This window comes from Chenggangzhangella methanolivorans, from assembly GCF_042648545.1.
Classification (GTDB): Bacteria; Pseudomonadota; Alphaproteobacteria; order Rhizobiales; family Methylopilaceae; genus Methylopila; species Methylopila methanolivorans.
Window position 1 is genome coordinate 1 of the sequence record NZ_JBHRXS010000013.1, and the last position, 55,023, is coordinate 55,023.

Genomic DNA, 55,023 nt, shown 5'->3' on the forward strand with positions numbered 1-55,023 from the left:
AGCTTCAGGGGGTCAACATTGGACGCCGATAGAGGGTCAAAGTTCAGTGCCGATTGACACACTTCACCGGCTCGAGCACGCGCTGCATGGCTTCGTGCCGTTCGTGGTGATCCCGATATTCGGCTTCGCCAACGCTGGCGTGTCGTTCGCGGGCATGACCGCGGACGCGCTGACCGACCGCCTGACGCTCGGCGTCGCGCTCGGGCTGCTGCTCGGCAAGCTGGTCGGCGTGTTCGGGAGCGCCGCGCTCGTCATACGCCTCGGATTCGCCGACCTGCCCACGCGGGCGAGTTGGCCGCAGCTCCTTGGCGTGTCGATGCTCTGCGGCATCGGCTTCACGATGAGCCTCTTCATCGGCCTGTTGGCCTTCGCGGACAACGTCGAACTCCAGAATGAGGTGAAGGTCGGCATCCTGCTGGGGTCGTTGACCGCTGGCCTGATCGGCTGGCTGATCCTGCGGTTCGCGCAGCCGGAACGGGTTCCGGCCGCACGCGTCGCCTGAGGGCGCCTCCGCCCGCCGTCAGTGGACCGCGAGCGGATCCACAGCGCCCGGCTTGTCGTGAACCCCGAGCCTGTCGACGATGGTGGCGCTCGCCTGGTTGAGGCCGGCGACCTCGACCTCGGCACCGAGGCGGCGGAACTTCATCACCACCGCGTCGAGCGCGGCCACCCCGGTCAGGTCCCAGACATGGGCGCGCGTCACGTCAATGCGCACGCGCTTAACGTCAGGCACGAAATCGAAGGCGTCGACGAAGGCGCCGGCCGAGCCGAAGAACACCTGTCCCTCAACCTCGTAGGCCTGCTCGGTCCCGTCCTCCGATGAAATCGGGCGGACGGTGAAGGAGTGCGACACCTTCCAGGCGAAGAACGCCGCCGACAGCGCGACGCCCGTGAGCACGCCGATGGCGAGGTTGTGGGTCCCAATGGTCGCGACGGTCGTCGCCAGCATCACGACGCTCGACTGCCAGGGATGGGTGCGCAGATTTCCGATCGACGACCAACTGAAGGTGCCGACCGAGACCATGATCATGACGGCGACCAAAGCGGGCATCGGGATGATCCGAACCCAGTCGCTCAGGACCACGATGAGGAACAGCAGGAAGGCGCCCGCCACGAAGGTTGAGAGCCGCCCGCGCCCGCCGGACTTCACGTTGATCACCGATTGGCCGATCATCGCGCAGCCGGCCATCCCGCCGAAGAAGCCCGTGACGAAGTTGGCGATCCCCTGGCCGACACACTCGCGGTTCTTGTCGCTGCGCGTGTCGGTCATCTGGTCGACGATCGAGGCCGTCATCAGGCTTTCGAGCAGTCCGACGGCCGCTACCGCCACCGAATAGGGCAGGATGATCCGTAGGGTCTCAAGCGTGAGCGGCACGTCCGGCAGCAGGAACATGGGCAGCGTCGAGGGCAGCTCGCCCATGTCGCCAACCGTGCGCAGGTCGAGGCCGAACACCAGCGAGACCGCGGTCAGAGCGAGGATGCAGACGAGCGGCGACGGCACGGCGGTCGTAAGGCGTGGCAGCAGGTAGATGATCGCGAGTCCCGCCGCGACCATCACGTAGGTCAGCCACGGCACGTTCGTCAGCTCAGGGAGCTGGGCCATGAAGATCAGGATCGCGAGCGCGTTCACGAACCCCGTCATCACCGATCGCGAGACGAAGCGCATCAGCACGCCGAGCCGCAGGAGCCCGGCGAGGACCTGAAGGATCCCGGCGAGCACAGTCGCAGCGAGCAGATATTGCAGGCCGTGCTCGCGCACGAGCGTGATCATGAGCACGGCGGTCGCGGCGGTTGCGGCCGAGATCATGCCGGGCCGGCCGCCGACGAAGGCGATCAGGCAGGCGATGGAGAAGGACGCGTAGAGGCCGACCTTCGGGTCGACGCCGGCGATGATGGAAAAGGCGATGGCTTCGGGGATTAGGGCGAGCGCGACCACGATTCCGGCCAGCACGTCCGCACGGACGTTGCCAAGCCAGTCGCGTCGCACTCTTTCAAGTGCGGTCATTATGAGGTTCCGGATCGAAGGGAGCGCGCCCGCGCCGCGATGCGGCGTGAGGCTTTGGCTCTCGGGCGCGTGATGTAGCCCGGGGATAGGCGCCGGGATGAGCCACCCGGGCAAGGCCGGGTCCGTCGAAGAGCGCCACCATGCCTGCGCGCGAGCGGATCGACAAGATCATACGCCGCGATGCAACATCTTCGCATCGGTTCGTCAGAACGGATCAGGGGGCCTTCCAGTCTCCGCCGCGTTCCGATCGGCCTTTGAACGCGGCCGCGAAGTCGTCGGACGCGACCTCTTCGGCGATCGCGCGCAGCGTCGCCGCGGCGGGCGCGCCGAGCAGGCGCTCGACCCGGGCGTTCGCATCGACCCACAGGGCGATGCCGTGACCGAGCTTGTCGCGGCCCGCGGTGGTGAGCGCGGCGTGCTTCGATCGCTTGTCGCGCGCGTCCGCGCAGCTCGACGAGGCCGTCCCAAACAAGCGGCCGCAAGGCGTGGGTCAACGCCGAGACGCCGAGGTCGAGGCGGCGCGCCAACGCCTGCAGCGTCGGCCCGCGCTCGCTTCCAAGGCTCTGGATGCGCCACAACTTTGCGACGATCGAAGGTCAACGGGCGCTGTACCAGGACAACTTGTCTGGCTCGGCGAACTAGACCGGCCTTCGGAGGGCGATCTTAAATCGGCCCTCCGCCGTCAGGCTATGGCCTCGGTCGTCGGTCTTAATCAAGACCAGCCTAGAAAGCCTTTTACGCAAGTCCTTCGGTTCCGCAGGAAACTAGAGCGCGTTTCTGCTAATAGGCTGTCAGCCTCGCGCCTTTGGCGGTGTCTAGCCGTGTTTCTCGGCTGGCGCGGGCTGACCCTCCAGGCTCTGTGCTGATGCGGGAAGTTTGTCGGCGATTTTTCGGCCAAACCGTAGATCTAGATAGACCTCGATTTCGTCGCTGCACATGGTGTGACGGCACGGAAGTGCGATGGTTGTCGACAGATTGCGCCTACCATCCGCTCTTCAACGCTTGCACTTGCGGTGCTTAAATTATATTATTTACATAATTATAGGGAGGCTACCATGCAGGCGTTCAGAGTGCAGGACATGCAAAAGCAGGCTTCGGTTCTCCAGGAAGCGGCAATGTCAGAGCCGGTGATCATCACTTATCACGACCGTCCGAGGTTGGTCTTGATGTCGATGCAGGAGTACGACCGCCTTCGGGGCAGGCGCCGTGTGGTCGGAGCCGCAGGCGAGCTGACTGGTTCTGTCATCGACCAGATCGAAGCCCTCGCGGAGGCCGATGTTGACGCCGAAACTCCAGAAATGGAGAGCTCGTCGACTTATGGCCCGCGTTCCTGATCCAGTTGCAGGCCTGGTTTTCCGCTATGGCCACGTTTAGCTGAAGGATTACCTTCAGGAGAAAATAGATCCAGTAAAGGATCGCCCTGCGTGCATCATCGCCCGTGTCGCTGAAGGCGGCGAAACAGGCCTAATTGTTGCCAACGGTGAGAAGCTGGAGCCGGGCGATGTTATCGTTCTGCCGATAACCACGACCCGACCAGATGCGGATGCAATTACTGTCGAGCTTACCGCCGACGACAAAAGAGGATGCGGCCTCGACCCCGAATATTCGTCATGGGTCGTCGTATCGGAGTTCAATGCCGATATCTGGCCAAACGCTGATCTCAGCCTTGTGCCGGGAACGGAGAGGTTCGATTTCGGTATAGCGGCTCCTGGCTTGAAGAAGCGAATTGCCCAAGGATTTCGCGAGGCCCTCCGTCTGCAGCGACAGATTGGCGTAAAGCGATAGCATCTTCTTCATGTCGGCGGGAAGCGGCGCACCAGCTTCAGAGACGCGGATCCGTAGCGCCTCGCGCCGCGCCGCTCTCCCGGCGTTCGAGCTCGTCAGCGCGGCGCCGCTGCGATCGGCGCTGGCGCACACGCCGTCGGATCGGCTAGGACAGCCAGAAGCGCGGCGCGTCGCGCCGTAACGGACGTCGCCAGGGCGTCGATCTGCACGGCGAGGTCCGCATCGCGTGACGCGATCTGCTCACGTCGCGTCGGCCAGTCCGTCGCGGTGAAGCGATCGATCGCGGGGGCCTCCGCGGCCGCCGTGGCGACGTCGACCTCCGAATATTCGCGCGCGGCCGCCCAAAGCCGCCGCCAGGTGTCCTCGCCGACGCCCTCGAGCGGCTGATCGGAAAACAGATCAGCGGCCCGAAGGCTTGCGGCGCGCCTTGCCTCGACCGCCCGAGCGCCGAGCGCGCGGGCGGAGTCAAGTGCGGGGTCGCAGAGTGCCTCCGACAGTCGCATGCAGTCGCCGGCCAGGCCCTTCGTCCAATCGATCAGCGCCGTGACGTCGGCCTGAGCGCTCGCCCGCGAGGACTTCGTTCTCAAACTGGGAACGGTCATCTCCCAGTTCGGCCTGCATGCTCGCGTAACTCACACTTTTCGCTCACGTGTGCCGACCGGCTAAGCGCGGATGCGGCACCATACCAGACCAAGGCTTGCCACCTGGAGTTAGCCTGACGCATGTGTGAGAGCATGCTGAATCAGGCTGTCGTCTTCCCACGGACCACTTCATTCTGAATGGCGGCGAGCAAGACTTAGTGACGCGCCAATTCTTGCCGGAAAAGACCGCGCTTCCGCGCCGTCAAACCATATGCGCCAATCCTGTCGTGGCTGAGTCAAATCAACCACTTGAGGGAGACGTTGCCGACAAACTTCCCGCATCAGCACACCTCCAGTTCAGCACCGTCCACAGCCACAAGGAACGGCGCCCGGATACCGTCGCCCAAATGCAACGGCGCAGGAATCTCGACGCAGCCAGACCCTTTTTGATCCTTCGGCGAACTATGTGGGTCTAGATAATGCCTCAAAATCGGGTCGGGCCCGTTCAACAGACAGGAACATGTGATGCGCCGCAGCTTGCCCCTCGTTGTTTCCGCCGCCGTCGTCGCGTTCGCTGCGCAGGCGCACGCCGCCGACATGGCGCTCGAGGAGCCCGCCGTCGCAGTCGCCCCGATCGACGTCTGGGTCGCGACGATCAAGGGCACTGGGTTTTACCAGCCGCGTTTCGAGGGCTCGAAGGAGTACTCGTTCTCCGGCGCGCCGGGGCTTAGCATCCGCCGCGCCGACGAGCCCTATAAGATCGGCTCGCCGGACGACGGCATCGACATTGCGCTCATCAACACGCCGAGCATCCAGTTCGGCCCGACCGCCCGCATCCGGTCCGAGCGCGATTCGAGCAAGGTGAGCCGCTTCCGCGGCATGGATGACATCGATTACGGCATCGAGCCGGGCGCATTCCTGGAATACTACCCTAGCGAGTTCATCCGTCTGCGCGGCGAAGCGCGATACGGCCTGTGGGGCAGCGAAGGCTTTTCCGGCACGCTCGCCGCCGACGGAATTTTCATCCATGACCGTCTGACGTTCTTGATCGGACCGCGCCTCGAACTCGGCGACAACAAGTTCACCAATACCTATTTTGGCGTCAGCGGGCGCGAAGCGGCCCGCGTGGGCGTCTCGAGCTACAAGGCCGACGGCGGCGTGAAGTCGGTCGGCGCCGCGGCCTCTGCCACGTACCAGCTCACCGACGCCTGGAGCGTCACCACCTTCGGCCGCTACGACCGCCTCACCGGCGACGCCGGCAAGAGCCCAGTCGCCAAGACGCTAGGCACCAGGAACGCCTTCACTGTCGGACTGGGCGTCGGGTACTCCTTCGCCTGGGACGGCTTCAAGTTCTGATCGGCGGCTTCCGCCCTCCCGCCGTCGACTGGAGGGCGGACATCGAAAGAGCCCGGCTTGAGCCGGGCTCTTTGCGTTTCGCCCTGTCAGGGACTGCCAGCCTCGGCGGTCGTGGACAATCCCTTACAGGGCTGCGCCTTAGGGCTCCGGTTAAGGCGCCGGCCGCGTCCGGGGCAACAGATGGAGGAAGGCTGAAGTTCATGGCCTACTCACACCGCGAGCTGGCACGGCGACCCGGCGGCCGCCATCACGACTTAGCCTCAGCCTCCCCGCGCTTCGGCTCCTTGAGCCGGAACCAGGCGACGTAGAGCGCCGGCAGGAACAGCAGCGTCAGCACCGTGCCTGCGATGATACCGCCCATCATAGCGAACGCCATCGGACCCCAGAAGATCTGGCGAGCGATTGGGATCAGAGCGAGGCTCGCGGCGGCCGCCGTTAAGAGAATCGGCCGCATCCGGTGTTCGGAGGCCTCGATCACGGCCGTCCAGCCGTCGACGCCCTCGCGTCGCAGCTCCTCGATCTGCATGACCAGGATCACCGAGTTGCGGATCAAAATGCCGATGAGCGCCAGAACGCCGAGGATCGCCACGAACCCGAGCGGCGCGCCGCTCGGCACGAGCGCCGCCACCACGCCGATGAGGCCGAGCGGCGCTACGACCATCACGAGGAACAGTCTGGCGAAACTCTGCAGCTGGAACATCAGGATCGTGGTCATGGTCAGCAGCATCACCGGGACCACTGCGATGATCGGCCCCTGACCCTTGCCGCTTTCCTCCACCGCGCCGCCGATTTCGAAGCGATAGTCCGACGAGAGCTGCGAGGTGACGGGATCGAGCTTCGGCGCGAGTTGCTGCACGACGGTGGCGGGCTGGACGTCTCCGATCACATTCGCCTTCAGTGTGATGGTCGGTACCCGCTGCCGGCGCCAGACGATCGGCTGCTCTGATTGATACGAGAGGTTGGAGATCGCCGCGAGCGGAACTGTCTGGCCGTTCCCCGTGCGGATCTGTAGGTTCTGCATCGCCTCGATCGACGAGCGATCGACGTCGCGTGCGCGCGCCATGACGTCGATCAGATAGATCGAGTCGCGCACTTGCGTGATGGTCGAGCCGCCGACGATCCCGTTGAGCGCCGTCGAGATCGATTCCGAGGTGACGCCGAGTTGGGCGGCCTTGTCCTGAAGCACGTCGACTTTCACGACACGGCCAGGCTCGTTCCAGTCATAGATGACCGGCCCGAGGCCCGGGTGCTCGCCCATCACGCCCGCGATCTTCTGCGCGGCCTCGCGCGTGCTCTGTATGTCCGGCCCTCCGATGCGAAACTGCACGGCGCGGCCGACCGGTGGCCCAATGTCAAGCAGATGAACGAAAGCGTCGGTCCCGACGAAGTCGCGCCGCGCAATCTCGGTGAGCTTTGTCCTTACCCGCTCGCGCGCCTCGAGCCCCTTCGTCACGATGACGATCTGCCCGTAGTTCGGGCTCGCCGGCTGGACGTCGAAGGACAGCAGAAATCGAAGCGCGCCTTGGCCAACATAGGACGACCAGTGATCAATGTCGGGGTCGCCTGCGAGAACCTTCTCGAACCTGTCCATCTCGGCGCGGGTTTGCGTGATCGAGGAGTTCTGCGGCGCGGTCCAGTCGACAATGATTTCGACGCGTTCCGACGACGGAAAGAACTGCTGCTGGACGAAGCGCATGCCAAACACCGCGCCCGCGAAGATCACGACCGTCGCCGCGATCGTGATCCACTTCCAGCGCACGGACAGCCGCAGAATTCGTTCGAACAAGCGGGTGAAACGGCCCTTCGTCTCCGCGTGTTTCTTGAGAGTCTTGGGCAGCATGGCGACGCCCAGCAGCGGCACGAACAGCACCGCCACCACCCACGACACGATCAGCGCCGCCGCGATCACCACGAACAGGGTGAAGGTGAACTCGCCGGCGCCGCCATTGTTAAAGGCGACGGGAAAGAAGCTGACGATGGTGACGAGCGTGCCTGTCAGCATCGGAAAGGCCGTGTGGGAGTAGACGTAGGTCGCGGCCTTCTCGAGCTTGTCGCCGAGTTCGAGCCTCGCGATCATCATCTCGACAGCGATCATGGCGTCGTCGACGAGCAGGCCAAGCGCAATGATCAGCGCGCCGAGCGAGATGCGCTGCAGCGACACGCCGAAGAGTTTCATCGCAAGAAACGTGATCGCGAGAACGAGCGGGATGGTGACCGCGACCACGAGCCCCGCGCGAACCCCGAGGCTGATGAAAGTGACGATCAGGACGATGACCACGGCTTCGATCAGCGCTTCGACGAAGCCCCAGACGGCGTCGGCGACGAGCTCGGGCTGGTCCGAAACTTTGTGCACCCCGACCCCGATCGGCAGATCGCCCTCGATCTGGCGCATCTTTTCGGTCAGCTGCTCGCCGAACGTCGTGAGGTTCGCGCCGGGCTTCATGCCGATAGCAAGGCCGATGGCGGGCTCGCCCTTGTAACGAAACAGCGCCTGCGGCGGATCCTGGTAGCCGCGGGTGATGGTGGCGACGTCGCCAAGGCGGAAAAAGCGGTCGTTGATTCTGAGGTTGATCGCCCTCAGGCTGTCCTCGGAGGCGAAAGAACCCGAGACCCGAACGCTGACCCGTTCGCCCTTGGCCTCAATGACGCCCGACGGCGTGATGGCGTTCTGCCCCTGAAGGGCGTCCGTCACCATCTTCTGCGTGATGCCGAGCGCCGCGACCTGTCGGGTCGAGAATTCGAGGTAGATCACCTCGTTCTGCGCGCCGACCAGCACGACCTTGCCGGCGTCGCGCAGCGTCAGGATTTTTGATCGAACATCCTCGACATGGTCGCGCAACTGGCGCTGGGAGAGCCCGTCGGACGTGAACGCGTAGATGTTCCCAAAGACGTCGCCGAAGTCATCGTTGAAAAAAGGCCCCTGCACACCGGACGGAAGCTCGGACTTGATGTCCTGAATGATATTCCGGATCCGGACCCAGTAACCTTGCACAGATTTCCCGGGCGTCGTGTCCTTCAGAAACACATAGAGAGTCGTGCGGCCCGGCGCGTTGATGCTCTTGACGTAATCGAGCGCGTCGATCTCCTCGAGCTTCTTCTCGATCCGCTCGGAGACCTGGGTCATTGTGTCTTCGACAGTGGCGCCCGGCCAGGTCGCCTGGATCACCATGGTCTTGATTGTGAAATCCGGGTCTTCGGCCCGGCCCAGGCTGTAGTAGGACACCAGCCCGGCGATCACGAAGACAAGCATGAAGTACCAGATCAGCGAACGGTGACCGAGCGCCCACACCGAAAGATTGAAAGATCGGCGATCGTCGTCTTGTGCGGCGCCGCCTCGCGGCGGCTCGTTTTCCACCCTCATGGCTCCTTGCCCGTTCTGACCGCCTGACCTTCGGAAAGGCTGTTGGCGCCGGCTGTCACCACGCGCTCTCCAGGAGACACGCCGGCCGACAACCGCACCGTCCGGCCGTCGCGATCCGCGATCTCGACCACGACGCTGCGCACGGTCGCGCCGTTTCCGTCGACCAGCCAAACCCGGTTCGCGCCGTCGCGTTGGAAGACGGCGGTCTGCGGCAGCTCGATCGACGAGCCGCTCCTTTGGGTCTCGGGCGATGCAGATACCGTGGCTCCGAGCCTGAACGCCTCCTGCGGGCGATCGAGCGTGATCCTGATCCGCCGAAGACGCGTGGCGACATCGGCGTCCGGCGCGATCTCGCGCACCTTACCGGACGAGCGGACGGACGGATCGGCTTGCAGACTGACGTCGAACGGCGCGCCGGGCTCCAGCGTCCGGGCGATGTCGTCCGGCACGTCGACGACGGCCTCCCGAACGTCGGTCCGCGCCAGCGTCATGATGCGCATCCCCGGCGAGGCGATCTGGCCGACCTCGGCGTAGACGCCCGTCACCACGCCGTCGAGGTCGGCGGTCAGCGTCGTATAGCCAAGCTGTTCTTTGGCCTTAGCGAGTCGCGCCTCGGCCTGTTGCACAGAGGCGCTGGCGGCGTCGACCGCCTGCTGGGCGCCGTCTAGGACGGCTTGGGACGACACGCCCTGCTTGACGAGCGTCAGGGTGCGGAGCCTCTGGGCGCTGGTCTTTTCGAGCTGCGAGTTCGCGGTCACGAGCTCGCTCTGGGCCGAGCGGACGGCGAGCTGGTAAGCTAGCGGATCGTTGGTCGCGATCGTCTGTCCGGTCTTTACGAAGTCGCCGACATCGACGTTACGGGTGATGATGCGTCCAAGAACCTGAAAGGCGCGATCGGTCTGGTAGCGGGGCTGCACGACCCCGGCGAAACCACGCTTGCGTTGGTCGGCAAGCTCGGCCACGACCGACAGCACCGGTCGCACGATGGGGGCGGCAGGAGGCTCGCCGCCGTCGCAGCCCGACAGCAGAGCCAACGAGCCCAGCGCGAGCAGCAAGCGTCCGCACTTCATGATGCGTCCTGGCCGGCCGGCGGGTCGCCGTCCATTTTTATATCCACGATCTGGCCTGGCGCTAGAAGCTGGCCGCCATGCGTGACGACCAGTTCACCAGGTTTCAGCCCGTCATCGAGAAGGAGCTCGCTCGTCCGGTAGCCGAGCACGTCGACCTGCCGTAGCGAGGCCGTCTTGCTCACTGCGTCGACGATCCAGACAGCGGGCTTGCCCTTGACGGTGAAGAAGGCGGTCCATGGCAGCACGATCGTGTCGGTCGGCTTAAAGCGCCCGGCGCCCTGTACCGGCGCGCCCAGGGTCATTTCCGGCGGCGTGTCGTCGATGCCGATCTTGACCCGAACGGTGCCGCGCGCAGCGTCCACGGTCGGAGAGATTTCGCGAACCGTGCCCACCGTCTTGATTGAGGGATCGGAAAGCAGCGTGATCTCGACGCGCTTGTCGCCGGGCGGCTTGGCGGTAAGAGCCTCGAAGACTTCGAAAACGGCGTCGCGTGGTCCATCCTGTGCGACGGTGTAGACCGCCTGCGCGACCGCCACGACTTGTCCAACCTCGGTGTTCCGTGCCGTCACCACGCCATCGGTGTCAGCCCGCAGCTCTGTGTTGGCCAGCGCGTCCTCGACGGCCCCGAGAGCGGCTCTAGCTCCGTCGTGCCCGGCCTTCGCGCCGTCAAGCGCCTGCTTGGCGTTGTCGAAGTTAGGACGCGTGGTAAAGCCTTGGGCGATGAGGTCCTTCTGGCGCGAGAAGGTCGCCTCGGCCTCCTTGAGGCTCGCCTCGGCGGACGCCACGCCGGCCTTGGCGGCGCTGACGTCGGCGTCCTGCTGTCTAGTCTCCAGCTTGGCGAGGACCTGTCCCTTGGCGACACGGTCTCCGACCTCGACATAGCGACTGGCCAGCCGCCCCTCGATGCGGAATGCAAGCTCGCTCTGGATCCGCGCCGCAATTTGTCCCGTGAGAGCGACCTCCTGCACGAACCGGGACAGCGTCACCGGCATGACGCGAACCGCCGTCGGGGGTTTTTCGGGCGGACGAGGGGTCTCTCCGCAGCCGACCAAAGAAATGCAGGCGGACAGCAGGAACGCGGCTGCCGCGGCGCCTTCCGCTCGGCCTTCGCGATAGCCGAACAGGACCATGCTCACCCACCGGCAGGTCTTGGACCTTACACTCAAAATCATCGCCCTGGAGAAGCGCGGCTGGCCGACGAACGCGGCTCAGCGCAACGGTTTGGTAAGCGCACCTGGGGACGTTTGTGGCGGCCCAGCTCTAAAAGTAAACCTGCAGCTTTGCGGTCGTGCCGTCCGTCCTCGTTCAGAGACGCTGTGGGCGGCGGCTACGTCCCAGATATGATACTGCGCGGCGGGAGGTTCGGATCGGTCGCCTCGTCGTATCTCTTGCAGGTTTTGATGTGTTTTGACCTGCGCCGCCGCCAGCCGCTCTGACGGACCGGGCGGCGAAGGTCGGATGTGCAGCGACCGGGGTGCGCAAGGCATCTACGCGCAGTTCCGCTCTCGTGACCATCCCCACCGGATCGACGGCGACAAATCCGACGGCGGAGGCTTGGCCTTTCGGCCGTTCAGATGCGGACGACGTTGGCTGAACCACCAACGGCGCCGGACCCGTGGTCATGGTGCAGGCGCGATGATATCGAACGGCGCGAATGACGCGTACGACGCAGACGGCAGATATGCGTGGGCTGGTCGATGGTGAAGGATGCCGGGGAATATGCTCGTTGTGGTTCGCGCCTGGATCGCCTGTGGCGCGATCATCCTCAGCGGCTGCGCAGCGCGCGTCGAGCCGACCCTGACGGTCGTCGCTGCGGCGCCGGACGCACGGCTCATCCCAGTTTTCGTCGCCACGACCCGCGTTCCCGATGCGCGCTCTCCCGCGACGTTCACCACTGGACGGGCGCGCGAGGTGAGCTACGCGCGCTACGTCGTGTCCGTGCCGCCGGGGCATAAAGCGGGAGAAATCGAGGCGTCCCAGACGGCTCGCCCGGATCCCGCGAAGTCGTTTGCGATCGTCGACGCCACACGTCTCGACGAGACTTCATTCTACCGGCAGGTGCTGAAAGCGAAGGAAGCCGGCAAGCCGATCAGCAGGTTGGGCGTCTTCGTTCACGGCTACAACTACACGTTCGAGGAGTCGCTCTTCCGCCGGGCGCAGCTTGCGGTCGATTCGCATTTCGGCGGGCCCGCCTTTGTGTTCGCCTGGCCGTCGGCCGCGTCTCCGACCGCCTATGCCGCCGATCGCGACGCCTCGACGTTATCGCGCGACGGTCTAGCAAAAACCTTGGAACGGCTGACCGATGACCCGGCCCTCCGCGTCAGCGTGTTCAGCCACAGCCTTGGTTCGGGGCTTACGATGGAGGCGTTGCGGGATCTTCGGCTAACAGGACGCGGGCGCACCGTCGACAGGCTCGAACAGGTGGTTTTTGCGGCTCCCGACATCGACGTCGACCTGTTCGTCGAGCAGCTCGAAACCGTCGGCCAGCTGAAATCGCCCCTCGTCGTCCTGACGTCGAAGGACGACGGCGCACTGTCATTTTCAAGCGCGCTTGCAGGCGGGAGATTGCGCGTTGGCAACACGGACGTCGAAGATCCGAAGGTCCAGAGCGGAGCGCGCCGTTTCAACGTGAGCGTGATCGATATATCGCAGCTCAATAAAGCCGACGGAGTCGGGCATGGCCGATACGCCGCCATGGCGGCGCTCTATCCGAAACTACGCAGCCAGCTCAACGCGAGGTCCAGCATCGCGTCAAAGGCCGGGGCGTTCGTCTTTAATCTGGCGCGAGACGAAATCCGTCCGATCGCTTCGGCCCGTTAGCATCGGCGGCGGCTGGAACGACGTCGTTTGCAGGTCGGTCAACATGAGATCGCCATCCGAGTTTAAGCCGGCACAGTGGTATGCCTGGCAGGGGTTCTCGGACGATGACGCGCCATTAGGATATTGACCACCCGGGCCAGCTGAGCAGGCCCCAATTTACGGTTCCAGTGCGTCCACGGAGGTCAAACTCTCAATGATCGCTTCCAAACTCTCGGCGCGCGATTACCGACGGCTTGTGACCATATTGCGGGTTCTCGGCGAGGCTGGGCTTAAGCCCGCCTTGGCGCGCTTCGGGTTGGTCCGGACCCGAAACGCGCTGCCATACAACGCTGAGGCCGACGCGGAGGCTCTCGTCCGGGCTCTCGAGTGGCTCGGGCCCACCTTCGTCAAACTCGGACAGCTCATGGCGACGCGCGAGGATTTGCTTCCACCCGAGCTGACGCAGCGCCTGAGCCGGTTGCACGACAATGTCACGCCCGTATCATTCGAGGAGGTGCGATCCCAGCTGACGGATGACCTGGGCGCAGACCCGATCGAGGTGTTCGCCGAATTTTCGCGAACGCCCATCGCCGCCGCGTCCATTGCTCAGGTCTATGAAGCCCGTCTGAAGACCGGGGAGCTGGTCGTCGTGAAAGTGCGGCGGCCAAACATAGAGGAAGTTATCCGCGCCGACCTCCGGCTGCTCGCGGGAGCTGCGCGGTTGGTTGAGCGACGTGCGCCCTCGCTCAGGCGACATCAACCCACCCTCGTGGTCGAACAGCTGGCGCAGGCGCTTCTCGAGGAGATCGATTTCAGGATCGAGGCGCGCAACCAGGAAGACATTCGCCGGCGAACCACCGTCTTTGTCGTCCCAAGGGTCTATCAACACTTCAGCACGATGAGGACGTTGGTCAGCGATCGCATCGTGGGCATGAGCCCCAACCGGGAATTCAGGCTTTCAGCGCCGGCGCTGGCCCGAACGCTCGCCCCGGACGCGGCCCAAGGTTTGCTCGCCTTAATGCTCCGAGAAGGCGTGTTCCACGCTGATCCTCATCCAGGAAACATCCTGGTCACGCCCGAGGGTCGGCTCGCTTTGCTCGACTTCGGCTCGGTCGGCCGCCTTTCGGCAAAGCGTCGTGAACAGGTGCTCGTCGTCCTCGGGTCCTTTATCGACGCCGACGTCGGAGCTGTGTCCGATATCCTGATGGACTGGGCTGGACGAGCTGGACCGCCTCCGCCAGGGCTCGAACCAGCTGTCGATCGGTTTTTCGCTCGCTACAGCACTCAGTCCGGCCGCAGCATCCGTCTGACAGAGGCAGTCACGCAATTCATCTCGATCGCCCGAGAACACGAACTTGCGCTCCCGCCTGATCTTATACTCTTGCTGCGAGCTTTCGGTATCTCAGAGGGCTTGGCCCGAACGCTGGATCCCGATCTGGACGTGATCGACGCCATGACGCCCGTCTTGCTGCAAGCGTTCGCTGAGCGCTTCAGCTTCAAGGGTCTGTCGGCGCGAGCTTTTCGGACACTCAAGGAAATTGATCAGCTCGTCGCCATTGCGCCCGAGGCCCTTCGTCGGGGCATGGACAGGCTAAGACGTGAGGGATTGGTGGTCCAGGTTTCGAGCGCAAACCTTGACGTTCTAAGCGACGCGGTCCGACGCGCCGGCGCCGGCATGGCGAACGCCGTGGTCGCGGCTGGGCTTATTCTAGCGGGCGCTGTCTTCTCGTTGTCGTCGGGTGGAGACCCGACGCGATCTGTGTTTTCGATGGTTGCGCTCGGCCTAGGCGTGCTGATCTGGCTGTTCTTCGTTCGCCGACGAGACTGACGGACCTGCCTCGATGGTAACGCGGCGAGCTTTTCCCCGAACCCACGCCGATTTCGGCAAGTCCACAGTCAAAAGGCCATCTTGAAGAGTTGCTGCGACGCGCTCGGTCTCGACCGCTTCGGACATTTGCACGAAACGTTCGAGAGCGACCCGCCGACGGCCGGCCAGAGTTTCGAGGCTTTTCACCCGAACGAATTGCGAGGTGGCCTCCAGCAATAGCTCGTCCCGGGCGTAGCCGGGCACTTCAAACACGACGGTCACTTTCTCCAATGTTTCCGACACGGAAAAACCAGTTTCTGAAATGTGACTGTTATTGACCCTCCGGACTGGACGACCCCAAAGTCTACCAAGGGCGCGTCCTAAAACGGAATCGTACTCAAGACGAGCTGATACAGCTATGCTACCCAAGTTCATCTGACGTCACCCTTCGTTCTCATTCATTGAGCATGTTAGAGGAACGCCGCTACGTGGCGAAATCAAGGCAATAAAGAGTATACGCCCGCCGGAGCGCTTCAAAACAAACACTAGCCTAGAGCCTCTCTTCCGCAGCAGCGCGGAGCGCAAGACATCCCCAAAAGGGACGGCGAGGTCCAAGCGAAGTGCGGTCGGGTGAACCGCCTGACACGCTCGATCCGGCGACCGCAGGTGGCAAAGCGCCCACCCGAGCCGCGAGGCTGCACTTTGATGCTAAGGCTCGCCAAGTGACACCGGTCACTGTCCGAGGAGTCGGCGAGACAAGGGTGTCCGTGATCACGGCCATAAGAGCCATGGCCCCGCGCTGCTGAAGCCGCACACTCAGTTTCCGAACAGACCACCCGTTTTCGGCGGCCGCGCCTCGCCCGTTTTCGCGTCGAAGTTTATTCTGACCTCCGCACCGTCATCCATAAAATAGACGACCTCGTACTGCCCCGCCGAGAACGAGACCGTTTTGATTGCAAAGAACCCCGGCCGGACTTCAGCCTTCGCGATTACTTGAGAAAGCTTAACGCTGTCTCGAGGCGGAAGGCTTGATAGTGGGTCGGATTTGTTACTCGACTGCGCGAATGCGCCTGTTGACGCAAATAGACAGAGACCGACCAAAACCGTAGCTGTTCTCATGCGAAAGATATCCTGACTGAATGTGAGTACCGTTTTTTTCGTATGGGTGAGATAGCGCGTGAGCTCCTTTGGACCAGTTGCCCGCCCATTCTGGCCCAATTCAGACCGGATACGGGTGAGGCATACTAGCCACGCAGCCTGGTAGCCGGACCAGCGCTGATCTGCGCAAAATGCCCTGAAAAGCCGACCACAGGTTGTCTCGGATTGCTCGGAAGGCTAGATGCAATTTCAATTCATTTGGCCTGCCCGTCGGCTAATAGCGAGCAACCTCAACCGCTCAAATGTCGAGTATCGGGATCCTACTGACATGACCCCCCGTATCTCATCAAGGAAGAATGCCATTTTGATCTGAGCCATCGTCGATGGGGGTGCAAGAAGCCGAAGCGCGGAGCTGTCAAGTTGCGCAGCGCTTCGGCCGGCGGTCTCGATGATGGCGCGGGCGTAATCCCCCCGGCGTCGTCCCGCCGACTTCGAGCGCGGTCGCTCCTCGTTGTAGTCGCGCCGCCCAGCTTAGAGCACGGTGCGGGCGTTAGGGAGTGACCGGAACACGCCCGTCGCTCAGGCGGAGGTTGAAGCTGTCGATGAAGTCGTTCTGCCGCGGCTTGCCCGACGCGATATAGCTAGCCGACGCCGGTCTTGTCCGCCCAGCGGAGGGTCGCGTTCGAGGTGAACTCCGTTCCGTTGTCGCTGACGATCGTCGTCGGCCGGCCGCGCCGGCGCACGATGTCGTCGAGCTCGCGGGCGACACGCTGACCGGCCAGCGAGGTGTCGGCAGAGAGCGCCAGGCATTCCACGCGTGCAGTCATCGACCACAGCGAAGGTCCAGACGCGACGTCCGTCCGTCAGTTGGTCCGACAGGCAGTCCAAACTCCACCTTGGGTTCGCTGCGACAGCCGTCTCGATCGGAAGCTGGGTTTCGATCGCCCACTTGCGGCCGCCGCGACGGCGGACCGTCAGTTTCTCCTCGCGATAGAGCCGCTGCGCGCGTTTGCGGTTGACGGCATGGCCCTCTCGCTTTAGCAGCACAAGGAGCCGCCTATAGCCGAAGAGCCGGCGCTCTGCCGGCAGGCTTCCCTTGACGACCGCGCAGAAACGCATCATCGCGTCGCGAGCCCTGATAACGCACGCTCGACGCCGTGCTTCCGGCATAGCTCCGCGATCGCCACGCCCGCCTCCTGCCCTCGCAGGATCGGAAATGATCTGCTCGTCCTTGAACCGTAACCTCGTCATCCGTCCGTCCCTCGTTCTGAGGCGGACTCTAGCTATCCTAGGAGGGTTTCAGGAGGGTCACGTCATTGCGCTAGGACATTAAAACGTTAAAATCGCAGCTAAGAAGTCGCAGTCTACAACACGATAAGGAGCACATTAAGCCTATAATTGGAGCGGCACAGGACCATAAATTCGGGCGAAAATATGCGGCCTAGTTGCGGCGCGCCACCTACTCCCATGTTCCCCGGAGGTTTGGCAATGACATTCAACCGAATCCTAAGGCTTTCAGAAAGAGGGAGAACACCTCTTACTTCGAATGCCCACTTTACGACCGCCGCGTTGCCGTGGGCAGGGTTTGATATGGAAGTTGCGGTCACTGATCCGGGAACAGTCAGAAATTTTACCATAGAAAAACCAGCGGTCTTCGTCTGCACCGCCGGTGAGGGCGACAATGAATGGCTCCACGACGGAGTGGTCGAAAGGCGTCATATAACACCAGGGACGGTCTGCCTATCTTCCCCGCACTATAAAATACAGCAATCAATTATTTCTGATGAATGGGAATATTGCGGTGTGCAATTCGATGCCGGCCTCTTTCAACACACGGCGCCTGAACAATCCGAGGCTATTCAAAACATGGACCTTAATCAACGTTATAATAACGATTATAATTTGGCAACGATAATTTTGCAAATGCGTAACGAGGCAAGATCTGGTTGTCGATCAGGCAGACTTTACGCTGAGTCTTTGTCGCTCGCGCTTCTATCTTATATCTGCGCGGCATACGTTCGACAAGTATCCAAACCGGGGCGTGTTTGCTTGCGGCCGAACCAGGCGCGTCTTATCAAAGACTTTATTGAAGAACATCTTGATGCTCATATCTCTCTCCACAGTATGGCGCGTTTGGTCGGGTTGAGCGCTTCCCATTTCAGTCGCGCATTCCGCGCCTCGTTTGGAGTGTCGCCCTACCGATACGTTCTCGATACGAGACTTCGGCGCGCTAAGGAGGTGTTGTCGCTCACGGACACCCCTATAGCATCGATCGCGATTGATCTCGGATTCTACAGCCACAGTCATTTTTCCGAACGTTTCCGTGCACAAACGGGTCAGACTCCCGCGGAGTTTAGAAGACTACGACAAACTCGCGGTTCTTTGGTCCCGGCGCTCGTGCAGGAGATAATAAAATAGCAGGATTGTGACAGCTCTTCCAAACCGTGGCAGCGGGTGCTGAGATAGCGGATTAAAATCGTCTGGCGCGCAAATAAAAACGGGAGGAGACCCAATGAAAGCGCTTACCAGATGCAGGACGCTGCACAGCCTCGCTGTCGGAGCAACTCTAGCCGCTCTTGCCGTCACAGCCGGGGCGAAGAGCAGCGAGGCGGAGAGCGTCGACGCGAAAGCGCCGTTGGTAGAGACGTCGGATGGTCCTGTTCAGGGCATTCGAAGGCACGGGGTCTATCAATATCTAGGGATCCCCTATGCCGCTCCTCCCGTGGGAGACTTGCGTTGGCGGCCTCCGCAGCCTCCAAAAAAGTGGGCGAAGCCGCTTAACGTCGGGCGGCCAGGGAAAAGTTGTGTGCAGTCCAACACGCTCGGCGTGTTCGCGGAACCGAGTCTAGAGGAAGACTGCCTCTATCTGAACGTCGTCACCGACGATAACCGAAATAGCAATGGAAAGAAAAACAAGCCCGTAATGGTCTGGATCCACGGCGGCGGCTGGTTTGATGGTTCGGCAAACGAGTACAATTCAGAGTGGCTTGTAAAGCGAGGAGACGTTGTATTCGTTTCAATGAATTACAGACTCAACATTTTTGGATTCTTCGATCATCCGGCGTTGGGGGGAAAAAATGCGCCGTCAGGAAACTACGGTTTCATGGATCAACAGTTGGCGCTGCGATGGATCAAGGAAAATATCGTCAACTTCGGCGGCGACCCACACAATGTAACAATATTCGGTGAGTCGGCGGGGGGTGGCAGCGTCATGGCGCAGATCGTGTCCCCGGCAGCTAAAGGATTGTTTCACCGGGCGATCGTAGAAAGCGGCTCGTACGTGATGGTCTCACCGATGCAAACGGTAGATCAAGCGCACGCTTACGCAGAACAGTTTTCTGAGACCGTCGGATGCGGGGGTAAGTCAGCGGAAGAAACGGCGGCCTGTCTGAAAGGCCTTACGCCCAAACAGATCGTAAAGCGCGGCAAGGCTTTCACTGACACGGCGCAGGCGATAATCGACGGAACTACCATTCCAGCATCGATCCCGGAAGTCCTCGGCTCCGGAAAGTTCAACAAGGTGCCTGTGATGAACGGTGCGAACCGCGACGAGTTAAGGTGGTTTGTCTCATTGGAGGAGGCCGCAACGGGTCATGTCCTAACGAAGAAGGAGTACCCGGAGCGGGTCTCAGCGCTATTCGGAAACCGGAACGGACAGCGAATCCTGTCGCGATACGACGTCGACGATTTTGATTCGCCTAGCGAAGCGTTCGGGGCTGTTCAGGGCGATCAACTGATGCTTTGCCCATTACGAACGTTGAATACTGCTCTGGCGGAACACGTCCCTGTCTACAGCTTCGAATTTGCGGATCGCACTGCGCCTGATTCTGGACCCGAGGTGTCCTTTCCACTGGGAGCGGCGCATACGTTCGAGATTCAATACCTTTTTAAGAATTATAATGGAGCGACAGGTCAAGTCACTCCTTTGAACAAGCAACAGTCGCGCCTTTCAGATGCAATGGTCAGTTACTGGACACGCTTCGCCGCCAATGGCGACCCGAACGGACCAGACACCCCGGAATGGGATCGTTACGACAGCAAGGAAGACAATCATCTATCTCTGAATTTACCAATGCCGACAGTGACGAAGACATTTTCGTCAAGGCATCGTTGTAAACTCTGGGATAACCTTTCGGCCGGGCAGATTGCGGGAACGCGTTGACGTTGGGTAAGCCGAATCCGGAGAACGCGCTGCTTTAACAAGCAGTTGTTTTCTCAGACTCGAAGAATTTCCCCGCCCGGCAAAGACCGGGCGGGCCCTATGTTAATATATAGATGCCTTCTCAGTGGTTATAAGATGGAATAGAAAGGTAATTAACTGAAATACGTATAGCCAAAAGGTATGCTTCTGAAGGTTATATAGGTTCGCTTACTCGGATCGGCGCATAGCTTTACAATGGAATTGAGTTCTCCAAGCGCGATCGATGTCCATCTTTTTGGCCGCCTATCGGCGTCACCGCCGCAGGTCAGCTACTTGTCAATGGCACGCGAGCCGGCCACGCCCCGCGGCCACCTCGCTGATCGTCACTTCTTCCGGATCTTGGTCACGGTGATCTGGCCGTTCACGCGTTCGGCCTCGAACGTCACCTTATCGCCGGGCTTGACGCCCTTCAGCATGGCGGGGTCGGCGGCCTTGAAGACCATGGACATCGGCTCGTCCATGTCGAGGCTCTTGATCGGGCCGTGGTCAAGCGTGATCTTGTTCGCGCTTTCGTCGATCTTCTTGACCGTGCCGTCGGCGGCGGAGGCCGATGCGGCGAGGTGGGCGGCGACGAGGGCGCCGAGGACTGATGCTGACTTCTTCATGCGGGTCTCCTGCTTTGGGGGTCACTTGACGGCGACCGTGCCGTCCATGCCGGCCTCGCGATGGCCAGGGATCAGGCAGGCGAAGTTGAACTCGCCCGATTTCGAGAACTTCCAGGTGATCTCGTCGGACTGGCCCGGCGCCACGCGGCGGCCGTTCGGCTCGTCGTGCTCCATGTCCGGGTTTTTCCGCATCGCGACCGCGTGCCTGTCGTTGTCGGCGCGGGTTGCGAGCATGAATTCGTGGTCGAGCTGGCCCTCGTTTCTGAGCACGAAATGGACCTGCTCGCCCTTCTTCGCCGAGACCGAGATCGGATCGAAGAGCATCTCGCCGTCATCGGTCTCCTTCATGACCACCTCCACCGTCCGGGACGGCTTCTTGGGGTCGCCGGGCTCGCCGAAGGCCTTGGCTTCGCCATGGGAATGGCCGGCGTCGGCCCATGCGGCGGAGGACGCGAGCGCCGCGGCGAGGACGGCAAGCATCAGGGACGTCTTCATTGGTTCTTCCTGGTTGAGTTTTGAGGTCAGTGGTTCGCGTGCCCGCTGGAGCCCGCCTTGGGCTTCACGACGTTCATCTCGACGTCTCCGGGCTTGGGGTTGGCGGGAGGGGCGGCGGCCGCGTCGCGCTCCGGCCCCTTCCACTCGAAAGCGACCTGGCCTTCGGGGTGCTTGAACCAGCCAGGGTCCTTGTAGTCGCCTGGGCTGAGGCCCTCGCGGACCTTCACGACCGAGAACATTCCCCCCATCTCGATCGGGCCGAACTGGCCGAAGCCCGTCATCATCGGCAGCGTGTTGTCGGGGAGCGGCATCTCCATCTCGCCCATGTCGGCCATGCCCGCCTGTCCCATCGGCATGTAGCCGGGGACCACCGCCTTGATCTTCTTGGCGACGTCCTTCTTGTTCACGCCGATGAAGTTCGAGACCTCGTGGCCCATGGCGTTCATGGTGTGGTGCGACTTGTGGCAGTGGATCGCCCAGTCGCCGGGGGCGTCGGCGACGAAGTCGAAGGCGCGCATCTGCCCAACCGCGCAGTCGATCGTGACCTCGGGCCAGGCCGCGGCCTCCGGCACCCAGCCACCGTCGGTGCACGAGACCTTGAAGTCGTAGCCGTGCATGTGGATCGGGTGGTTGGTCATGGTGAGGTTGCCGAACCGCACCCGCACCTTGTCGCCCTTGGCCGCGACCAGATGGTTGATCCCGGGGAACACCCGCGTGTTCCAGGTCCAGAGATTGAAGTCGGTCATCTCGGCGACGCGGGGGACGTAGGTTCCCGGATCGATATCGTAGGCCGACATCAGGAAGACGAAGTCGCGGTCGACGCGCCGGAACGCCGGATCCTTCGGGTGCACCACGAAGAAGCCCATCATGCCCATGGCCATCTGGACCATCTCGTCGGCGTGCGGGTGATACATGAAGGTCCCGCTCTTCCTTAAGATGAACTCGTAGACGAACGTCTTCCCCGGCTTGATGTGCGGCTGCGTGAGGCCCCCGACGCCGTCCATGCCGCTTGGGAGCAACTGTCCGTGCCAGTGCACCGTGGTGTGCTCGGGAAGGCGGTTGGTGACGAAGATGCGGACCTTGTCGCCCTCGACCGCCTCGATGGTCGGGCCGGGCGACTGGCCGTTGTAGCCCCAGAGATGCGCGACCATGCCCGGCGCGAGCTCGCGGATCACCGGCTCGGCGACGAGATGGAACTCCTTCCAGTCGCCGTTCATGCGCCAGGGCGCGGTCCAGCCGTTGAGCGTGACAACAGGGTTGTAGTCGGGCCCCGTGGTCGGAACGAACGGCGGCTGCATGGTCGCGTCCTTCGTTGTCGCGGCCTCAGGAATCGCCGCGGCCTGGACGCGGCCCGACACCGCGGTCGCGGCGACGAGCGACGTCGCTCCGGCGGCGGAAGCCGACAGGAAGGATCTGCGCGAGACGGTCATGGGTGCCTCCGGTTTCATTGGGGGGATGCCGCCGACGCTGACGTCGCGGAAGCGAGCTTCGGCTCGGGCGCGGGTTCGGACGCCGTGCCGCCGCCGATCAGGGCGGCCTGGAAGTCGACGTCGGCGAGGAAGAAGTCGCGCTTGGCCCGGATCGCCGCGACGTTCGAGGCAACGTTCTCACGGGCGTTGGTGAGCAGCTCGAAGGCGTCGACCAACATGCCGTTGTACTGGAGCTGCGCTTCTTCGGTGATGACCTTGCGGAGCGGCAGCACGCGGCTCTGGTAGGAACGCGCAATGTCGTGGCGGCCGCGGTAGGTGGCGTAGGCCTCGCGCGCCTCGGAGCGGGCGTTGACGGCCTTCTCGAGCAGGCGGTTGACCGCGCCCATGTAGGTCTCGCGCGCCTTCGCGGAGCGCGCCTTGCCGAAGTCGAAGATCGGGATCTGGACCGCGACCTCGAAACCCTTGGGGTTGGCCTTGTCGCCCTCCGCCGACTTCGCGTGGTTGGCGAGGCCGGTGAGCTCGAGCATCGAGATCGCGCGGGTCTGTTCCGTCAGTCCATAGGACTGAGCGAGCGCGTCGAGCTCGAGCCGGTCGCCGATGATGTCCACCCGGCGCCGGATGGCGGTCGCCTCGACGTCGCCCTGGGTCTTGAGCCGCGGGAACGACGGCAGCCGCGCGGGCAGCCTGTAGTCGAGGTCGCGTCCCCAGAGACCGAGCTGGCGGGTGAGCGCCTCGCGCTCCTTGGCGGCCTCGAGGCGCGCCTCCGCGAGCTCGGTCGCGACCTCGGCGTAGAGCGCGCCGGATCGGGCCTGGTTGAGCTTGGTGGCCGCCCCCGTCTCACCGAGTTTTTTGGTGAGCTCGGCCGCGGCGCCCGCCGAACCCCGCGCCGCCTCGAGGAAGGCGGTGGTCTCTCGCGCCGCGACCGCCTTGTAGAACGCACGGCGCGCCTCGGCTGCGGTCCGGAAGGTCGCAGCGATCGCCTTGTACTGGGCGGCGCGGAACTCGGTCTCCGCAATCTTCGCGCGCCGTGGCAGCGTCAGGAGCTGGAACAGGTCCGCGATCAGGCGGCGCTCGATGTCGAGGTCGCCGGAGCCGGCCACGCGTTCGATCGAGACCGTGGGCGACGGCGGCAGGCTGGCTTCGACGAACTCCGCCTCGGACACGCCGAGCGCATTGTACTCGGCCTGGAGACCGAGGTTGTTGAGCAGCGCGATCTGGACCGCGGCGTCCGCCGTCAGAGGCCTCGCCAGCAGGCGGTCGACGCGCCCCTTCACCGCTCCGGCGTCCGACGCCGTTACGATCTTCGCCGTATCCTTGCCGAGGTCGAGCGATACCCGCGACACGACCGGGGTCATGCCGCCGTCCGCCGAGACCGACGCGCATGCGCCGAGCGAGGCCGACAGCGCGCCGACCGCAACCGCCCTCAGGAGGCGTGAATGGCGCGCCGCCATCACATGCCCTCCGCAGGTTTCGGCGCGACGCCCTTGTTCTGTTCAAGCCAAGGCTTCGGCTGGACCGGGCGGTAGTCCGCCGTGCCCGCCGTGACAGAGCTGTATCGGAGGGTCGGAACCGACGCGGACGGATTGCTTGGGTCGTCGCGCCCCGCGATGGGCGATGGCAATTGCGTTGAGCAACCGCCCAGGAATAGAGCGGCGGCAGCCGAGACGAGCGGCTTCATGGAAAACCCCGGAATCTGAACGAGCAAGCGCGAGGGCGCCGTGGCGCCGGCGAGGCGCGTGGTCGGTCAGATGTCTCGGAGTGCGGCGACGGAGCCCCAGAACTAGGGCGTGCGTCAGGCTCGCGAGGACGTCAGCCGACCAGCGTGGCGGACGGTCTCGGGGGGCGCTTGATGTGGGCGGTCGGCCCGGACAGGGCGGCCTTCGCCGGAACCACGGGCAGGACAGTCACCTTGATTGTCACGGCCTGGAGCGGCTCCATTTCGGTCGAGATGACGGCATGGCAGGTGTTGCTGCAGCAGGTGGACTTGCCCGTGCCGGACTGGCCCATGTGGCCAGTGCAGTCGGCGGAGACGGCTTCCATGCCCTGCTGAGGCGTCGAGGCGACGAAGTCCGGAGACGCGGCGGGAGCGTTCGCCTGCTCTATGGCAGCGGCTGGCGCGCCATGACCTGCGTGGGCCTCGCTCGGCGTGGCCCAGCTTGCGGCCACGAACAGTGCCAGAGCTAGACCCACCACCAACCGAAGCAGCGAAAGGTTGGTCATCCGCGCACCCTCCCTAGGACGTCGACGAGCTCGGCGACCTTCTGGCGCTGCTCGTCCTTGTCGCCTGACTGGATAGCGTTCTCGACGCAGTGGCCGACATGGTCCTTCAGAATCTCCTCCTCGACCCGCTTCAGGGCGGCACGGACGGCGGAAATCTGGGTGACCACGTCAATGCAGTAGCGGTCCTCCTCGAGCATGCGAGCAATTCCGCGAACCTGTCCCTCGATCCGGTTCAGGCGTTTGCCGCAGGAAGTCTTGGTGCAGCACTGCATGCCAAACTTTGTACCCCAAGGGGGTATGCGGCGCAAGATAGCTTCATTCAGGCGGCGGTTCGATTGCGCCGAGAATGACGCGACCGGACCTGGGGTCACGCGACGCCAGAGGTGATCGCTGCTAACGCTACGTATCGGCCGACCTTGGCGATGGTAACGAGAGCAAGGAATGACCAGAACGGCTCGCGGAGCACGCCCGCCACCAGTGTCAGCGGATCGCCGACGATCGGCGTCCAGCTAAAAAGCAGCGACCAGCGGCCCCATCGGCCATACCAACCCTTGGCCCGCTCGAGCGCCGGGTCTGAGACCGGGAACCAGCGCCGCCCCCGGAAGCGCTCCACTTGGCCGCCGAGGATCCAGTTCACGACCGAACCGAGGACATTGCCGACGCTCGCGACGGCGACCAGTGCCCAGACGGGCTGCGCCTCGGCGAGCACGAGACCGACCAGCAGCGCCTCCGACTGCGCGGGTAAGATGGTGGCCGCGGCGAACGCCGAGGCGAACAGCCCGAGATAGGCGACGAGGTCGGCCACGGCTCAGGAGCGCCCCGCGTCGGGCCACTGCGGATGCAGGCGGTCGATGACGATCGGGTGCGCGTGGACGTGGGCCTGCCCGGCGGCGGGAGCTTCGCGGAGATGCGGATGGTCCGGGTCGAGGCCGGGATGGGCGTGCTCGAGCGCGTCGTCCTCGGCTTGGGGCCAGAGAATGAGCGCCGCAACGACGGCGGCCGCAGCGACGCCTGCGAGCGCGAGGTACGCGACGGGCATTCCCGCCCTCGCGCCGACCCAACCCGCGACCGGATAGGTTAGCAGCCAGCAGGCGTGCGAGAGTGCGAACTGCGCGGCGAACACCGCAGGGCGATCTTCGGCATGGGCGGAACGGCGAAGAAGCCGACCGCCCGGCGTCTGCGTCACCGAAGTCCCGACGCCGAGGACGAACCAGAGCGCGAGCAACGCCTCGAAGGATCCGACGACGGGACCAAGTCCGAGGGCGAGCGCAAGGAGCGCCGCGCCGAGCAGCATCACAGGACGGTCGGGCATGCGGTCGAGCAGCCGGGGCAGCGCGAAGGCCGCGGCCATCGAGCCGGCGCCGTAAGCCCCAAGCGCGAGCGCGGTCTGCGGCTGGCCAAGACCTAGCCCCGCCTGGACGATGACGACGGTGTTCACGATGACCATCGCGCTCGCCGCGGCCACCGCGAGCGTGAGCGCCAGAAGTCCGCGGAGCCGAGGCGTCGCGAGATAGATCCGCACGCCGCGCGTCGTCCGGTCGTAGATCCCCCGCCGCTCGGTGGGCTTGGGCGTCAGCAGCGCGACCGAGACCACCAGCGCGGCCGAGGCGAGGAAGCCAACCACGGTGCCCGCGAACAGCGCGTGGAAGCTGATGACGGTCAGCAGCGCCGCCGCCAGCATCGGGCTGACGATGCTCTCCAAGTCGTAGGCGAGCCGCGAGAGCGAAAGCGCGCGGGTGTAGTCGCGCTCCTCCGGCAGCACGTCCGGGATCGTCGCCTGGAAGGTCGGGGTGAAGGCGGCCGACGCCGACTGGAGGACGAAGATCAGGACGTAGACCTCCCAGATCTCCGTCACGAAGGGGAGCGACACCGCGACCGCGGCCCGCACGAGGTCGAGCGCGACCAGCATGGTCCAGCGCGGCAGGCGGTCGGCGAAGGCGGCTGCGATCGGCGCGACCCCGACATAGGCCACCATCTTGATCGCGAGCGCGGTCCCGAGCACCGCGCCCGCTTGCTTGCCCGCCAGCTCGTAGGCGAGCAGCCCGAGCGCGACCGTGGCGAGCCCTGTGCCGATCAGCGCGATCACCTGCGCGAGGAACAGGTGTCGGTAGGTTCGGTTAGACAGGACGCTCAGCACGGCGCGCTCACAGGTATTTGGTGATCGCCCTGAACTCGTCGAGCGAGCGGCGCTGATCGCGTCCCCCGGCGACGACCGCATCCTCGAGGCAGTGGTCGACGTGGTCCTGGATCAGCGTGCGCTTGGCCTGCCCCACGGCCTTCTCGACCGCGTGGAGCTGCTGGGCGACGTCGACGCAGGGCTTCCCCGCCTCGATCATCTCGATGACGCTGCGCAGGTGCCCCTGCGCCCGCTTCAGGCGCGCGACGACTTGCGGGTGGCTCTCGTGAAGGTGGGGTTCGGACATGAGCTACGTCCTATCCCCCTGGAGGGGATATGGCAACGCGTCGCGGGGCGCGGCCTCGACGGGCGGACGGCGACGCAGCTATGGTCCGGCCCGATGACGATCAAGCGCCTCCTCGACCGGACGCTGCGCATCGCGGGCATGCTCGCGATCGCGCTGGCCGTCCTGTCGGCGCCGACCGGGCATTCCGCCTCGCACGACCCGCTGGCGCTCGCCGCCGCCGAGGCCGAGCGGCACGCGGCGCTCGCCGCCGAGATCGCCGAGCATGGCCATGCCCACGACGAGGGCGACGCCGACGAGCGCAGCCCGGGACACACCCACGGACATGACTCCGCCGACCATCTCCACGACAAGGCGGGAACGCCCCCATCCTTCCTCGCGCAGGCTTCGCCCGCGACGCGCTCGGTGACGCTGACTGGCGCCGCCCAGATTGCGCGCGACGCGCACCCGTCCGGCCTGAAGCGTCCACCGAGACCGTCCTTCGCCGCTTGAGCCCCGGCTGCCTCAGCGCAGCCGGCCCCATCGACGAACCACGGATCCTTCACATGCACCGACCTCCAAGCGGGGGGAGGCCCGACGCGCACGCGCCGCGCCGCCTCGCCTTCGCGCGCCTGCTCGCGGTCTCCGCCATCCTGATCGTCCCTGCCTCCGCGCTCGCCCATGCGGTCGCGGAGGGCGACAAGGGTTATATCCAGGAGATCTCCGGCGTGAACCTGATCTCCTTCGCCTATCTCGGCGCCAAGCACATGGTGACGGGCTACGACCACCTGCTGTTCCTGGCCGGGGTGATCTTCTTCCTCTACCGGATGAAGGACATCGGCCTCTACGTCAGCCTGTTCGCGCTCGGCCACTCCACGACGATGCTGCTCGGCGTCTATTTCAACGTCGGGATCAACAGCTATGTGATCGACGCGATCATCGGCCTGTCGGTCGTCTACAAGGCGCTCGACAACATGGGCGCGTTCCAGCGCTGGTTTGGGTTCCAGCCGAACACCAAGGCCGCCACGCTGATCTTCGGGCTGTTCCACGGCTTCGGGCTGTCGACCAAGATCATCGAATACAACATCTCGCCCGACGGCCTCGTGCCGAACCTCCTCGCCTTCAACGTGGGCGTCGAGATCGGCCAACTGCTGGCGCTCGCTGCCATCCTGATCGCCATGGGCTTCTGGCGCCGGACCGACGGCTTCTGGCGACACGCCTACACGGCCAACGTCGTGATGATGACCGCGGGCTTCGTGCTGGTCGGCTACCAGCTCACCGGCCTCGCGGTCTCCTGACCCCAATCCCCAGATCGAAGAGACAGAACCGATGTATAACACCGACATTCCGACCCGCGCCGAACTGCCGACGACCAGGCAGCTCCTGCGCTCCACCGCGATCGCCATCGTCTCGGCGGGCGTGATCCTGACCACCATCGTGCTTCCCGCCGAATACGCGATCGACCCGACCGGGATCGGCAAGGCGATCGGCCTCGCCGAGATGGGTGAGATCAAGACCCAGCTCGCGGCCGAGGCGGAGTCCGACCGGATCAAGGACGAGGCGCGGCCCGCCCCGGCCACGCCCGCGGCTCCGGACCAGCGGTCCAGCCTGCTCGGCTCGATCTTCGCTGAATTGGTGATCGGCACGGCCTCGGCGCAGAAGGCCGCCATGAAGACCGAGGAGACGAAGGTCACGCTCAAGCCCGGCGAGGGCGCCGAGGTGAAGCTCGACATGAAGAAGGGCGCGAAGGCGAACTTCACCTGGACGGTCGAGGGCGGCGTCGTGAACTTCGACATGCACGCCGACGGCGCGGGCCAGCAGTCCACGAGCTACGAGAAGGGCCGCGCCGCACCGAGCCAGGAAGGCGTGCTCGAGGCCGCGTTCGACGGCAAGCACGGCTGGTTCTGGCGCAACCGCGGCAAGGCCGACGTGATCGTGACGCTCAAGGTCAACGGCGACTTCGCCGCGATGAAGCGCGTGATGTGAGCGACGAGGCTGGGCGGACTGAGTTCGCGGCCTTACAGCAGGCGCGTGTTAAGGTCCATTCTTGGACGCTGGCCTTTCGTCCCGTGATAAGCGATCGTCGTGCGTGAGTTCTTTCGCGTCGACCAGTTCTTCGATCGACACCAAGTTAAGCGAACCATCCAACGACGCCTTGCTTTTCAGGCCGTCGCTGAATCCCTTGCGCGAGAACAACAGATAGTGTCGGGCCGCATCCGGCATGTATCCGCACCTGTCGGCCCGCTCAATGAGACGAGCGAGTATGGCGTCGTCGACCTTAGCCGTGGTCCATTTGCATTCGCCGAACATCGAGGCGCCGTCGATCAGCGACCCTGCGACATCGATATCATAGTCGCCGCTCCAGATGCTGCCGACCTCGCGTGCTGGCGCGCCCAATCGATCCTGAGCGTGAAGCAGCATGTGATCACGGCAGATCCGCTCAAAGGCGAGACCCATATATTCGGACAGATGAGGCATGACCGAGCTTGCCATGACCTGGTCGCCGAAACCCCGGTTGACGAGCGACAGGTCAGGCAAAACGAACCGATGCCAGAACCGGAAGAGCGGATCGACAACAGCGTAGCGCCGATTGCGGCTCGCCTCAGCCGAGCCGATTGGCCGGGTGGCGGCGATGATGCCCATTCGAGTGAGCTTCTCGATATAGGGCCCCAGAGCATCTCCATTCTTGATTTCGGTCGACTGGATCCGCCCAACGATCTCGCTCGGCTTCGTTGCCCCGTTCGCTACTGCCCAGATGATGCTGGAATAGCGTTGGGTGTCTTTGAGTTCGGTTTGCAGGAGCAGTTCGGGTTCATCGTGGAGTAGACCTGTCGGGCTAAGCAGCAGATTTTTCATGTTTTCTTGGATCGAAAGATCCGGTCGACATGCTTCCAGATAGTAGGGAACGCCCCCGAATACCGAATGGGCGACGATCTGATCCGCCGGTTTATAGTTGGGGAGGAACTTGGCGGTGTCGCGGAGTGGCATGGGCGGCAGCTCGAACGACAGGGTCTTCCGGCCGTAGAGTGGATTTTTCTCGGCGAGCAGGCTCTGCATCTGGGAAATGAGCGAACCGCACAGCACAAGCTTCAAGCTGCTTCCCTTAGCGGCGCGTGAGTCCCAAAATTTCTGGAAGATGGAGGGAACAGCGGATGCGCTCGAAGTGAGCAGGTAGGGAAACTCATCGATGATGACGACGAGCTTCGGGTGCTCTCGAGCCTTGTTTGCAAGGTAATGCAGCGCACCGAGCCAATCGGAAATCGAACCAAGAATGGGATCGTCTCCGCGGAGCGTTCGAGAAATCTCTTGCTTGAATTCTCGGAGATTTAGAGCTTCGTCGACCTGCGTAGCCTGGAAGTAAATGTAGGGGCCGGTCTTTTCGGAAGCCTGCTGGAGCAGCGTCGATTTCCCGACCCGGCGACGACCATAGACGATGACCAGGCTGGGTCGCTCAGCCTGAAACTCATTGCGAAGGTATTCGAGCTCCAGATCTCGTCCTATGAATCCCACGAACGCCCCTTATCACCGTAATAAGGATTACCGTAATAAGGATTACGCTCGATTGCAACTCGATAATTTGAGCAAGGATCAACGCGCTCCGAGGCGGACGTTGAGCTTGCCGGAATGCACGATAGGGTTGCTGGTGGCGCCGAACTGAGCCGCGCAGCCCCGGCAGGAGAGGATCCTGCGCTTGCCCTTGTGTCGATAGACGGCCAGGCAGCCGCACTTCGGGCAGGCCGGGTCGCTTTACCGTGGTTCGCGTGACCCGCGCGCTCAAGCCGTTCAAGTGTCCGCCGTGCGGGCTATCGCGGTCTTGAACGACCCCAAGTCGATGGCGCCGACCGTGCGCGATCCAGGTTTCTCGTCGCCGTTTCTGTCGAACATCAGCATCGTCGGCGGACCCGCGACATGGTGCCTGCTCATAAGCTTTTGGGACTCGCTCGACATCGCGGTGACGTCTACCTTCACGACTTCGATCCGGGCAAGCTCCGCCTGAAGCTGCGTGTCCCCGGCGATGGCCCGATCGTTGTCCTTGCAGATCACGCACCAGTCCGCGCTGAACGCCACTAGGATTGGCCGTCGCGCGCGACGCGCTTCGTCCAGGACCGTCTCAAGTTCATTCGCGGTGGTCACCACCCTGTGCGTCGAGACAGCCTGCATCGTAACCGGCTGGCCTGTTGCAAAACGCTCGAGGGGCCGCAGCGGATCGGTCGCTCCCGAAGCCGCTCCGGCGATCAGCGCAACGCCATAGACCGACAGAGCGACGCCTGCGGTTTTCGCGATCCGATCCCTCACTGAGTTTTCTCGGTTCAACCGGTCCCATCCGCCGACGAAGACGCCAAGGCCGATGAGGAAGAGCGCCCACAATGCGAGCGCCGCCGTTGGGGGAATGACGCGGGCCACGAGCGAAACGGCGACCCCGAGGAAGACCACGCCGAAGGCGTGCTGGACGGTCGCGAGCCAAGGGCCAGATCGCGGCAGAATCCGCGTGCCGAAAACGCCGACGGCGAGCAGCGGGACGCCCATGCCGAGACCGAGCGCGAATAGTGCCGCGGACCCCCGCGCCGCATCTCCGGTCTGGGCGATATACAGCAGCGCCGCGGCCAGGGGTGGCGTGACGCAAGGGCCGACGACAAGCGCTGAGACGAAACCGAGCGCGGCTGCCCCACCGACGCGTCCGACCCAGGTCGTCGCTGAGCCGCCGGACATTTGTGGACCGAAACGGGCGGGAATGCGGAGTTGGAGCACGCCGAACATCGAAAGGGCCAAGACGACGAACACGAGGCTCATCGCGCCGAGCGCAAGCGGGGTCTGGAGAGCGGCCTGAAGGTTCCGACCAGACCAGGCGGCCGCAACTCCAAGAGCCGCATAAGCGCTCGCCATGGCGAGGACATAAGCGATCGCGCTCGCGAGCCCTGCCGATCGCGAGGACGTTCCGGAATTGCGGGCGAGGATTCCCGCCAGGATCGGAAACATCGGATAGACGCAAGGGGTTAGCGACAACAGCAGCCCCAGCCCGAAGAACGCGGCGAGGACTGCGAACAGGCCGCCATCGAGCGACGGACCGGCGGCCGAAGCCGATGGGATTTCGGGCAGGCTCGCGGCCGCCTCGGATCCGCGATCGGTCAGCTCGGACCAGGATGGCGTCGACGTCAGGGCTTCGGCGCCAGCGTCGGCCTCCGTCACCGGCGCCAGCGTCGCAAGATCGAGGCGCGTCGTCGTCGGCGGATAGCAGACGCCCTTCTCCGCGCAGCCCTGGTGGCCGATCTCGATCACACCCGTGCGGGGAGCGCTGCTTTCGGCCACCCGACCGGAGGCTCGGTCGTGGTATATCTCCGTTTGACCAAAGGTGGGATCGTCCTTGATTTCACCCGGCTTCGTCGCGATTGCGACCGGCGCTCCGCCAACCTTCGCCGTAAGCTTGTCTCGATAGAGATAGACGCCTGGAGCCATTCGCCAGTCGATGCGCACCGCTCCATCCGCATCCCGAACCGCCGACATCGCAATCGGCTTCTCTGCGGCCGAGGCCCCCGTAGCGAAGGCACCGGTCGTCAAGAGCGCCATGGCGACGGCGAGGAGGAGCGTGGCGAAAGCGGGTCTCAGGGAGCGGATGCGGCGGATGGCGGCGGTCACGGGAGCTCCTGGGGAACATATCGATCCCGAAGTCCTCGCGCGTCCCGCTTATGCCAGCCTTAAGCCGCCATCCCCGCCTGTCTCGACGCCGACATGACCCCCGCCTCGAAATGAACTTGCGCCGACAGGCCCGGCCTGTCGGCTCGGTTCATGAGTTCGATGCGCGCGCGGCAGTTGGCTGCGGCCGCCGCCGCGATAGCAAGGCCAAGGCCCGTGCCGGCGCCGGAACTTCCTGCGCCCCTGAAGAAGCGCTGGGTCAGCTGCGGGAGCTCCGCCTCGGAGGCCCCGAGGCCCTCGTCCACGATATCGATCGCGTCCTCACCGGCGGTTCGCCGCCATGTCACCACGCCGCCGACAGGGGAGTGCTGGAGGGCGTTCTCGGTTAGGTTCTTCAGCAGGAGCATCAAAGACTCGCGTGGCGCAGCAAGGACCATCGAGCGAATCTCCGGATCGACCATCACCGGCACATCCGGGGCGGCGGCCCTGCAGAGTTCGGCCACCTCGTCGATTAGGCTACCGAGTGGGACCGCCTCGACGGCGCCGTTCGACGGCCCGGCGTCGAGCCGGGCGAGGGCGAGCAGTTGGGTCACAAGGCGGCTGGTGCGGTCCACGGCCCGAACGACCTGTCGAAGCGCGTTGTCACGCACGGCTGGATCCTGCGCCGCGACCGCGATCTGCGCCTGCGTCTTGAGCCCGGCAAGCGGCGTGCGAAGCTCGTGGGCGGCGAAAGCCGTGACCTCTCGCTCATGTCGCCGCGCCCGCTCGACCTTGCCGAACAGGCCGTTCAGCGCGGCCGCCAGCGGTCTGATCTCCGATGGCGCGGCGCCGGCGTCGACCGAACTCATGTCTTCGGCGTCGCGACCGCTGAGTTCGCGGGTGATCCGGTCAAGCGGTCGAAGCCCGCGTCCCAGACTTGCCCAGATCAGCACGCCAAGGAGTGGGAGGATGAACGCGGCCGGCCACAGCAGGCCCTTGATGAGGTCCGTGACCAGACGTTCACGCAGACCGAGCCGGTCCCCGACCAGTACCCTGATCCCCTTCGCCTCGTCCTGGACGGCGTACACCCGCCAGGGTTCGCCGTTGACGACCCGCTCCGAGAAGCCTGCGCCGCCGTCGCTCAGTTTCTCGTCGGGGGCCCCGCTCGAGCGCGCCACGAGGCGGTCGTCGAGGGACCAAATCTGGCAGGAGAGCTGCCGCTCGTAACCCGCCGCTTCAGGGATCAGGCCGGGAGGCCCGCCAGCTTCAGGTTTCGGCGGCAGGCTTCCGGCGGCGACGAGCGAGCTGACCATCCGCGCCGCCTCCTGGAGGCGGGTGTCGAGGACGTGCTCGACCTCCTGCCGCGCGCCGACATAGATCCAGACGGCGGCGATCAGCCAGAGGGCGCCGGTGGCGACGATCAAGGTCGCGAACAGCCTGACGCGAAGAGACCTCATTCGCCGTCCCTCATCCGGTAGCCCAGTCCACGGACGGTCTCGATCGCCTCGCGGCCGAGCTTGACGCGAAGATGATGCACGTGAACCTCGACCGCGTTGCTCTCGACCTCCTCCTGCCAGCCATACAGCCGATCCTCCAAGTCGGAACGCGACTTGATGGCGCCAGGCCGCTCCATCAGCGCGGCGAGCACCGAGAACTCGCGCCGTGACAGCGACAGCGCCACGCCGTCGCGGATCGCAGACATGGCGGCAGGATCCAGGGTCACGTCCCGCCATCGCAGGGTCCCCGCGGCCCGGCCGACGCCGCGGCGGGCGACGGAGCGGATCCGGGCGGCGAGCTCGTCGAGATCGAAGGGCTTGCCGAGATAGTCGTCCGCGCCGGCGTCGAGACCGTCGACGCGGTCTGTCGTGTCGTCGAGCGCCGTAAGCAGCAGGATCGGCGTTCGGTCGCCGCTCCCGCGCAGCCGCTTCAGAACGTCGAGGCCCGAACCATCGGGCAACATGCGATCCAGCACCACGGCGTCAAATGCGTTCGCGGCAAGCGCCGCCTCGGCGTCGGCGCAGGTCGAAACGACGTCGACGGTGACGCCGGCGAGGCCGAGGCCGACCTTCAGCCCATCAAGCAGCAGCGGATCGTCCTCGACGACGAGCACTCTCATTTCGGCATTCCCGGCAAGACCTCTTCCCACCTCGATCGGCCCGCCCGCTTAAGGCTGGCTTAAGCCACGCGGCGCTCTTGGGGGGCGAGCACCGTAACCGCGGAGACCACGCCTTGTCCCTGAACGCCAATCTGGCGCGCCTCGCGCTCGCTGCAGCTCTCGCACTTCCGCTCGCGTCGCCGCCGGCCTGGGCCGAGAACGCCGACACGACGCGCCAGATGATCCTGAACGATCCGGCGGCGCCGGTGGCGGGCAACCCCAAGGGCGACGTCACGATCGTCGCGTTCCTCGACTACAACTGCCCGTTCTGCAAGAAATCCGCGCCCTCGCTCGAAAAGCTGGTGAAGACCGACGGCAAGATCCGACTGGTTTACAAGGACTGGCCGATCCTGACGGATGCTTCGCTTTACGGAGCCCGGCTCGCGCTCGCCGCCAAATACCAAGGCAAGTACGGCGCGGTGCACGACGCCCTGATGGGCATTCCCGGCCGCAAGATCCCGGAAGACAAGATGCTCGACGCCGTCAAAGCGTCCGGGGTCGACATGGCTCGGCTCGACGCCGACCTGAAGGCGCATGGATCCGAGATCACGGCGCTGATCGAGCGCAACAAGGCGCAGGCGGAAGGCCTCCGGCTCGCTGGAACGCCGGTCTATCTCGTCGGCCCGCTCTTCGTCGCCGCGGCGCTCGACTACGAGCAGTTCAAGCAGGCCGTGGCGCAAGCGCGCCTTCGCGGCGACAAGTCCTGAGATCGGCGGCTTCACGATGACAGTCCTGTTTGCGTACCCCCGCAGGCTCGCCATTCTAGCGCTGCCGCTTCTGCTGGGCGCCTGTGCGAGCATGCCCGAGCCTTCCGTCCGGACGGCGAAGCCACAGGTGAACGCCGCGGATGAGCGCTACACCGCCAAGCTCGACGAGCCGTTTCCCGTCAAGGCGATCGACACGCGCAAGATCGATCCGAAGAACCTGCGACAACTGGTCGACTTCCCGACCTCCGAGCCCCCCGGGACGATCGTCGTCGATCCCCATAACCGCTTCCTCTATCTCGTTCAGGAGGACGGCAAGGCTCTTCGTTATGGGGTCGGGGTCGGCAAGGCTGGACTGGAGTTTCAGGGCACGGCCGACGTCTCTCTGAAACGCGAATGGCCGCGCTGGACGCCGACCAACGACATGATCGCCCGGGACCCGGAACGCTATGGTCATCTGAGCTCCGGAATGGACGGCGGGGACGCCAATCCGCTCGGGCCGCGCGCGCTCTATCTGTTCAAAGACGGCAAGGACACGCTGTACCGCATCCATGGCACGACCGAACCGAATACGATCGGAAAGGCGGTCTCGTCCGGCTGCATCCGCATGCTGAACCAGGACGTGATCGACCTCTATGGACGTGTGCCCAGAGGCTCGAAGGTGGTGGTGCTTTGAAAGCCAAAAACGGTGGCGTCTTGATCACGCGCTCGACGATCACATGCCCGCATTGCCTCCATTCCCGGAACGAGGACATGCCGACCGACGCTTACCGCATCCTTTACGACTGCGAGGGATGCGGCGCGTCGCTTCGGCCGCGCCCTGGCGACTGCTGCGTCTTTTGCTCCTACGGCGACGTGCTCTGCCCGCCCATCCAGGAAGGCGGAACCTGCTCACAACCAGGATGCTGAACTCTCGGCGGTCATGGCGTTATGGATGCGGCTAGATCCAGCGTCGGACCCGGCTCCTGTACGCCCGATATGGCTCCCCGAAAAGTCGATCGAGGTAGCGTTCCTCCCGGCCAATCACTCCGAAACGGACGATCGCCCAGAGCGGCAGCGCGAGCGCGAGCGTCACGAGGCTGTCGGCCATCAGGGCGACGGCCAGATAGATGAGCATCATCGCAAGGTACATCGGGTTGCGGGTCACGCGGTAGACCCCGTCGACCACCAGAGACGTCGTCGGCTTCCAGGGTTCGGGCTTGGTGCCGGCAGAGCGAAAACCGCGGACGGCGGCTGCGAGCAGAATGACGGCCACCACGGGGAGAATCGTTCCGGCAACGAAGCGAGGCGTCGCTGAGACGCCTGATCCCGGTCCGTCGATGAGATGATCGGCGATCAGGGCGAAACACAGGAAGCCTGCAAAGAGCAGCGGCGGAGGCGCGATGACGCCCGCGGTAACTACGGCCGCGGGCAGATCTCCACCTTTCCGTCCTGCGTCGTCCATGTCGGACGCCCTGCCTTGAGATCTCAGATGTGAATGTAGACGAAGCCCATTCCCTGAAGGCGTGCAAGCTCCGCCACGCCGCTTGGGACGATGTCGGCTTCCGTCACGCCGTAGAGCATTTTCCAGTCGATCTTCCGCTCCTTCAGCGTGTTGGCGCAGATCAGGAACCTGACGCCAAGCTCCTTCAGACCATCGATCTTTCCCGCCAGCTCCTCATCTGACTGCGCCATCGAAAACAGATCGACGCCGGCACCATGGTCGACGACCCGAATTTCAACACGCTGTTTTCCAACCGCGTCGACATGGTTCTTCAGGCTACCCAGCATTCTTTTGAAGTAAGCTGCGTTGTCGGCCCCACCGCCGTCATTGTGGTAGACGACTTTCTGGTCCTGATAATATTCGGCTTCCACAGCCATGGCGCCTTGTGAGCTCCATCCAAGAAATAACGACATAATCAATGCGAAACTGAGCGCCAAAGATTTCATCTCTTTAATTCACTGATCTGGTTGACTAGAATTTTCGGAATCTTGTGCTGACTTCATTGCATTGACCTTAGCCCGGATCGGTTGGAACGGACCGTACTTATGCTGGCCGCGTCGAAGCCGTCTTCGAATGGGCCGTACCCGGCGTCAACGGCCTTCTCGGAGCGAACGGGGTAGTCCTTGTCGAGCGCCGGCTTCTTCGGCCGCTCCCTGGACTGAAGGTAGGCCGCGACGTCCCATGCCTCTTCGGGCGAAAGAACCGGTCGATCGTGGGTCGTTCCGTTCGGCATGTTGCTGCGGATGAAATTCGCCGCTGAAATCAGCCGGCCCATGCCGGCTCCGTCGTTGAAGCTTTCGGCGCCCCAAAGCGGCGGGAACAGGTAGCCCTTGGCGTCGCCGACTCGCTGGCCCTGGCCGTCCGCTCCGTGACAGCTGGAGCAGTTCTGTTCGTAAACCTGCCGACCGACGACGGGATTGGCCGCGCGCGCCAGTCCTCCATTTTCCCAGATCCCCGTCCGGGCGTTTTTCGGCCGATCGGGCGTCCGTCCGACAGGAACTCGATGTAGGCGACAAAGGCCTTCATCTCGGGCGAGTCGATCGGAAGCGCCTTGCCGTTCAGGCTGCGCGTCATGCAGCCGTTGATCCGATCCTCTAGCATGCCGACCTCGCCCTCGCGGGCGCGGTATTGAGGAAAGTCGGCGAACACGCCGACGAACGGCAAGCCGAATTTCTTGGTCCCGGCTTCGAGATGGCAGCTCTGGCAGGCCATGTCGCTGCCGGCGAAACGCTTGGCGGGGTCGGCGACCTCCGGGCCGATATGGGCATACGTCTCTGTCGTGAGATCCCGACCCAAACGGACCGTGTCGGCCCCACCGGCCCGGCGGGAGCGAACCCACGTCGGGAACGGTCCATACGTCGGACGGCGAGCGCTCGGGCGTCGTCGCCGTCTTAACCGGACCGACGGACTGAGACTGCGGCTGGTCGGCGGCTCGCACTGGCGCGGCATCCGCGGCGAGCGCGACAGCCAGTCCCATTTTGATCGCACGATCTCGGAACATGATCGCCTCCAGGGCGCGCAGGGTCATCAGCCCCTGCCGTCGGGTTCGCCTGCTGAGCTTAAGCCAGCCTTAAGCCGCCGAACCCTCAAGTGCAGGAAATTCACTGTGTTATGGAGCAGACGAAAAATCGTTCTGTTTTGAGCGAAAAATCGATTTCCATGCAGCATAAGACGGCCTTTCCGGGCGGTCCCGATCCTCGAGCGGCGGATCAAGCCCGGGAGCACGGTTTACGCCGATGAAGCCAACTCGTGGAATCCGCTTCACTACGCCGGCCTCAACATGAAGCGGATCAACCACCAGCGCGCCTACAGCGACGAGGAAGCGTGAACGAACAGCGCCGAGAGCTTCTTCTCGCGGATCCGGCGCGTCGGATCGGCAACGAAACGCAGTTTCTGCTCATCGCGCTTGCGGCGACCGGACACCCGCCCTCCGAGGTCTGGGCGGGGGCTACTGGCAGAGGGCGCACAAGCTAAAGTCGCCTTGCGGCTCAACAGCAGAAGCAAAAACTTGCGGTTGAATAAATATCATTTCATGATATTATCTAGGATAAGACGGGAGAGAGCATGCCAATTGAAGCTTCGACGGTTGAGGATCTGTTCGCCAAGATTGGTTCGGCGCTCCAGACGCCTACAACGCTTTGCGTGATTGGGAGTACGCCCGGGATCGCCACGGGGCAGAAGGAGCGTCAGACACCAGATATCGACGTGTGGTTCGCAGGTTCTAGCTTTGACGCCGCAGAGTTATCCAAAGTCTGTCGTGATATTGGCGTTCTCTACGATCCGAAAGGTGAAATTGATCCAGATAAAATATACATTCAGATAATCAGGCCAGGTATTGTTCAACTTCCCAACGACTTCGAAACTGAAACCATCGGAAGGTATGGGCAGCTCATTGTGATTATGCCAACCCCAGACCTGTTGGCTGCAGCGAAGCTTGTTCGATCGAGCCCCGCCGATGTTCAGGACGTTGTCTGGTGGGTTAAGCAGAGAGGGATCGATCTCTCCGACATCGAATTGGCCATCAAGAAACTTCCTAGACCGTCAGATCGGGAGGCTGCTTCCGAGAACCTCGTTTTCGTTGAACTGACAACTAGCCGAGAACATAAATGAGCAGATCGCCAAGAGAGCTGTATGTTACTGCGCTCGATTCGCTTCTCCGCGGAAACACTGCTTCAGTCGCACACAGTCGCGATTGGGAGTTGCTGCGAGAAATATCTCGGCTAGCGACATCCGATGCGCCCGTAGAGTTCGCAGCAACAGACCCCGCGCTTTTCCAGAGCTGGCGATCTGCGGTGACGCGTTTTCATCTAGCGGGATGGAGCGCAATGACGCCTGACCGGGTCGATCAGGTCGTTCACCGATTAAACGAAAAACAGCATGCCCCCGCTCTCTGAAACGGAGGTCATCCTAAAAGCTCTGACAAAAGGAAATATCGAAATTATTGGTATCATTAACCGAGAGGCTCCTGAAAGCGTTGCAGAGCTAGCTAGGTTAGCGAGCCGGTCTCAATCAAACGTCTCAAGATCGTTATCTTCATTAGTCGAACTTAAAATAATTAGGTTGGAAGGGAAGCGACCGAAGCGCCCTGTGTTAAATATTTTATGTATAAAAATCAGGCTGTCAGAAATAATTGGAGCCTAGCCTCTTAGGCGGTATCGCAGGATTGCTGTTGCGGCGTACCCATAGAAGGTTGCCGTTCTGATCCGGCGCTGACTGGACGCGCCCCTCGTCGCGCTGCTTACGCAGGGCCTTCGACGCCCAACGCGTGACCTCCGACAGCAGCTTTCGATCGCGGGCATCGTCTGCCCGTAGTGAGATCACGGTCTGGGCAAGCTCCCTAGACATCATCGGCCCGTCGGCATCTGCGACTTCCCGCATCAAGGTCCTTGTGAGCTCGCCGGTCCCGAACATGACCTGGCGCTTCTGGCGCGGCATGGCCGCGTCCAGATCGCCTATGTAGCCGAACGAGCCCAACGTCCGGTCGAGGGCTTCGATGTCGTTCCGGATCTCGGCCATCCGATCTCGCAGGCGCTCAGCCTCGTTGAAGAGCTCGGCGCGCTTCCTCAGCAGTCCGAAATGGTGTCGCCGTAGCCGTCTCGAGCCATGGACTAAGCATCGGCGAGACGGCAGGCCTTGGATACGGAGCGCGTTGTGGTTGCTCCATAATACCGGAAAAACACTTAAGGCCCCTTGATATCAATAATATGAAAGTGTATATTGATATCGTCAAGGCAGCGCGAGGCGGGCATGAGCGAGACGATTTCGATCGAGAATGAACAGGTTTTTCGGCGACCCCCGGTCATCGGATCGCCAGCGCCCTTGTTTGTTGCGCGCACCACGATGGGTGAGCGCGCACTCGCCAGCTACAGGGGCCGCTGGCTGGTGTTCTTCTCGCATCCGGCTGACTTCACTCCGGTCTGCACCAGCGAGTTCGTCGCTTTCAGCCGCGCGCACGACAAGTTCGAGGAACTCGACTGCGACCTGCTTGCGATGTCCGTCGATAGCCTGTTCTCGCATTTTGCCTGGGCGAACTCGATCCGCGAGCGGTTTGGCGTCGCGGTGCCGTTCCCGATCGCCGAGGACCCCTCGATGGTGATCGCCGCCGCATACGGCATGCTCCAGGACGGCGCTCAGGACAGCTCGACAGTGCGCGGCACCTTCGTGATCGATCCGGAAGGCGTCATCCGTGCGATCTCCTGCTACCCCATGAGCACAGGCCGGTCGGTCGCGGAAATCCTGCGCCTCGTGGAGGCGCTCCAGACGGCGGACGCCCAGACGGCGTCGACGCCGGAAGGGTGGACGAAGGGCGATCCCGTCATCGACGCCTTGCCGCTCGACGTCGCCGAGCTGGCGAACTTCACGCCGAGCGAGACCTCCCCCGACTGGTACTACCGCCTGAGGCGGTCGTGAGGTCGGCCATGTCAGAGAGCAACCTCAAGCCCGTCGTGCAGGGCTTCTTCGAGCCGCGCACGAACAGCATCCAGTACGTGGCGGCGTGCCCTGTTACGGGCGCCTGCGCGATCATCGACCCGGTTCTCGATTTTGACGAGAAGTCGGGCGCCACGTCGACCCGGAGCGCCAACGCGATCCTCGCGTTCGTGGCCGAGCGCGACTACCGGGTCGAATGGATCCTCGACACACATCCCCATGCAGATCACTTCTCGGCAGCTCAACACCTGAAGTCTCTGACGGGCGCTCCGACCGCGATCGGCGAGCGCGTCACCGACGTCCAGAAGCTCTGGAAGGGCATTTACAACTTTTCCGACCTTCAGGCCGACGGCTCGCAATGGGATCGCCTGTTCGCCGAAGGCGAGCGCTTCAGGATCGGCGAACTGAGCGCCCGAGTGCTGTTTTCTCCCGGGCATACGCTCGCTTCGATCACCTATGTGATCGGCGACGCGGCCTTCGTCCACGACACGCTGTTCATGCCCGACAGCGGGACCGCCCGCTGCGACTTTCCGGGCGGAAGCGCCGATCGGATGTGGAGCTCGCTCGAGCAGATTCTTGCGCTGCCCGACGACACGCGGGTGTTCACGGGACATGACTACCAGCCGGACGGACGCGCTCCGCAATGGGAGAGCACGGTCGCGGAGCAGAAGCGTCTCAACCCGCACATCGCGGGCCGGTCGCGGGAGGAGTTCGTCCAGCTTCGAGAAGAACGCGACCGCAGTCTGCCTATGCCCAAGCTCATCCTCCACGCGCTGCAGGTGAACATCCGCGGCGGACGGTTGCCGGAGCCGGAAAATGACGGCCGCCGGTATCTGAAGTTTCCGATCGACGCGCTGGAGAGCGCGACATGGTGATGATGTCCCACGAAGCGGTCACCCGCGAGCGCGCCGACGCCGCTGGCGAGTTCCTCAAGGGTCTCGCCAATCCGAACAGGCTGATGATCGCGGCTCGTTTGATGGCGGGAGAGGCGTCCGTGGGCGAGCTTGAGGCGAGCCTCGGAATCCGACAGCCGACGCTGTCACAGCAACTTGCCGGCCTTCGCGACGCAGGCCTCGTCGAAGCCCGCCGAGACGCAAAGCAGGTGTTTTATCGTCTCGTCGATCACAGGGCCGCCGAAGTCGTCGGCGTCCTACAACAAATTTTTGGATTGGCGACGACTGTCGGCGGTCACGCGACGCGAACCCCCACGCCCCACGCCCCGTCGAACGGCCGCAGCCACGGCGCCGCCAGATTCGCCCAGATTCTCCCATTTCCGGAAGCTCAGCGGGGACGGCGATGACCATTGCTGATTTTCTCCCGTCGCTATTAGGCGGCATGGCGATTGGTCTCGCGGCGGCGATGCTGTTGGCGCTGAACGGGCGTGTCGCCGGCGTGAGCGGGATAGTGAGCGGTCTGTGGCGGCGCACAGACACAGGCCCGATGACGAGCCTCGCATTCGTCATCGGCCTCGTACTCGGACCGGTGCTGTTCCTCGCCGTCTTCGGGACATTTCCGAAGATCGAGATCGGTACGCCGCTTTGGCTTCTGGCGCTTGGCGGCCTGCTCGTTGGATACGGATCACGACTGGGGTCAGGATGCACCAGCGGCCACGGCGTGATCGGCCTTGCGCGTCTCTCGCCACGGTCGATGGCCGCCGTCGCGACATTCCTGACCACAGCGGTGGCCACGGTCGCCGCGATGCGCGCCGCGGGTCTGTCATGAACGTCGCGCGCCTCATCGTCAGCCTGGCGGCCGGTCTCGTTTTCGGCTTCGGCCTGGCCTTGTCCGGAATGCTCGACCCGTCCCGCGTGCGTGGCTTTCTCGATGTCACGGGTCCGTGGGATCCAAGCCTCGCCTTCGTTCTTGGCGGCGCCGTTCTGGTTGCGGCTGTCGGGATGTTGATCGTTCGGGCGATGAGCCGCCCGGTTCTCGATGACCGATTTCACCTGCCGCCGACCAGACCGGTGGACCGCCGCCTGGTCTCGGGCTCGGCCATCTTCGGCATAGGTTGGGGAATGGCCGGCCTTTGCCCGGGACCCGCGATCGCAGGGATGGCAGTCGGCCTGCCGGCTTCAATGATTTTCTTGGCCGCCATGATCTTGGGCATGGCGGCGCATGACCTCACCAAGCCCAACGTGGCGGCGCCAGTCGCGATCTGACCGAGGCGCCAAGCCGCGATCGAACAGAGCGCCCGGACGCATCGGCGAACAGCGGATGCAGGACCTGTCGCGAAGCGACATCGAAGACCGGCATCCGGCCGGCCGCAAATTGGGAGACCCGCCATGCAGGCCAAGACGCTCACGGACGACCTCTCGGTCAGCCCGCAACTCACTGTCGCAGATGTCGCCGAGGCGAAAGCAGCCGGGTTCCGGTCGATCATCATCAACCGTCCGGACGGCGAGGCCGCCGACCAGCCGTCTCACGCCGACATCGAGACCGCGGCGCGTCAGGCCGGGATGGAGACGCGGTACATTCCGGTCGTCCTTGGCAAGCTCGCCAAGCAGGACGTCGAAGCTTTCGCAAACGCGATGAGCTCGCTGCCGAAGCCGGTCATCGGCTTCTGCAAGTCCGGAACCCGCACCGCCACGCTCTGGGCGATGTCCGAAGCCGGAAATCGGCCCTCACAGGACATTGAAGGCGCGGCGAAGGCCGCCGGCTACGATGTGTCGGCGGCGTTGACGGCGCGTCTTGGCGAAAGCGATCGCGGAGCGTCGAAGTCGAACACGTCTCGATCCCACGACGTCGTTATCGTCGGCGCCGGCGCCAGCGGCATCGCATTGGCCGCCAGCATTCTTTCGCGAAAGCCGGGTCTCGACATAGCGATCATCGACGCCGCCGACGCCCACTACTATCAGCCGGGCTGGACGATGGTGGGCCGCGGCGTGTTCTCGGCGGCCGAGACCCGTCGGGACATGGCCTCGCTCATTCCCAATGGCGTCAAATGGATCAAGGAACGGGTCGCCTCCTTCCAGCCTGACGCAAAGACGGTGACGCTCGAAAGCGGCGCGGCGGTTTCATACCGGAAGCTCGTGGTCGCGCCGGGGCTCAAGCTCAACTGGAGCGCAATCGAAGGCCTCGAAGAGACCCTCGGCAAGAACGGAGTCACCTCCAACTACCGTTACGACCTCGCTCCCTACACATGGGAGCTCGTTCAGCAGTTCCGTGGCGGGAACGCGCTGTTCACGCAGCCGCCGATGCCGATCAAATGCGCCGGGGCGCCGCAGAAGGCGATGTATCTCTCTTGCGACCACTGGCTGGCGACCGGAGCGCTTGGGAAATCCAAAGTCGAGTTCCTGAATGCCGGTCCGGTGCTCTTCGGCGTGGCGGATTACGTGCCGCCGCTGATGGAATACGTGAAGCGGTACGGCATCGGCCTCTCGTTCGGGCACAACCTGGTCAAGATCGACGGCGCAGCCAAACGAGCTTGGTTCAAGACGACCCCGAAGGAGGGCGAACCCCAGATCGTCGAACGCTCGTTCGACATGATCCACGTGACGCCGCCGCAAAGCTCGCCGGATTTCGTGAAATCGTCGCCGCTCGCCAATGAGGCCGGCTGGGTCGACGTCGATCCTGGCACGCTGCGCCACGTCCGGTATCCCGACATCTACAGCCTCGGCGACGCCATGGGCGCGTCGAACGCCAAGACGGCGGCGGCGGCCCGCAAGCAGGCGCCGGTGGTCGCTGAAAACCTGCTCCGCGACATGGGATCCGCCTCGACCTCACAGCCCGCGATCTACGACGGCTATGGCTCATGTCCGCTCACCGTCGAACGCGGCAAGGTCATTCTCGCAGAATTCGCCTATGGCGGCCGACGTGTCCCAAGCTTCCCGAAATGGTTCATCGACGACCTCAAGCCGTCGAAGGCCGCCTGGATGCTGAAGGAACGCGTGCTGCCAAAGATTTACTGGCAGGCGATGCTCAAGGGCCGCGAGCTGATGGCGAAGCCACAGCATACGACCGCTCAGGCGGCCGAATGACCGCGCGCAGATGACGCTCGACGCAATCCAGTATCTGCTTGGAGGACTGTCCGGATCTCTGGTCGGGTTTACGCTTGGCTTGTTCGGCGGGGGCGGATCGATCCTCGCCGTTCCGCTCATGGTCTATCTGGTCGGCGTCCCCAGCCCGCATATCGCCATCGGAACGAGCGCATTTGCGGTCGCGGCGAACGCTGGCGCCAGCCTGATCGACCATGCCCGCCGCGGCAACGTAAAATGGCGATGCGCCGCCGTCTTCAGCGTCGCCGGCGTCGCCGGCGCTCTTGTCGGTTCAACCGTCGGGAAGGCGATCGACGGCCACAAGCTGCTATTGCTTTTCGCCGTCCTCATGGTCCTCGTCGGGATACTGATGCTCCGGAACAAGGGCGACCAGGGTGAAATCGGCGCCGAATGCACCCTTGAGAAATCGCCGAAAGTTCTGGGTTTCGGGGCCGCGACCGGCCTGTTCGCAGGGTTCTTCGGCATCGGCGGCGGGTTTCTGATCGTCCCCGGACTGATTGCGTCGACGGGTATGCCAATGCTGATGGCGATCGGCTCGTCGCTCGTCGCCGTGACGGCTTTCGGGCTCACTACGGCGCTGAACTACGCCGTGTCCGGATATGTGGACTGGCCGCTCGCGATCATCTTCGTCTGCGGTGGCATTGCCGGAAGCGCGGTGGGCTCTGCGGTCGCCTGCCGGCTCGCTCCGAAGAAGGGAGCGCTCAATGTCGCATTCGCCGTCATGATCTTCGTCGTCGCCGCCTACATGATCTTCAAAAGCGTCACGGAGCTAACCGCCTGAACCGCAGCACGCGGCCACCACCTATCGCATGAGCGAAACCCTTTCGGCCCCGGCTCAATCACTCGATACCGCCACTGTCTCTGTGTGCAGCATCTTCATGTCCGATCACCGGGCGTGGACAAATCAGCGTCCGGATGGTCGACGACCGTCTATATGCGAGAGATATTCGTCAGGAGCTGCGTCATGCTGAGCGATATATCCGCCATCGATCTTGCTCGGTTTCAGTTCGCCTTCACGATCTCGGCCCACATCATCTTTCCAGCCTTCTCGATCGGCCTGGCGAGTTTTCTTGCGGTGCTGAACGGTCTCTGGCTGTGGCGACGGGACGACGCATATCTTCGGCTGTTCGACTACTGGAAAACCATCTTTGCGGTGGTCTTCGGCATGGGCGTCGTGTCGGGCATCGTGATGTCGTATCAGTTCGGCACCAACTGGTCGGTGTTCTCCGACAAGGTCGGACCGGTGCTCGGGCCGTTGATGGGCTACGAAGTACTGTCGGCCTTCTTCCTCGAGGCCGGGTTCCTCGGGATCATGCTGTTCGGCCGCCAGAAGGTCGGCGACAGCCTACATATGACCGCTACGTTCATCGTGGCGATCGGAACCTTGTTTTCCGCCTTCTGGATTCTCAGCGTCAACAGCTGGATGCACACGCCCCAGGGCTATTCGATCAACGCGGTCGGTCAGTTCGTGCCGGAAGACTGGTGGGCGATCATCTTCAACCCGTCCTTCCCTTACAGGCTCGTGCACATGGTGCTGGCCGCCTACCTGACCACGGCGTTTGTGGTGGGTGGCGTCGGCGCCTGGCATCTCCTTCGCAACCGTGACAGCCGCGAAGCGGCGATCATGTTCTCCATGGCGATGTGGATGGCTCTGATCGTCACGCCGATTCAGATCGTGGCGGGCGACATGCACGGCGTGAACACGCTGGAGCATCAGCCCGCGAAGATCGCCGCGATGGAGGGCCACTTCGAGAGCTATCCGGAAGGACGGGCGCCGCTGATCCTCTTCGGCCTGCCCGACGATGAGGCGGAAGTGACCCGATACAAGGTCGAGATACCGCTTCTGGGCTCCCTTATCCTGACCCATGGCTTCGACGTCCCGATCAAGGGCCTCGATGCTTTCCCCAAGCACGAACGTCCCAAGTCGGCGATGATCTTCTGGACATTCCGCATCATGGTGGCGATCGGCTTTGCGATGCTCGGCATCGGCCTATGGTCGGCCTGGGCGCGATGGAGAGGACGCCTCTGCGACGCTCATTGGCTTCATCGCGCGGCCGTGGTGATGGGTCCGTCGGGCTTTCTCGCCGTGCTGTGCGGATGGATCACCACGGAGGTCGGGAGACAGCCATTTACGGTCTATGGCCTTCTGCGCACTGGCGAAAGTGCGGCGCCCCTGCACGCCGACGCCGTCGGCGCGTCGCTGATCGCCTTTATCGTGGTCTACTTCTTCGTTTTCGGATCCGGCACGTTTTACGTCATGCGCCTGATGAGCAAGCGGCCGAAGGACGGCGTCGACATCGACGAGATCGGGCCGACGAGGACCGCGGGCATCACGCCCGTCGCCGCCAACCCGACCGCGCCGCATTTCGCGCCGGGGACTTAAGGTCATGATCCTCGACCTTCCCTTCATCTGGGCCGGGCTGATCGCCTTCGCGGTCCTCGCCTATGTGCTTCTCGACGGCTTCGATCTGGGCATCGGCATCCTGTTTCCGTTCCTGAAAGACCGCGAGGAGCGCCACCTGGCGATGAACACCATCGCCCCCGTATGGGACGGCAACGAGACCTGGCTCGTGCTCGGCGGCGGCGGCCTGTTCGCCGTGTTTCCGCTGGCCTACGCCATTGTCATGCCGGCGCTCTATCCGCTCATTATCGCCATGCTGCTGGGACTGATCTTCCGCGGCGTGGCTTTTGAGTTCGTGCATCGGACCAAAAGGATGCAAGGCTTCTGGGAGCTCGGTTTCTGGGGCGGGTCTCTGGTCGCCGCCATCGCGCAGGGGTTGGCGCTTGGCGCTCTTGTTCAGGGCATAGCGGTCAACGGGCGCGCCTATGGCGGCGGCAATTGGGACTGGCTGACGCCGTTCTCTGGATTGACCGCGCTGGCGGTGGTGGTGGGCTACGCCATGCTTGGCGCGACCTGGCTGATCCTCAAAACCGAGGGTGAGACACTGAAGCGCGCACATCGCTTCGCGGTTCCGATCGGAGTTGCGCTGATCGCGCTGATCGGCGCCGTCAGTTTCGCAACGCCGTTCCTGCGGCCCGAATATCTCGCGCGCTGGTTCGGCTGGCCTTCGGGAGTCTGGAGCGCGATCGTACCGATCCTGCTCGCGATCGCCATATGGCAGCTATGGCGCGGCTTGCGAAACCAGGATCATCTGCGCCCGTTCCTGGCCACCGTGACGATCTTCATCCTGTGCTACGCCGGGCTCGGCGTGAGCTTCTATCCCAATCTCGTCCCCCCCGCGCTGACGATAGCCGAAGCGGCCGCCCCCGACGCATCACTGCGGTTCCTGCTCGTGGGCGCAGCCGTTCTTGTTCCGCTGATCTTGGCCTACACGGCGTATTCGTATTGGGTCTTCCGCGGCAAGGTCCTGCCCGGCGACGGCTACCATTGATGCGCCGATGGCTGTGGTTCATGGCGCTCTATCTCTTGGGGATCGCCGTCATCGGGGCGATCGCGTTCATGATCCGGTCGGTGCTGATCTGAGCCTCTGCTCCTTGACCAGGACAATGGCGCATTCGGTCAAGACCTGGGCGACCGCGGTCGACTTGTGGCGAGGTCGAGAAGCTTCGCCGCGACATGCTCAGCCCTTACGGGCTTACGGACACAATCGGTGACGCCCGCCACGAGCGCCTCGATGAGCTCGGAGACGCCGCTGCGCTCGGCGCGAAGGAACAGGGCCGGCGTCGCGTCGCCATCAGCTCGCCGGTCCGCAAGCGCGCGGAGCCCCGCCATTCCCAACGTCAGCTCGTCGAGCGCCATGATGGTGAAGACATGGTTCGACATGTGGTCGCAGGCTTCGAGAGAGCTACAGGCGACCTGGATCGACCGGGGCGACAGAAGCATCGTCAGATCGGCGACAAGGCCTTGATCCCGGTCCGCGAGAAGTAGGAACAACCAGCGTCTCCATCCTTTCGCGTGCCTTGAAGGCTGCGGCTTAAGCCTGCCTTAAGCGCAGCGACGGACGAGCACGTTTGGGCCGCTCAGATTGGCGTCGGCCATCGTATGCCCGCGAGGCCAGAATGACGGCGTTGTCTGTTGGACCATTTCTGCTGGCTGGCGATCGGCTGACCGTGCTCATTGCGGGCGCTTTCCTGATCGGCGCCAGCGCTTTGCTGACGCGTTTGGTCGACCGCCGGATCGGAGACTGGTCCTTCGCCGTTGTGCCGCTTGCCGTGATCGCGGCGAGGGTCGTTTTCGTCGTGAGCGCTCCGGAGGGCTTCTGGCGCGAACCGTTTCGCGTCGTCGCATTCTGGGATGGCGGCATGTCTTGGTGGGCAGGCCTGCTCGCGAGCGCCGCGTTCACGGTCGTCAAGTTCCGCGATTTCCGACTGCGCTCTTGGACCCTTGGGACGCTTGCAGCGACGCTTTTCGTCTGGAACCTGGCCTGGCAGCTCGCGGCCGTGACGCCGGCGATCGCAGCGCCCGAATTCGCTCTTCCCACATTGAACGGCGAACAGAGATCGCTGAGAGACTTCGCAGGACGGCCGACCGTCGTGAACCTCTGGGCGACCTGGTGCCCGCCCTGCCGACGTGAAATGCCGATGCTGGTGGAGGCTGCGAAGCAGAGGCGTGATACGCACTTCATCTTCGCCAATCAGGGCGAAGGTCCATCGCAGATCATCTCATACGCTTCAAAGTCGGGCCTGACGATCGAGAACCTGTTGCTCGATCAGTTCCGGACCCTGTCCCAGCACTACTCCATCCAGGGCTATCCAGCGACCGTCTTCCTCGACGCAAAAGGGGTCGTCCGAAAGATCCATTATGGCGAGATCACACGAGAGGCGCTGGACGTGCAATTGAACGGCATCCGGTAACAACACCGGAATTTAATCGGCCGGGAGCCGTGTGGCTAACGGTCAACCCACCTTCACATATGCAAAGCCCTTGCCCTGGAGCGCCGCCACCGTGGCCACACCCGACGGCACGAAGCTTATGAAGTCGGCCGGACGCGCACGGGACGGATCGAGCTTGTTTCTCTTGAACGTGATCTCGCAAAGATAGACCTTGAGCCCGTTTTTCGACAACGAGTTGGCGCGCTCGAACAGGTCTGATGGAAGCTTCTCGTCCTTCCACATCGTGCCGTCGAGACTGTCCAGAAAGAACTTGATCCCGCCTCCGTGGGCGATCAGCGCGATTTGCAAAGCGAACGGATCGCCATTGTAGGCCGAGTAGTGGTTCGAGATGTTATTGAGCGTCTGCTCGAAGCGGGCCACATCGCCGTAATCGCAATGATAGAGCGCCGCAACCTCGCCTTCCTTCTTGAGATCGTCGAGAGACATGTGCGTAGGCGCGGCCTTTGCGGTATCCGCGGCAAGCGCGGCTCCCCCAAGGGCCATACCAGCCACAAGTGATCTGCGGCTTATGTCGTTCATCTCTTCATCCTCTCAGGCGCTATTACGTCGACGGACTTCCGAACACGTCCGCGATCATCGCGTCGTACCAAGCAGACGCTTCGTCGACATTTCGGCGGCGGATCGCGTCCGGCTCGCCTGTGTCCGAGACGAAGCCCCGGATCTCTTTGATCTTGCCTTCAGCAGCCTCATAGACGCCGTCGACCTTCACGCAGTCCGTCGGCGTGATCATGCTCCAGCACGTGCTTTCGTAATGGGCAGGGAACGCGGGCGCGCCGGCCAAGTCTGACAGCACAGCAAGGACAGCTGTTTTCGCCTGACTGTTCGCGGCGAACGCTGATTTCGGCATGTCGCCGGCGATCGAGGCGTCGCCCACGACGAAAATCGACGGGTCGACCGTCGATCTCATCGAGGCCGGGTCGACCGGGCAATAGCCGGTCACGTTCGAAAGACCAGCCTCGCGAGCAATTCGTCCTGCAGTCTGGGCGGGGATCACATTCACCAGATCGGCACGGCGCGCCTCAAAGTCCGTCGTCACCGTCATGGTCGCAGGATCGACGCCCTTGATCCCGCCATGGATTGTCGGATCCTGCCACTCCACGACGCCGGGATAGCGCCGTTCCCAACCCTCCTGGAACAGCCCCATCTTCGAGAACTTGTCCTTGGGGTCGAGAATGACGATGCGCGCCGACGGCTTGCCTGCGGAGCGCAGCGCATGAGCCATCATCGACACCCGTTCGTACGGTCCGGGAGGACAGCGGTAGGGGTTTGGCGGCGCCACCATGATGATGAGGCCGCCATCCGGAACCGCGTCGAGCTTCGCCTTCAGGAGCTTGGTCTGGGGCCCGGCCTTCCACGCGTGCGGCATGGCCTCGGCGGCGGCTTCGGAGTAGCCCGGCACGGATCCGTAGTTGAGGTCGATACCCGGAGCCATAATCAGCCGGTCGAAACCGAGCATTGCTCCGTCTTCGAGAACCACCGTCATGCCGTCGCGGTCGATCCGAGCGGCGGCGAGCGGGACGACCTTCAGCGCGTTGCTTGAACCAAGCGCGCGGTAGTCATGCACGAGGCTATCCCAGCCCCTCAATCCACCGAGATAGAGGTTGGAGAAAAAGCAGGTGGCGTATGTTGGCGATGGTTCGACAAGCGTGACCTCGATCTTCCCTCGTCCGAGCAAAGCAGCGTATCTGGCCGCTGTGGCGCCGCCCGGGCCGCCCCCGACGACAACGAGACGGGGACGTGGCGCCGCCCTGGTCGCGCCGACGATGGTCATGGTGGCGGCAGCGCCGAGAAGGAACCGCCTGCGATTGGCTCGGATGATGGTCATCGTCCATCGTCCATCAAAGGACGCGGCCGAGCCGCGAAGTGACGAGCGAGCGCTTCGATGTCCTCATCGGTAAGGCGCGACGTCCGGGTGACCATCACGTTTTTGCCTGCACCGCTACGGTACTGGCGCATCTTGGCTATGAACTGCTCCTCGCTGAGATTCGTGATCGATGGGATCGCGGATGACGTACCTCCCGGCCCGTGACAGGCGACACAGCGCAGCGCGAGCAGGTCGCCTCGGTCGATGGCTGCTTGAGCAAAGGCGGACTGCGCACTCGTGGACAACACCGCGATGACTAGGAGCGATATCCAAGATGCGACCGCGACGACTATTGATCGCGGCCTCGAACGATCGAGGCGTTCATCGTCATTCGACGGCTCCGGCCGGCTTCTCGTCCTTGTTGTCTTTCTGGTCGTCGGGCGTGACGTCAAGGATTGCCGCATGACCTGTGACCTCGACCTTGTCCTTGCAGTTCGACATGCAAGGATCATTGTTCCAGAACGTCTTCTCGGTCGTCTCGCGATCGTCGTCGTAGAAGTTCTTCTCGTTTGGAAGATCCTTAGGGAAGTTTCCCCTGGACAGCACGAAATCGCCGGGAACGAGGTCGTTCAGGTTCATCAGGTAAGCGGTGAGCGCGTAGACCTCGTCAGGCTTGAGCGACTGCGCGTCGCCGAAAGGCATGGCGCGGTGGATGTAGTCGTAGACGGTCGAGGTGTACGGCCAGAAGGATCCGATCGTCTTCTCCGGCCGGTCGGAGGTTAGGCTGTCCTTGCCGCCGGCGAGCACCGGCCAGCGGCCGGCGCCTTCGCCGAACTCGCCATGACAGCTCGAGCACTTTGTCTGAAAGAGCGCTTCGCCATCACTGACTGAGCCCTTGCCGTCTGGAAGGCCTTGGCCGTCAGGACGCACGTCGATGTCCCAAGCCTTGAGTTCCTCAGGCAGCGCCGGACGTCCTAGGCCGGCCCTTTCGCCCGCGAAAGCACCGCCAGTGCATGCAACCGCGAGCGCCAAAAACGCGATCGCTTTAGCTGACTTCGACATTTTCCGCGCTCCCGTCCGGACGCACCAGCCAGGTCTGGATGCCGTTGTTGTGGTAGATCGAGTTCGTCCCTCGGAACTTGCGGAGTTCGTTCTTGGTCGGCTGTACGTAGCCGCTGTCGTCCATCGCGCGCGACTGCAGCATGAGCTCCTGTCCGTTCCAGTCGAAGTCCACGTAGAACCGCGCCATGGCGCGCGGGAAGGTCGGGCCCTCGATCCGCGCCGTCCGCCAGTTCTTGCCGCCGTCCAGCGAGACGTCGACGCGTTTGATCGCGCCGCGTCCGGACCAGGCGACGCCCGACAGGACGTTCGGTCCCTTGGACTTCAGCGGCGACTGCGGGCTCGGATTGGTCACCACGGACTTGGCGTCCATCAGAAACGTGTGCTGCCGGGAGCGGCCGTCCGCGAGCAGGTCGGTGTATTTCGACGTCTCCTCGCGCTGCGCCCACGGCTGGTCGCCAACCTCGACGCGGCGCAGCCATTTGATCCACATGTTACCTTCCCAGCCCGGAACGACGAGCCGCAGCGGATAGCCCTGCTCGGGCCTCAAGGCTTCGCCATTCATCGCCCAAGCGACGAGGCAATCGTCCATCGCCTTTTCGAGCGGAATCGAGCGTGTCATGGCGGAGGCGTCGGCGCCTTCCGCAAGCACCCACTTGCCTTTGGCGCTCACGCCGGCCTCGTTCAGGAAGGCCTTCAGCGGAACGCCGGTGTAGACGACGTTATGGATCATACCGTGAGTAAACTGGCAGCCATTGAGCTGCGAGCCACGCCACTCCATTCCGCTGTTCGCTGCGCATTCCAGGAAGTACACGCGGTTGACGCGGCCAGGCATGCGTCTGATGTCCTCCATCGTGAAGACGAGCGGCTTGTCCACCATGCCGTTGATCATGAAGCGGTGTTTGTCCGGATCAATCTCGGCCTCGCCGCCGTGGTGACGCACGAAGCACAGGCCGTTTGGCGTGATAACGCCGTCAAGCGCGTGAAGCGGCGTAAACGAGACCGAGCTCTGACGGCTTGCGGTCAGCCATTCGACCTCGCGTCGCACGACGTCCTTTTCGAACTTTGAGGGGACGCCATAAGGCTTGGCGTTGACGCCGTCGCCGAGATACTGGGTCCACTCCTGTCGCTCGACGATCAACGGGTCTGGGGTCTGCGCCGAGGCCAATGTCGGTGCCATGGCCGCCGCTCCCGCGCCGGCGAGACCGAGATTAAGAACGCGCCGACGACTTATGGTTGGAGCATCGCTCATCGCGCTGTCCTTCTGGCTAGGCTGTTTGGTCATGCGCCCGTGACCTTCACGGCGTCGTTCGGTTCGACGCGGATGGTCTTCTGGTCGGCGACGTAGCGCTCGACCAGTTCCCAGATCGGCGGCCCTTCGACGTTCTGGTTGACGCTCGCCCAACCCGCGACCGTGTAGCTTTTGTCGGCCTCGATCGTGGCGCCGGACTTCAGCATCGTGAGATTGGAGATACGCTTGCCGATTGGCTGGCTGACGTCGATTGCGTAGCCAACGCCGCCAAGCCGAACCATGTCGCCCCCGCCCTGGAAGTAGGGGTCGGGGTTGAAGATGTTGTCGGCGACGTCCTCGAGCACGTCCTTGAACTGCTTGCCCGTCATGGTCGATCGGTAGCAGGACGGATATGTCACCGCGGTCGCGTTCGAGATCGACTCGAAGGTGATCGGGTCACCGGGAAGAAGGCTTGTTCCCCAACGGAA

54 protein-coding genes, 5 pseudogenes and 1 other annotated feature (1 of these 60 only partly in view) are annotated in these 55,023 nt (G+C 63.5%); of the genes and pseudogenes, 26 read left to right on the plus strand and 33 right to left on the minus strand.

From position 1 onward, the window contains the following. A partial coding sequence (locus ACFOWB_RS20390; RefSeq protein ID WP_378149016.1) for a Na+/H+ antiporter NhaA occupies window positions 1–502 on the plus strand: 502 nt, incomplete at its 5' end. A gap of 18 nt (window positions 503–520) precedes the next feature. On the opposite strand, the gene ACFOWB_RS20395 is transcribed toward ACFOWB_RS20390, so the two are convergent. After that, complete coding sequence (locus tag ACFOWB_RS20395) at window positions 521–2,005, minus strand: SulP family inorganic anion transporter (RefSeq protein WP_378149018.1); 1,485 nt, start codon at window positions 2,003–2,005, stop codon at window positions 521–523. Between the two features lie 72 nt (window positions 2,006–2,077). Continuing rightward, window positions 2,078–2,132: a sequence feature (sul1 is cis-regulatory element that is thought to sense ions involved in sulfur or methionine metabolism; They are found in Alphaproteobacteria), on the minus strand. An 87-nt stretch (window positions 2,133–2,219) separates the two neighbouring features. Beyond that, window positions 2,220–2,477, minus strand: coding sequence for a hypothetical protein (locus ACFOWB_RS20400; RefSeq protein ID WP_261405433.1), 258 nt, complete (start codon window positions 2,475–2,477; stop codon window positions 2,220–2,222). Window positions 2,478–3,060: 583 nt separating this feature from the next. Between ACFOWB_RS20400 and ACFOWB_RS20405 the strand changes: the two genes are divergently transcribed. Beyond that, window positions 3,061–3,339 (plus strand): type II toxin-antitoxin system prevent-host-death family antitoxin, encoded by a 279-nt coding sequence (locus ACFOWB_RS20405; protein ID WP_378149021.1) that lies wholly within the window; start codon window positions 3,061–3,063, stop codon window positions 3,337–3,339. 274 nt (window positions 3,340–3,613) lie between these two features. Here the strand turns inward: ACFOWB_RS20405 and ACFOWB_RS20410 are convergent, their stop codons facing one another. Both ACFOWB_RS20410 and ACFOWB_RS20415 read right to left on the minus strand, forming a co-directional pair. Next, the gene (locus tag ACFOWB_RS20410) at window positions 3,614–3,922 is read right to left on the minus strand and encodes a hypothetical protein (RefSeq protein ID WP_261405431.1); all 309 of its coding nucleotides are present in this window, start codon (window positions 3,920–3,922) and stop codon (window positions 3,614–3,616) included. Beyond that, window positions 3,886–4,392 carry a hypothetical protein gene (locus tag ACFOWB_RS20415; RefSeq protein WP_261405430.1) on the minus strand — a complete coding sequence of 169 codons (507 nt, stop codon included), beginning with the start codon at window positions 4,390–4,392 and terminating at the stop codon, window positions 3,886–3,888. The genes ACFOWB_RS20410 and ACFOWB_RS20415 overlap by 37 nt, the downstream gene beginning before the upstream one ends. A gap of 504 nt (window positions 4,393–4,896) precedes the next feature. Here ACFOWB_RS20415 and ACFOWB_RS20420 point away from each other — a divergent pair. Continuing rightward, window positions 4,897–5,727, plus strand: coding sequence for a MipA/OmpV family protein (locus tag ACFOWB_RS20420; RefSeq protein ID WP_378149024.1), 831 nt, complete (start codon window positions 4,897–4,899; stop codon window positions 5,725–5,727). Window positions 5,728–5,974: 247 nt separating this feature from the next. On the opposite strand, the gene ACFOWB_RS20425 is transcribed toward ACFOWB_RS20420, so the two are convergent. From ACFOWB_RS20425 to ACFOWB_RS20435, 3 genes are read right to left on the minus strand one after another with little or no spacing between them, the layout of a single operon-like run. Then, on the minus strand, window positions 5,975–9,088 hold the full coding sequence (locus ACFOWB_RS20425; RefSeq protein WP_378149026.1) for an efflux RND transporter permease subunit: 3,114 nt from the start codon (window positions 9,086–9,088) through the stop codon (window positions 5,975–5,977). After that, on the minus strand, window positions 9,085–10,158 hold the full coding sequence (locus tag ACFOWB_RS20430) for an efflux RND transporter periplasmic adaptor subunit (protein WP_261405428.1): 1,074 nt from the start codon (window positions 10,156–10,158) through the stop codon (window positions 9,085–9,087). The genes ACFOWB_RS20425 and ACFOWB_RS20430 overlap by 4 nt, the downstream gene beginning before the upstream one ends. Beyond that, window positions 10,155–11,288 carry an efflux RND transporter periplasmic adaptor subunit gene (locus ACFOWB_RS20435; protein ID WP_261405427.1) on the minus strand — a complete coding sequence of 378 codons (1,134 nt, stop codon included), beginning with the start codon at window positions 11,286–11,288 and terminating at the stop codon, window positions 10,155–10,157. The genes ACFOWB_RS20430 and ACFOWB_RS20435 overlap by 4 nt, the downstream gene beginning before the upstream one ends. A gap of 589 nt (window positions 11,289–11,877) precedes the next feature. Between ACFOWB_RS20435 and ACFOWB_RS20440 the strand changes: the two genes are divergently transcribed. Both ACFOWB_RS20440 and ACFOWB_RS20445 read left to right on the plus strand, forming a co-directional pair. Then, window positions 11,878–12,978: an alpha/beta hydrolase gene (locus tag ACFOWB_RS20440; protein WP_261405426.1), complete on the plus strand. Its 1,101-nt coding sequence runs from the start codon at window positions 11,878–11,880 to the stop codon at window positions 12,976–12,978. Window positions 12,979–13,171: 193 nt separating this feature from the next. Then, window positions 13,172–14,785 (plus strand): ABC1 kinase family protein, encoded by a 1,614-nt coding sequence (locus ACFOWB_RS20445; protein WP_378149029.1) that lies wholly within the window; start codon window positions 13,172–13,174, stop codon window positions 14,783–14,785. Here ACFOWB_RS20445 and ACFOWB_RS20450 read toward each other — a convergent pair. From ACFOWB_RS20450 to ACFOWB_RS26725, 3 genes and pseudogenes are all read right to left on the minus strand, one after another. Beyond that, window positions 14,741–15,199, minus strand: coding sequence for an Hsp20/alpha crystallin family protein (locus ACFOWB_RS20450; protein WP_378149031.1), 459 nt, complete (start codon window positions 15,197–15,199; stop codon window positions 14,741–14,743). The genes ACFOWB_RS20445 and ACFOWB_RS20450 overlap by 45 nt on opposite strands. A gap of 381 nt (window positions 15,200–15,580) precedes the next feature. Beyond that, window positions 15,581–15,883, minus strand: a complete 303-nt coding sequence (locus ACFOWB_RS20455) for a PepSY domain-containing protein (RefSeq protein ID WP_261405733.1) — start codon at window positions 15,881–15,883, stop codon at window positions 15,581–15,583. Window positions 15,884–16,436: 553 nt separating this feature from the next. After that, window positions 16,437–17,057: pseudogene (locus ACFOWB_RS26725) on the minus strand (DDE-type integrase/transposase/recombinase); the annotation flags it as partial. Between the two features lie 293 nt (window positions 17,058–17,350). Here ACFOWB_RS26725 and ACFOWB_RS20470 point away from each other — a divergent pair. Then, on the plus strand, window positions 17,351–18,280 hold the full coding sequence (locus ACFOWB_RS20470) for a helix-turn-helix transcriptional regulator (protein WP_261405423.1): 930 nt from the start codon (window positions 17,351–17,353) through the stop codon (window positions 18,278–18,280). A 94-nt stretch (window positions 18,281–18,374) separates the two neighbouring features. After that, a complete protein-coding gene (locus tag ACFOWB_RS20475) occupies window positions 18,375–20,024 on the plus strand; it encodes a carboxylesterase/lipase family protein (RefSeq protein ID WP_378149036.1) in 1,650 nt (549 codons plus the stop codon). Window positions 20,025–20,386: 362 nt separating this feature from the next. Here ACFOWB_RS20475 and ACFOWB_RS20480 read toward each other — a convergent pair whose 3' ends face one another. The 9 genes from ACFOWB_RS20480 to ACFOWB_RS20520 form a co-directional block, all read right to left on the minus strand. Then, window positions 20,387–20,668, minus strand: a complete 282-nt coding sequence (locus ACFOWB_RS20480) for a copper-binding protein (protein WP_261405421.1) — start codon at window positions 20,666–20,668, stop codon at window positions 20,387–20,389. Window positions 20,669–20,689: 21 nt separating this feature from the next. Next, window positions 20,690–21,163: a cupredoxin domain-containing protein gene (locus ACFOWB_RS20485; RefSeq protein ID WP_378149039.1), complete on the minus strand. Its 474-nt coding sequence runs from the start codon at window positions 21,161–21,163 to the stop codon at window positions 20,690–20,692. A gap of 26 nt (window positions 21,164–21,189) precedes the next feature. Next, window positions 21,190–22,593, minus strand: coding sequence for a multicopper oxidase family protein (locus tag ACFOWB_RS20490; protein ID WP_378149041.1), 1,404 nt, complete (start codon window positions 22,591–22,593; stop codon window positions 21,190–21,192). A gap of 14 nt (window positions 22,594–22,607) precedes the next feature. Then, window positions 22,608–24,044 (minus strand): TolC family protein, encoded by a 1,437-nt coding sequence (locus tag ACFOWB_RS20495; RefSeq protein WP_261405419.1) that lies wholly within the window; start codon window positions 24,042–24,044, stop codon window positions 22,608–22,610. Between the two features lie 358 nt (window positions 24,045–24,402). Further along, the gene (locus tag ACFOWB_RS20500; protein WP_378149043.1) at window positions 24,403–24,813 is read right to left on the minus strand and encodes a hypothetical protein; all 411 of its coding nucleotides are present in this window, start codon (window positions 24,811–24,813) and stop codon (window positions 24,403–24,405) included. Then, complete coding sequence (locus tag ACFOWB_RS20505; RefSeq protein ID WP_378149045.1) at window positions 24,810–25,085, minus strand: metal-sensitive transcriptional regulator; 276 nt, start codon at window positions 25,083–25,085, stop codon at window positions 24,810–24,812. The genes ACFOWB_RS20500 and ACFOWB_RS20505 overlap by 4 nt, the downstream gene beginning before the upstream one ends. Before the next feature lie 95 nt (window positions 25,086–25,180). Further along, the gene (locus ACFOWB_RS20510) at window positions 25,181–25,618 is read right to left on the minus strand and encodes a YqaA family protein (protein ID WP_261405418.1); all 438 of its coding nucleotides are present in this window, start codon (window positions 25,616–25,618) and stop codon (window positions 25,181–25,183) included. 3 nt (window positions 25,619–25,621) lie between these two features. After that, window positions 25,622–26,950, minus strand: a complete 1,329-nt coding sequence (locus tag ACFOWB_RS20515; RefSeq protein WP_261405417.1) for an MFS transporter — start codon at window positions 26,948–26,950, stop codon at window positions 25,622–25,624. A 7-nt stretch (window positions 26,951–26,957) separates the two neighbouring features. Beyond that, window positions 26,958–27,236, minus strand: a complete 279-nt coding sequence (locus ACFOWB_RS20520) for a metal-sensing transcriptional repressor (protein ID WP_261405416.1) — start codon at window positions 27,234–27,236, stop codon at window positions 26,958–26,960. Window positions 27,237–27,329: 93 nt separating this feature from the next. Between ACFOWB_RS20520 and ACFOWB_RS20525 the strand changes: the two genes are divergently transcribed. Genes ACFOWB_RS20525 through ACFOWB_RS20535 form a run of 3 tightly spaced genes read left to right on the plus strand, consistent with a single transcriptional unit; the run spans window position 27,330 to window position 29,198 of the window. Beyond that, window positions 27,330–27,725, plus strand: coding sequence for a hypothetical protein (locus tag ACFOWB_RS20525; RefSeq protein ID WP_261405415.1), 396 nt, complete (start codon window positions 27,330–27,332; stop codon window positions 27,723–27,725). Between the two features lie 53 nt (window positions 27,726–27,778). Next, a complete protein-coding gene (locus tag ACFOWB_RS20530; RefSeq protein ID WP_261405414.1) occupies window positions 27,779–28,510 on the plus strand; it encodes a HupE/UreJ family protein in 732 nt (243 codons plus the stop codon). A gap of 31 nt (window positions 28,511–28,541) precedes the next feature. Further along, window positions 28,542–29,198, plus strand: coding sequence for a transmembrane anchor protein (locus tag ACFOWB_RS20535; RefSeq protein WP_378149049.1), 657 nt, complete (start codon window positions 28,542–28,544; stop codon window positions 29,196–29,198). 48 nt (window positions 29,199–29,246) lie between these two features. Here ACFOWB_RS20535 and ACFOWB_RS20540 read toward each other — a convergent pair whose 3' ends face one another. The 4 genes from ACFOWB_RS20540 to ACFOWB_RS20555 form a co-directional block, all read right to left on the minus strand. Then, complete coding sequence (locus ACFOWB_RS20540) at window positions 29,247–30,722, minus strand: ATP-binding protein (RefSeq protein WP_261405413.1); 1,476 nt, start codon at window positions 30,720–30,722, stop codon at window positions 29,247–29,249. A gap of 273 nt (window positions 30,723–30,995) precedes the next feature. Then, complete coding sequence (gene dsbD / locus ACFOWB_RS20545; protein WP_261405412.1) at window positions 30,996–32,846, minus strand: protein-disulfide reductase DsbD; 1,851 nt, start codon at window positions 32,844–32,846, stop codon at window positions 30,996–30,998. Between the two features lie 59 nt (window positions 32,847–32,905). Beyond that, the gene (locus ACFOWB_RS20550; protein WP_261405411.1) at window positions 32,906–34,279 is read right to left on the minus strand and encodes a sensor histidine kinase N-terminal domain-containing protein; all 1,374 of its coding nucleotides are present in this window, start codon (window positions 34,277–34,279) and stop codon (window positions 32,906–32,908) included. Continuing rightward, complete coding sequence (locus ACFOWB_RS20555) at window positions 34,276–34,938, minus strand: response regulator (protein ID WP_261405410.1); 663 nt, start codon at window positions 34,936–34,938, stop codon at window positions 34,276–34,278. The genes ACFOWB_RS20550 and ACFOWB_RS20555 overlap by 4 nt, the downstream gene beginning before the upstream one ends. Before the next feature lie 113 nt (window positions 34,939–35,051). Here ACFOWB_RS20555 and ACFOWB_RS20560 point away from each other — a divergent pair, with 113 nt between their 5' ends. From ACFOWB_RS20560 to ACFOWB_RS20570, 3 genes are all read left to right on the plus strand, one after another. Next, window positions 35,052–35,684: a DsbA family protein gene (locus ACFOWB_RS20560; RefSeq protein ID WP_261405409.1), complete on the plus strand. Its 633-nt coding sequence runs from the start codon at window positions 35,052–35,054 to the stop codon at window positions 35,682–35,684. A 127-nt stretch (window positions 35,685–35,811) separates the two neighbouring features. Next, window positions 35,812–36,357 (plus strand): L,D-transpeptidase, encoded by a 546-nt coding sequence (locus ACFOWB_RS20565; RefSeq protein ID WP_449252285.1) that lies wholly within the window; start codon window positions 35,812–35,814, stop codon window positions 36,355–36,357. 20 nt (window positions 36,358–36,377) lie between these two features. Further along, window positions 36,378–36,590, plus strand: coding sequence for a GDCCVxC domain-containing (seleno)protein (locus ACFOWB_RS20570; protein WP_261405408.1), 213 nt, complete (start codon window positions 36,378–36,380; stop codon window positions 36,588–36,590). Between the two features lie 31 nt (window positions 36,591–36,621). Here the strand turns inward: ACFOWB_RS20570 and ACFOWB_RS20575 are convergent, their stop codons facing one another. From ACFOWB_RS20575 to ACFOWB_RS20585, 3 genes and pseudogenes are all read right to left on the minus strand, one after another. Continuing rightward, window positions 36,622–37,125 (minus strand): methyltransferase family protein, encoded by a 504-nt coding sequence (locus ACFOWB_RS20575; RefSeq protein WP_378149053.1) that lies wholly within the window; start codon window positions 37,123–37,125, stop codon window positions 36,622–36,624. Between the two features lie 23 nt (window positions 37,126–37,148). Continuing rightward, window positions 37,149–37,577, minus strand: coding sequence for a DsrE family protein (locus ACFOWB_RS20580; RefSeq protein WP_378149093.1), 429 nt, complete (start codon window positions 37,575–37,577; stop codon window positions 37,149–37,151). Window positions 37,578–37,619: 42 nt separating this feature from the next. After that, window positions 37,620–38,665: pseudogene (locus tag ACFOWB_RS20585) on the minus strand (c-type cytochrome). A gap of 204 nt (window positions 38,666–38,869) precedes the next feature. Between ACFOWB_RS20585 and ACFOWB_RS20590 the strand changes: the two are divergent. The 3 genes and pseudogenes from ACFOWB_RS20590 to ACFOWB_RS20600 form a co-directional block, all read left to right on the plus strand. After that, a pseudogene (locus ACFOWB_RS20590) lies at window positions 38,870–38,989 on the plus strand (transposase); the annotation flags it as partial. Between the two features lie 239 nt (window positions 38,990–39,228). Then, the gene (locus tag ACFOWB_RS20595; RefSeq protein ID WP_378149055.1) at window positions 39,229–39,774 is read left to right on the plus strand and encodes a DUF6036 family nucleotidyltransferase; all 546 of its coding nucleotides are present in this window, start codon (window positions 39,229–39,231) and stop codon (window positions 39,772–39,774) included. A 267-nt stretch (window positions 39,775–40,041) separates the two neighbouring features. Further along, complete coding sequence (locus tag ACFOWB_RS20600) at window positions 40,042–40,305, plus strand: HVO_A0114 family putative DNA-binding protein (RefSeq protein ID WP_378149057.1); 264 nt, start codon at window positions 40,042–40,044, stop codon at window positions 40,303–40,305. Here the strand turns inward: ACFOWB_RS20600 and ACFOWB_RS20605 are convergent. After that, window positions 40,285–40,680, minus strand: coding sequence for a hypothetical protein (locus ACFOWB_RS20605; protein WP_261405404.1), 396 nt, complete (start codon window positions 40,678–40,680; stop codon window positions 40,285–40,287). The two genes, ACFOWB_RS20600 and ACFOWB_RS20605, sit on opposite strands and share 21 nt — an antisense overlap. Before the next feature lie 231 nt (window positions 40,681–40,911). Between ACFOWB_RS20605 and ACFOWB_RS20610 the strand changes: the two genes are divergently transcribed. From ACFOWB_RS20610 to cydB, 9 genes and pseudogenes are all read left to right on the plus strand, one after another. Continuing rightward, a complete protein-coding gene (locus ACFOWB_RS20610) occupies window positions 40,912–41,574 on the plus strand; it encodes a peroxiredoxin (protein ID WP_378149060.1) in 663 nt (220 codons plus the stop codon). 26 nt (window positions 41,575–41,600) lie between these two features. Further along, a pseudogene (locus ACFOWB_RS20615) lies at window positions 41,601–42,467 on the plus strand (MBL fold metallo-hydrolase); the annotation flags it as partial. 2 nt (window positions 42,468–42,469) lie between these two features. After that, window positions 42,470–42,778: pseudogene (locus tag ACFOWB_RS20620) on the plus strand (ArsR/SmtB family transcription factor); the annotation flags it as partial. Window positions 42,779–42,894: 116 nt separating this feature from the next. After that, the gene (locus ACFOWB_RS20625) at window positions 42,895–43,314 is read left to right on the plus strand and encodes a YeeE/YedE family protein (RefSeq protein ID WP_261405730.1); all 420 of its coding nucleotides are present in this window, start codon (window positions 42,895–42,897) and stop codon (window positions 43,312–43,314) included. Continuing rightward, on the plus strand, window positions 43,311–43,751 hold the full coding sequence (locus ACFOWB_RS20630) for a YeeE/YedE family protein (RefSeq protein ID WP_261405403.1): 441 nt from the start codon (window positions 43,311–43,313) through the stop codon (window positions 43,749–43,751). The genes ACFOWB_RS20625 and ACFOWB_RS20630 overlap by 4 nt, the downstream gene beginning before the upstream one ends. A gap of 123 nt (window positions 43,752–43,874) precedes the next feature. Beyond that, window positions 43,875–45,569: a bifunctional protein tyrosine phosphatase family protein/NAD(P)/FAD-dependent oxidoreductase gene (locus ACFOWB_RS20635; protein WP_261405402.1), complete on the plus strand. Its 1,695-nt coding sequence runs from the start codon at window positions 43,875–43,877 to the stop codon at window positions 45,567–45,569. A 10-nt stretch (window positions 45,570–45,579) separates the two neighbouring features. Next, window positions 45,580–46,368, plus strand: a complete 789-nt coding sequence (locus tag ACFOWB_RS20640) for a sulfite exporter TauE/SafE family protein (RefSeq protein WP_378149063.1) — start codon at window positions 45,580–45,582, stop codon at window positions 46,366–46,368. Between the two features lie 183 nt (window positions 46,369–46,551). Further along, window positions 46,552–47,970, plus strand: coding sequence for a cytochrome ubiquinol oxidase subunit I (locus tag ACFOWB_RS20645; RefSeq protein WP_261405400.1), 1,419 nt, complete (start codon window positions 46,552–46,554; stop codon window positions 47,968–47,970). Window positions 47,971–47,974: 4 nt separating this feature from the next. After that, window positions 47,975–48,979: a cytochrome d ubiquinol oxidase subunit II gene (gene cydB, locus ACFOWB_RS20650; protein ID WP_261405399.1), complete on the plus strand. Its 1,005-nt coding sequence runs from the start codon at window positions 47,975–47,977 to the stop codon at window positions 48,977–48,979. A gap of 128 nt (window positions 48,980–49,107) precedes the next feature. Here the strand turns inward: cydB and ACFOWB_RS20655 are convergent, their stop codons facing one another. Then, window positions 49,108–49,482: a hypothetical protein gene (locus ACFOWB_RS20655; RefSeq protein WP_378149065.1), complete on the minus strand. Its 375-nt coding sequence runs from the start codon at window positions 49,480–49,482 to the stop codon at window positions 49,108–49,110. Between the two features lie 125 nt (window positions 49,483–49,607). On the opposite strand from ACFOWB_RS20655, the gene ACFOWB_RS20660 reads away from it, so the two are divergent. Further along, window positions 49,608–50,402, plus strand: coding sequence for a TlpA disulfide reductase family protein (locus ACFOWB_RS20660; protein WP_261405397.1), 795 nt, complete (start codon window positions 49,608–49,610; stop codon window positions 50,400–50,402). Window positions 50,403–50,444: 42 nt separating this feature from the next. Here the strand turns inward: ACFOWB_RS20660 and ACFOWB_RS20665 are convergent, their stop codons facing one another. From ACFOWB_RS20665 to soxB, 5 genes are all read right to left on the minus strand, one after another. Continuing rightward, window positions 50,445–50,960 (minus strand): DsrE family protein, encoded by a 516-nt coding sequence (locus ACFOWB_RS20665; protein WP_261405396.1) that lies wholly within the window; start codon window positions 50,958–50,960, stop codon window positions 50,445–50,447. Window positions 50,961–50,982: 22 nt separating this feature from the next. Beyond that, window positions 50,983–52,257: an FCSD flavin-binding domain-containing protein gene (locus ACFOWB_RS20670; protein WP_378149096.1), complete on the minus strand. Its 1,275-nt coding sequence runs from the start codon at window positions 52,255–52,257 to the stop codon at window positions 50,983–50,985. Window positions 52,258–52,632: 375 nt separating this feature from the next. After that, complete coding sequence (locus ACFOWB_RS20675) at window positions 52,633–53,307, minus strand: c-type cytochrome (RefSeq protein WP_261405392.1); 675 nt, start codon at window positions 53,305–53,307, stop codon at window positions 52,633–52,635. After that, window positions 53,291–54,556, minus strand: a complete 1,266-nt coding sequence (soxC, locus tag ACFOWB_RS20680; protein ID WP_261405729.1) for a sulfite dehydrogenase — start codon at window positions 54,554–54,556, stop codon at window positions 53,291–53,293. The genes ACFOWB_RS20675 and soxC overlap by 17 nt, the downstream gene beginning before the upstream one ends. 29 nt (window positions 54,557–54,585) lie before the next feature. Continuing rightward, window positions 54,586–55,023: the 3' end of a thiosulfohydrolase SoxB gene (gene soxB, locus ACFOWB_RS20685; RefSeq protein ID WP_378149070.1), read on the minus strand. It continues 1,257 nt past the right edge of the window; 438 of the gene's 1,695 nt are visible here — the last part of the coding sequence; its start codon lies off the right edge, out of view; it ends in the stop codon at window positions 54,586–54,588.

What these genes read in the sequence shown, in the direction of transcription:
- ACFOWB_RS20395 (WP_378149018.1), bottom strand. Translation starts at nt 2,005, where the DNA reads ATGACCGCACTTGAAAGAGTGCGACGCGACTGGCTTGGCAACGTCCGT.
- ACFOWB_RS20405 (WP_378149021.1), top strand. Translation starts at nt 3,061, where the DNA reads ATGCAGGCGTTCAGAGTGCAGGACATGCAAAAGCAGGCTTCGGTTCTC.
- ACFOWB_RS20415 (WP_261405430.1), bottom strand. Translation starts at nt 4,392, where the DNA reads ATGACCGTTCCCAGTTTGAGAACGAAGTCCTCGCGGGCGAGCGCTCAG.
- ACFOWB_RS20420 (WP_378149024.1), top strand. Translation starts at nt 4,897, where the DNA reads ATGCGCCGCAGCTTGCCCCTCGTTGTTTCCGCCGCCGTCGTCGCGTTC.
- ACFOWB_RS20425 (WP_378149026.1), bottom strand. Translation starts at nt 9,088, where the DNA reads ATGAGGGTGGAAAACGAGCCGCCGCGAGGCGGCGCCGCACAAGACGAC.
- ACFOWB_RS20430 (WP_261405428.1), bottom strand. Translation starts at nt 10,158, where the DNA reads ATGAAGTGCGGACGCTTGCTGCTCGCGCTGGGCTCGTTGGCTCTGCTG.
- ACFOWB_RS20435 (WP_261405427.1), bottom strand. Translation starts at nt 11,288, where the DNA reads ATGGTCCTGTTCGGCTATCGCGAAGGCCGAGCGGAAGGCGCCGCGGCA.
- ACFOWB_RS20440 (WP_261405426.1), top strand. Translation starts at nt 11,878, where the DNA reads ATGCTCGTTGTGGTTCGCGCCTGGATCGCCTGTGGCGCGATCATCCTC.
- ACFOWB_RS20445 (WP_378149029.1), top strand. Translation starts at nt 13,172, where the DNA reads ATGATCGCTTCCAAACTCTCGGCGCGCGATTACCGACGGCTTGTGACC.
- ACFOWB_RS20450 (WP_378149031.1), bottom strand. Translation starts at nt 15,199, where the DNA reads ATGAACTTGGGTAGCATAGCTGTATCAGCTCGTCTTGAGTACGATTCC.
- ACFOWB_RS20455 (WP_261405733.1), bottom strand. Translation starts at nt 15,883, where the DNA reads ATGAGAACAGCTACGGTTTTGGTCGGTCTCTGTCTATTTGCGTCAACA.
- ACFOWB_RS20470 (WP_261405423.1), top strand. Translation starts at nt 17,351, where the DNA reads ATGACATTCAACCGAATCCTAAGGCTTTCAGAAAGAGGGAGAACACCT.
- ACFOWB_RS20475 (WP_378149036.1), top strand. Translation starts at nt 18,375, where the DNA reads ATGAAAGCGCTTACCAGATGCAGGACGCTGCACAGCCTCGCTGTCGGA.
- ACFOWB_RS20480 (WP_261405421.1), bottom strand. Translation starts at nt 20,668, where the DNA reads ATGAAGAAGTCAGCATCAGTCCTCGGCGCCCTCGTCGCCGCCCACCTC.
- ACFOWB_RS20485 (WP_378149039.1), bottom strand. Translation starts at nt 21,163, where the DNA reads ATGAAGACGTCCCTGATGCTTGCCGTCCTCGCCGCGGCGCTCGCGTCC.
- ACFOWB_RS20490 (WP_378149041.1), bottom strand. Translation starts at nt 22,593, where the DNA reads ATGACCGTCTCGCGCAGATCCTTCCTGTCGGCTTCCGCCGCCGGAGCG.
- ACFOWB_RS20495 (WP_261405419.1), bottom strand. Translation starts at nt 24,044, where the DNA reads ATGGCGGCGCGCCATTCACGCCTCCTGAGGGCGGTTGCGGTCGGCGCG.
- ACFOWB_RS20500 (WP_378149043.1), bottom strand. Translation starts at nt 24,813, where the DNA reads ATGACCAACCTTTCGCTGCTTCGGTTGGTGGTGGGTCTAGCTCTGGCA.
- ACFOWB_RS20505 (WP_378149045.1), bottom strand. Translation starts at nt 25,085, where the DNA reads ATGCAGTGCTGCACCAAGACTTCCTGCGGCAAACGCCTGAACCGGATC.
- ACFOWB_RS20520 (WP_261405416.1), bottom strand. Translation starts at nt 27,236, where the DNA reads ATGTCCGAACCCCACCTTCACGAGAGCCACCCGCAAGTCGTCGCGCGC.
- ACFOWB_RS20525 (WP_261405415.1), top strand. Translation starts at nt 27,330, where the DNA reads ATGACGATCAAGCGCCTCCTCGACCGGACGCTGCGCATCGCGGGCATG.
- ACFOWB_RS20530 (WP_261405414.1), top strand. Translation starts at nt 27,779, where the DNA reads ATGCACCGACCTCCAAGCGGGGGGAGGCCCGACGCGCACGCGCCGCGC.
- ACFOWB_RS20535 (WP_378149049.1), top strand. Translation starts at nt 28,542, where the DNA reads ATGTATAACACCGACATTCCGACCCGCGCCGAACTGCCGACGACCAGG.
- ACFOWB_RS20550 (WP_261405411.1), bottom strand. Translation starts at nt 34,279, where the DNA reads ATGAGGTCTCTTCGCGTCAGGCTGTTCGCGACCTTGATCGTCGCCACC.
- ACFOWB_RS20555 (WP_261405410.1), bottom strand. Translation starts at nt 34,938, where the DNA reads ATGAGAGTGCTCGTCGTCGAGGACGATCCGCTGCTGCTTGATGGGCTG.
- ACFOWB_RS20575 (WP_378149053.1), bottom strand. Translation starts at nt 37,125, where the DNA reads ATGGACGACGCAGGACGGAAAGGTGGAGATCTGCCCGCGGCCGTAGTT.
- ACFOWB_RS20580 (WP_378149093.1), bottom strand. Translation starts at nt 37,577, where the DNA reads ATGTCGTTATTTCTTGGATGGAGCTCACAAGGCGCCATGGCTGTGGAA.
- ACFOWB_RS20595 (WP_378149055.1), top strand. Translation starts at nt 39,229, where the DNA reads ATGCCAATTGAAGCTTCGACGGTTGAGGATCTGTTCGCCAAGATTGGT.
- ACFOWB_RS20600 (WP_378149057.1), top strand. Translation starts at nt 40,042, where the DNA reads ATGCCCCCGCTCTCTGAAACGGAGGTCATCCTAAAAGCTCTGACAAAA.
- ACFOWB_RS20605 (WP_261405404.1), bottom strand. Translation starts at nt 40,680, where the DNA reads ATGGCCGAGATCCGGAACGACATCGAAGCCCTCGACCGGACGTTGGGC.
- ACFOWB_RS20610 (WP_378149060.1), top strand. Translation starts at nt 40,912, where the DNA reads ATGAGCGAGACGATTTCGATCGAGAATGAACAGGTTTTTCGGCGACCC.
- ACFOWB_RS20630 (WP_261405403.1), top strand. Translation starts at nt 43,311, where the DNA reads ATGAACGTCGCGCGCCTCATCGTCAGCCTGGCGGCCGGTCTCGTTTTC.
- ACFOWB_RS20635 (WP_261405402.1), top strand. Translation starts at nt 43,875, where the DNA reads ATGCAGGCCAAGACGCTCACGGACGACCTCTCGGTCAGCCCGCAACTC.
- ACFOWB_RS20640 (WP_378149063.1), top strand. Translation starts at nt 45,580, where the DNA reads ATGACGCTCGACGCAATCCAGTATCTGCTTGGAGGACTGTCCGGATCT.
- ACFOWB_RS20645 (WP_261405400.1), top strand. Translation starts at nt 46,552, where the DNA reads ATGCTGAGCGATATATCCGCCATCGATCTTGCTCGGTTTCAGTTCGCC.
- cydB (WP_261405399.1), top strand. Translation starts at nt 47,975, where the DNA reads ATGATCCTCGACCTTCCCTTCATCTGGGCCGGGCTGATCGCCTTCGCG.
- ACFOWB_RS20660 (WP_261405397.1), top strand. Translation starts at nt 49,608, where the DNA reads ATGACGGCGTTGTCTGTTGGACCATTTCTGCTGGCTGGCGATCGGCTG.
- ACFOWB_RS20665 (WP_261405396.1), bottom strand. Translation starts at nt 50,960, where the DNA reads ATGAACGACATAAGCCGCAGATCACTTGTGGCTGGTATGGCCCTTGGG.
- ACFOWB_RS20675 (WP_261405392.1), bottom strand. Translation starts at nt 53,307, where the DNA reads ATGTCGAAGTCAGCTAAAGCGATCGCGTTTTTGGCGCTCGCGGTTGCA.
- soxC (WP_261405729.1), bottom strand. Translation starts at nt 54,556, where the DNA reads ATGAGCGATGCTCCAACCATAAGTCGTCGGCGCGTTCTTAATCTCGGT.